Source organism: Microscilla marina ATCC 23134 (assembly GCF_000169175.1).
Lineage (GTDB): Bacteria > Bacteroidota > Bacteroidia > Cytophagales > Microscillaceae > Microscilla > Microscilla marina.
In genome coordinates, this window is record NZ_AAWS01000035.1 from 1 (window position 1) to 57,671 (window position 57,671).

The window sequence follows — 57,671 nt, forward strand, 5'->3', positions numbered from 1 at the left end:
TATTATCGGGCTTGGTATTTTCGGCTTTGGTAGAGTTGTATGGTCACAACCTGAGCATTATGGAGTTTGATGTGGCATTTAAAAGACCTGTATACATTGATACTAATATAGAGATACATTTGACTTCGGAGGCTACTGAAGGCCAAAGCAAAAAAATAAAATTTGAAATAAAAACAGAAAAAAATAATCGACTGAAACAAGCGGTAGAGGGCTTTTTAGTGTGCAATGTGTCGTCAGCAGAGTGCGACGTAGAAAATCTCGAAAAATCGTTATTGATTGCGTGGTTAGCCAAAGCAACCGCCGAAAACTTTACTGGCATTGCAGTGACCAATCTGGGCATAGAGTTTCAAGGGCAGCAAGTAAGCAGAGAAATGCCAGAGTTAGAACTCAACCACGGTGACATTAACCCTAAGTATGGCAACCGTAAAACATTGTACAAAGGACTGAGCAAACAACAAGACGAAGAAGTATACCATGGCTACTATATTGTAGCAAGCAAAGAGTGGGTAAATCGTTCGTAATCATATAAAAAAAGCCTCAATTATTTATTGAGGCTTTTTACTAAAAAAATAAAACTATGAGTGATTATACATTATTTCTTAGCTGATACATTGAAGCCTATATGTACAGTAGGGCGGATAAACTTATCTTTCAACGACTCATCAGCGTGATAGTTCATTCCCCAATCTTTACGGTTAATATTAAACTTGGCTTCAGCAGTTACTTTGTCACCATCTATAGCAACTTTAGCCGGAAAAGTAATGCTTTTCTTTACTCCTTTAAGCTCAAGGTTGCCAGTAATCATGTGCGTAGGGTTTGCTAGTGTGTACTTCTTGTCTAAATTTTCCCGGTCTTTGTTATTTTCTTCCTTGTAGTCTTCTACTGATACTATTTCAAATGTACTCTCAGGAAATTTGTCTGCCGCAAAAAAGTCTTTGCTTAGCAAGTGTGTCACCAGTTTACCGTTGCCCTCTTCATCAGCGGGAATATCTAATACTTTCAGGCTTTTAATATCAATAATAAAGCTTCCTCCTGTTAACTTTCCCTCTTTTATGGCAACTGAGCCACTTTTGAGGCCAAAAGCTCCATTGTGCTTATCTACCAGTTTGGTGCCCACCCAGGTAACTTTACTGCTTGCCTGGTCTACATTCATAGTAGTAGCGTTAGTCACTGCTGTTGTGTCTACTTTTTTGGCGTCTCCGGTTTTTGCTTTATCACTCTTAGGCGATTCGCTGCATCTTACAAACAAGAAGGCAACAGAAAGTACCAATGCGAATGTTAAAAATCTTGAAGTATTCATTTTTATGAGGTTTTTAAATTTGGTTTCGTTTTAAATACGATACAAATATATGTAGTTACATTAAAAGTAAAAACATATAAACAAAAAAAGTAACAAAATTTTACCAAATGAACAGGTTGTGTTGTTGTGCTAGTACCTTAAACATTAAGTAAATGCCCTCTTATTTGGGATGAGTTTTGTTTTCTGACGCACTTCAAAAATCGCGCAGAGTTAGTTTACAATTCCGATGCATATCGGAACCGGAGCTACGCAAATTTTTTTAAGTAAAGTCAGCGAGCTAAAGACTCCGAATAATGTAGCAGGAATTTAGTTCCCAGTGCACTAATTAACCCATCAACAGGGTTTATGTTTTTAGCAAAGTGTCAAACTCTATGTAGAGAATAAAGTGTTTTTTTTTGTGAGCGGATTTTCTAGAGTATGTATTTTGTAAATGGGGTGATTTTATAGCTTTATTTGAGAGCAGGAGGAATAAAAAAAGCCACCCAAATCTAAGAATTTGAGTGGCTTTCTGTTGCCCGACTAGGGCTCGAACCTAGACTCTTCTGAACCAAAATCAGACGTGTTGCCAGTTACACCATCGGGCAAGTTGCATTTGAAAAATTTATGTTTTGTTGCCCGACTAGGGCTCGAACCTAGACTCTTCTGAACCAAAATCAGACGTGTTGCCAGTTACACCATCGGGCATTTTTGTCAAATGCTCTGCAAAGGTAAGAGGTTGTTTATTTAAATGCAAGAACAGATGTTAAATTTTTATACAAAAAATAAAAAAAACGCTTTATTTAGAAGTTGTTTGCTTGTAATGATTTGATTTTCAATACTTTATTGAATTTGAAAAATGTTAAAAAAATATTTTTGAGGGTATAATTTTGTAACCTGTACACGATTTATCGTCAGTAAAAAAACAAGGGAATACCTTACTCTACGCCACCTTCTAATACCTTAAGCGGATGCATTTTGCCAAATGTGGTAGCCACCTCTTCAAACAATTTATTACGAATGGCAAGGGTCATTGTACAGTTCATGGCTTGCTCTTGTGTCACAATCTCTAGTGCATAGTCTTTAATCATTTTCATGACCAGGTTCATTTGGTCATACTCAAACTGAATGCTGATATTTTGTGTCATTAATTTCTCTTCCACTTTGGCGGCTTCCAGTGCTTCAGCTGCGGCAGTTTTATAGGCGTTGATCAATCCGCTTACGCCTAGTTTGGTTCCGCCAAAATAGCGCACAACTACCACCAAAACATTGGTGAGGTCAAACGAGCGTATTTGCCCTAAAATAGGGTCGCCCGCCGAGTGTTTAGGTTCTCCATCGTCGCTGGCGCGAAATGCCTGTTGGTGGGCACCCAACACAAAAGCATAGCAATGGTGACGGGCATCGTAGTACTTTTTTCTTAGCTCATCCTGGCAAGATTTTATTTCCTCTTCGGTGTGTACTGGATAGGCAAACGCAAAAAACTTGCTTCCTCGATCTTTAAAAAATCCCTCCGATGGAGCCGTAATCATTTGGTAAGTATCTTTCATTATTTTTCTTTTATGTTGAACCGTAACAAGGAATGAGTATCAGGCATCACCCAGCACTCAAACAACCTAAAGTGCCTTCAATGCTTTTTTAATCACTTTTTTTAGCCATTCGTACTCGGTATGCTTGCGGGCTTGTTTATACAGTTCTTTAGCCATTTTTTGGCTTTTTTTGTCTGTTTTTTTGGCAGCAATACGTGCCAGCCCTGCTTTTGCCAGTGCTCTATAGTCACGGCTGTAGCGTTGGTCAAATCCTTTGATGTGAATAGCTTGTTGGTAAAGCATTTGTGCTTGCTTATCATTTTTTTGTAGCTTTTCGGCGATCATCCCCTCTAGGGTAAGACTGCCCACCTGGTAAATCGGCAAAGATTGTAATTTAAATCTGGCAAAATAGTTTTGGGCTTCGTAGTAGCGTTCCAAGTGTACCAAACATTCGGCGTATTTAAGGGCAAAAAATGGGTTTTTAGGGAAGGTGTTTGTCAGGTGAGCAAAAGCAAGCGATGCCTGGTAAATATTAGCTTCATATTTAAGATAAATATCGCCCAGAAAAACCCAGGATTCCTGGCGGGTAAACAAGGCTTTTTGCGTAGCGGTGCGCAAATGTGCCAATCCTTTGTTTTTATCGCCCGAAGGAAAAAACACCATAAAGGGTTTGATAATAGGACGACTTTGGGGGAATTGCTTGGCGTAATACCTATACAGGCCAGTAGAGAAATGGAATTCACTGAAGTCATCGGTTTTTTTAAACCCTTGTTTTATGGCTCGATACGCCCGCCGTCCGTGACTTACAGCACTACGCAACGAACCCGTTTCTACCTCGGCAAGTGCCTTAAGCCCATACGCCATTAGTTTGAAAAAAACACCCTCCACATCTTTTTTGTTGGCTTTGAGGCGTGCCTCAGACAATTTAGCACAGTGGTTGAGCAGCTTTTCGTATGTGACAAACTGTGGGTGATTTTTTTCCAGGGGCAGGTATTGCCAGTGAAGCACCAACGCTTTGAGCAAGTAATAGGAGGGGTGATTGCTGTAGCTTGAGGGTAGGCTTGCTATGGTTTGGTTTGCTTGAGCAAATTCCCAGTTATAAATCCGTTGAAGTGCCTTAAGCATGGTTTGTTGTTGGGCTTTATCAGCGAGAAGGTTTTGCGCCTGAACTGAGCCAGCCCCTAATAACAATAAGAGAATAAAAAAAAGTTTTTTGATCATATTTGAACCATCTTATGATAGGCAAAGGTATAAAGATTTGGTATATCGTGTGCTTAAATGTTGGTATGGTTGCGTAAAAATCAGTTACTTGAGGTTGTCAGATATTGCAATACCTCTTGATAGGCAATAAAAAATATGGCCAGTACTGCCAGTACTATGCCCAATTGGTTGAGGCGTGACAGGCGCTCTTTGAATATAATGATGGCAGCAACAGAAGAGCATACGATGATACCTATGTTAAATACAGGAAACAAAAAGGCGCCATCGTTGCCAAAAGCAGAGAGAGCATCGAGTAAAAAATACACCGAAAAAAAGTTAGGAATACCCAGGTACAAGCCCCCCACCAGGTTACGGTTCTGGAGACGGTCTTTGCCAGTGGCTATTCGGTAGCCCGCGATTATACTGCCTGCTATGCCCGCAGTACCAAACAATATTACCAGGAAAAAAGCACTGGATGCAGGTTTGATGTAGTGCAAGTTAAGGTAGTTGAGGGTGGTGTCTATCAGTCCGGCACAAACAAATACAGCCAGGGTTAATAAAAAATTTCGGGTGCTACGTGAGTGTATTTGCACATCTTTTTTTTCTTTTTTGAGGGTACTCAGCACTATGGCTACCAAGGCAAGCGCAATGCCTGAGTAGTTGATCCAGTTAAATGTTTTTTGTTGGGTTTGAAAGATGAATAAGCTTGCCATCACTGGTATAACCAATGAAATCTTGGTGGCCAATGAACCTGCAGTTACACTTACTATTTGGGTGGTAATGGCAATGAGGTAAAACACCAGCATAAATGCTACCCCTAATATAAGCGCGTAAATAAACCAGGGATTGCTCAAAGAGATCAGCGAAAGCTGCGACGATTCTCCAAAGGCAAACCACCCTGTAATCACACAAACGTAATAGTTGATAACTACGGCTTGTAGTGTGTTAATTTTGAGTGTTTTGAAAGAACGAAATGCGATGAAAAGCATCACAGAAAACAAAATGCCAAGTAGTAGACTGATCATATTAAAAATAAATTAAGCGGGCAAAGTTAAAGAATAATGCCTAATGCCAGAGGATTAATTTTAATGAAGGGTTTGCATACCTTATTTTGCGTGTATAATCAATAGTGTGGAGTATTTTGTATTGTTTAGAGTATGGGTTAAAGTTTTTGTTTCGAGTGGAAACAGATAAAATTGAGATTTGAATCAGTCACGAAAAATGGAGTTTAGCCCCATTAAATAAGCATTTTCGTCACGAAGTTCAACATTCGAAGTCCCGTTTTACGCCCAAAGAGTAAACTTGAAACATGTGCTTATGAACGCTCTTGTTAAAAACCTTTCAACTGCCTCAATGTTTAGCTATAATGACGTATTTATGAAAAATTATGAAGTATTGATCAACCCTGTACATACCTCACAGTATCAACACCACTACCCGACTTACTTGTATAATACTGTGCCACACTTGAACCAACAGCAAAAAGGGGAGCAAATATCGTTTTTTTTGTTGCATACCAAAAAACAATGCCTAGAGGCTACTTTTCATTTGTTTGTACAGCATAAAGCAGGTTATAGCCCTGGACAGGCTCCTTTTGGCGGAATAGAGTTTGCCCCTGAACTTAGGCTGGAGGTGTTACAGTTTTTTTGGCAAACTGTAGAGGGGTATTTACAGAAAAAGGCTGTTGACTCAATACAGATTAAACTTTATGCCCACTGTTACCATCCCGAAAACGCCCAAGTGTTGCAATATCTTTGGCTACAGCAGGGGTTTCGTATTATTGAGCATAACTTAAACTACCATATCAATATAAATGCTACCCCACTAAGCAACCGTATGCACCTTTCAGAAAAGCGTCGCTTGCGTAAGTGTGAGACATTAGGGTACAAATTTGAGGTATGGACTACCCCTGATTTTGACTTTGTGCATCGTTTTATTAGCCAGTGCAGGCAACGCAAAGGGTTTCCGATATCATTATCTTTAGAAGCATTTCAGCATTTATACGTTCAGTTTCCGCAAAACTTCACCTTATTTACCTTGTGCCACCAACAGCGGGTAATTGCTTTGGCTACTGGAGTGAGGGTGAATGCTGATGTTTTATATTATTTTTTGCCAGCCGACGATGCCGGGTATTTGTCCGCGAGTCCTATGGTGGCTTTGTTGGCGAGCATGTATGCCTATGGGCAACAACAGGGTTACAAATTATTTGATTTAGGTATTTCTACAGAGTTTAGCCTGCCCAATCATGGCCTGATCAACTTTAAGAAACGCATGGGGGCAGAAGCATCACTCAAACTGACCTTTTTTAAGCAGTATGGATGAGTGTAGTATTGAGTGGTTTTCGAGATTATACGAATAAAGTTCAGAGGCTTAGTTTTTTCAGCTAATTTTAAACAAACTGTATTAGAAGCCACTTTTAGTATCAATGAAACTTGGTATCGGCAGTTGCTCAGTTTGGTAGAGAAAAGGTAAGGTGTGGGTATCTGCGGCAAATTTTTAGCTAATCAAATAAAATCCATTAATTTTGCTGCCATTCAAATAAACTAAAACAAAAAACGAATGAAAAAATATTTTTTATATGTTATAACTGCCTTATTTTTAGTAGCTTGTGGTGGAGAATTAGACAAAAAAGAGGGTAAGCACAAGCACGAAGAGGGTACAGAACATAGCCACGCCAAAGGCGATGAGTCCCATAAGCACAAAGATGGTACTACCCACAATCATAGCAAAGGCAAAGCAGCTGCCGATTGTCTTCATTGTGGAATGCCTTCGGCTGAATTTCCTAAATGGAAAGTAAAAGTAACTGCCAAAGCAGGAGATATTTGGTATTGTTCACCTCGTTGTATGTTTATAAGTACTTTGGATAAAGCAAAAGCGCCTAAAGAAATTCAAGCAATAAAAGTAGTAGAATATTATAATACTAAGCCAATAGATGGTAAAACAGCTTATTATGTAACCGGAAGTGATATATTAGGTCCTATGGGGCACGATTTGGTGCCTTTGAAGGACAAAGCGGCAGCCGATGACTTTAAGAAAGAGCACAAAGGTGCAAAAGTGTTGAAGTTTGACGAGGTAACTATGGAAACAGTAAAAGCAATGGTGGGCAAGTAATAGTTCACCAACGATCAGCTAGTACAGCAAAGGATGCTCACCATAAGGGGGCATCCTTTGTTGAGTTAACAGGGTTTTACCTGCACAAGGGCGGCTTCTTTGAGTCTAAGCGACAGGGTATAACCTTCTACATCAATGGCTATGGGATCGCCCAAAGGAGCCTTGAACAATATCTTTACTTTTTTGCCAGGGTACAAGCCCATATCAGTCAAGATAGGGGTCAGCTTGTCAGGCACAACAGTTACTACCTCTGCCCATTTATTTAACGACAATTGATCCAACGTTTCTTGCATAAAGTGTATCTTTGTTTTAAACAGGTGAACCGCAAATATAAGCTTTTGTTTGATCTCCTTTACTATTTGTAAGACTATGAACCGAAGAACATTTAACCAAAAGTTTTCGAAAGGCTTGGTGAGCTTTGTCTTTCTCGATACTTTCATTACCCAAGATCTGTTTGGGCAAAAATAAAACCCATTACTTTACATTGGGTAAAAGAATTGAACAGCATTTGTCGTGACCTGAAAACAAGGCAACTTTCGCAGGTATTGTGGCAACAAAAGGTAGAAGAGTTGTTGCAGAAAATTAGCTTGGAAGATTTATTAAAATGGATTGATTTTGAACGCTTGGCGCGTCAGATGAAATACCCCGACTTGGGGGTTACTACGGGCAGGGTGCGTTTTCCAAGACTAGCGGGAGTACCTACTCATACAGTGTTTACCAAAAAAGTATTTGGTATGACCAAAGGCAGGGCAATCATTCCACATGGGCACAACAACATGAGTTCGGCACACTTAATTCTGAAGGGAAGTTTTGAAGTGAAGCATTATGACAAGATACAGGAGAATATCCGTGAAATGATTATTAAACCCAGTATTCATCAAATAAGTAAGGCTGGGGTAGCTACCTCTATCTCTGACCAAAAAGACAATGTACATTGGTACAAAGCCCTGAGCGACAAGGCGTATACTTTTGATATTATTATGTTTAACCTTAACCCTGCTTACGGCAAGCCTTATGATGTAAGCAATATAGACCCACTTGCTGGCAAAAACATAGGCAAGGGACTGCTACAAGTACCTAAGCTAACAGTGCACAGGCATTGAAAAAATATGGCAAAGATGCTCATCATTAAAGCGAATAAGTGGTAATCAATAGTCCATAGTATTTAGTCGATAGTCCATAGCTGATTCGAGTAAATGTTCACCTTGTTAAATGCTGTAAACCAGTATTTTATATTAAGATTGCGTACTCACTTTATTTTTAAAAGTGTTTCGGTTTTATGCCTAAACACCCAATTAAATAGTTTTTAAATTCATCAATGACTGATAACCGAGCCTCTGGCGAGCTCAACAAAGTTAAACAGCAAACAACTTTGACTAAAATCACTGCGGAGTATTGGTAATAGAACACTCAAACAAAAGGAAAGGTTAGAAAGCGGGTTAAAATAGCTGCCTAACCTTTCTGAAATATGACAGAAAAATAATTGCGCTTATATTTTCAGTATCCTCAAAGTGTATACCTGTGCACTGGCACGCAAAGTAATGATGTATATACCTTGAGGCAAGGTTTGCAGATCAATGCCATAGTTACCATTGTTTTGGCGGACAATTTTTAACTGAGCAGCGATTACTTTTCCTTGAGCATCTGCTGCTTTAGCATCAAGTAGGGTATTGTCAGAAGGTAAAGTAACAAAAGCCCAGTTTGCCGTAGGGTTAGGGAACAGTCGTACCTGTGGTTGCTTGCTTTGCGCTACCAATGCTGACGCCCACTGCGAATAAGTACTGGTACCGTCAAAATCTACTTGCTTGAGGCGGTAATAGTTTAGCCCTGTTTTGGGAGCTTGGTCTATCCATTGGTAGTGGTAAGGAGTGGTAGAGTTTCCAAGCCCCTTTACTCGCCCTATTTCCTCAAAAGTAATTCCATCGATAGAGCGCTCTATAGCAAAATAGTCATTGTCTTTCTCTTGAATAGTAGTCCACTGTAGCCCTACTTTTTGTTGGTGGGTGGTTTTGGCGGTAAACGACACCAGGCTTACGGGTAGGGGAGAGGTTGAACGTAAAGAAACCACAGTAAACTCGTCACCATTGTTTAAGCTTACATTTTCAAAAGTGAGTATTTTAGTAGAACCATCATAAGCTGCAGCTACAAATCCAGTCATTATATTTTCGTCGCTAAAACTACCATCACTGTTACTATCTTTTAACAAAATCACGTCATCAGCATTACTTATTTGATTATTACTCATGTCAAAATCCAGCGTAACTGTTCCCACGCTACCAGCTGCTCCTACCTTCCAGGTACGTTTCAGGCGGCTAAACGCTGTCGAAGGAATATCCATTCCGTCTGCTTCGTTCATTGCCAGGTTATTGTGTCCCACCATTACAAAGTCACCATTATTGAGCGACGAAGGCTGACGAACACGTAGTACCCCCTCACCTTGTGAGTCGGCGTGGTTGCTGTCAAAACTGGTTTGACCTATACCTATTACATCTCCGTTGTGTGTACCCGAAAAAGTATAATATTGATTAGTAATTGCAATGCTATATTTTGCCGAAAGGTAGTTTTCAATAATGCGGCGGCGTGCTTCGTTGAGTGCCTGGTCGTTGTAGTAGATTACCTCGGCAATGTGCCCAGTAAATTCATCACGACCTCCTGGTGCAGCGTTGTCGTGGTAACGAGTACCACCATCAATCCCTCCTAAAGAGGCCGCACTATGAGAAAATAGACGGCCAACCCCTGTAGTAGAGCCAATGCTGGTTCCATTAATAAAACCTTCCATTTTATCGTTAAGGTGGTCATAAAACAAAGCTACAATGTAATTGGTATTGGCAGTAATGCCTCCTTTTACGAATTTGGCAGGTGCACCGCCCCCGTCTGCCCCCCAGGGAGTAGTCAATCCTCCATCATCATTGGCATTGTTCCAGCCGTGAAAATAAAGTTCGTTATTATCTATATAAAAACTTAATCCACGAGTGCCCCCACCTTGTTCAAAAATAGTTTGGCGATTAACAACATTCGATCCAGTACGTATCACCAAAAATATGATCTTTCGTTCGTGGTAATTAGGAGAACCCGAAGGGGCATTGATAGATTCGTCATTGTCAAATGTCATATAGTCGTCACCATCAAACTGTAGGGCAGGCATCGAATTAATCACATTGCTTTGGAGCGTAGGTTGGTTGGCAGCGTTTGTCTGAGTTGCCGGGTTATTGTTGGGCGAGCTATCTGTAAAAGTATCGGTATACCCAACAAGTTTATCGGCTTGTAGCCAAAACACGTTAAAGCTTCGCTCTCCTACCCCCGCAGCAGCCAAATACCCAAAGGGGTCATTTTCTTCTATAATATAAATATGTTGATCTCTGGCAGCGTCTATAGTAGAATTTGCCGGGTTTTGTAACTCCATCACGATAGTTTCGTTAGGCTCTACCTCACTATCATCTACAATAAAAGCTGTAATAGCAAGCGAAGCAGTAGTTTCACCCGGCAAAAATGTGATGGTTCCGGTGGTAGCAAGCGAATAATCTAATGAAGATGTGGCGGTACTTGAAGCCATATCTATCTGGTAATCAACTGTCACTACTTTGGCCGAAGGCACCGATAAATTCACATTAATTACTGGTAGAGACACACTCTCATCATTGGTTTGAGTGCTTAGTTCAAACGATGCGATGGGCGTAGGGTCAATATCTGTAATAGTGATGGTATGTTCTATGGGCGTTTGTAGGTTAGTTCCTACGCTGGGGTTATGCAGCTCTAAAATAAGTGTCTCATCATCTTCATCTGTACCATCAGTGAGCAGGTTGACTGCAATATCGACAAAGGCTACTCCATCGGCAAAGTTAGCCGTACCTGCAGTAAAAGTATAGTCAATACCTTCGGTAGATGTTCCTGCCCCTCCCGAAGCCCTCAAGCGGTAGTCAACAGACGCCGCCCCTGAAGTAGAGCCAGTACGTGAAATACGCACAGACACTGTTCCGGCATCTTCAGCAAAAACCGAGGTGCTGGTAGCAAAATTAAACTTAGGAGGGGCATCGTTGTCGTAAATATTAAAGGTATGCGTGTTTTGTGCACCAATAGTTATTCCGGCAGTTACTACCGAAGGAATACTCAATAATACTGTTTCTGTGCTTTCTGAAATAGCGTCATCGTTGGTTACCAAGGTCACACTGTTTGTATGCTGCCCAGCAGCAAAAGTAATAGTACCTGAAGTAGCCAGTGTATAGTCAACCCCACCATTGGTAGCAGTACCACCTGTTACCTGATAGTTGATAGTAACAGGGGAGGCTGGTGTATAGTTCAGCTGTGCAGTGACACTATTTGAAGGAGTGTTGGTTTCAAACTTATATGATTCAGCTTCTACAAACTCTACAGTAGGAATCACCTCACCTATAGTGGCAAAAGTACCTTTAGGAATAGTGAGTCCGGTGGCCTGATACAGTGTGCCTGAGGTATTGACCAATTCGACTACTTCAGTAGACGAACTTTGGTAGTTGGGAATCACCCCGCCACTTTTGTCAAGCAATAGTACATATTTTGTATATCCGGCGGTCAATGCAGGCAATAGGCTTGCATCTACGGTAATGTCAGTACTACCCACGTCATTGGTATGGTCAAACCTCCAGCTTCTTTCCAATACCCTTGAGTTTACTCCGGCATTGGGTGCTCCACTGGCTGTCCAGGCTGTAATTGCTTGGTCGTTATGCCCAACAAATAAATAGTCACCATCGGCCAGATTGGCACTATTTACTTTTATTTCAAATATATTTTGTCCCTGACTGGTGGTGTGTTCGTTGCCAGCAGTTTCGCGTCCTACGCCTATTACATTGTAGCCATAGCGCAACTGATACTCATATTTATCATCGCCTATAGGGTTGGCTATATACTTGGCTCCCAAGTAGTTTTCTACAATTGTTCGTTCAGCATCATTCAACACCCGCTCATACTGAATCATTTCAGCAATGTCGCCATTTAGGTAAGCTGGGGTGGTGTCAGCGAGGTTATTAGTCAGTACAGTTTGTCCATTTACTGCCCCCATACCTGGGGTGTCGGGGTGAGTGTATAACAGCCCCAGCCCTGAAGTAGTACCAAACTGTACCCCATTTAAATACCCAGTAATTGTTCCAGTGTAAGTAGTAGGGTCGTTTGGGTCAGGTCCCGCATTGGTAGCATCGTATACGTGGGTAATAATATAAGGAGTATTGGCAGATACTGATGTGGAAATGTATTGGTATTGCCACCCATCATAAGGACCATCAGATGTTACTTGATTGTAAACCCCCATGATAAGGTTGCCATTCTCGATGTAAATGTTCAACCCTCGAACATTACCTCCTTGCTCATAAATCATTTGGCGGGTATTGACATTGCTTCCTGTACGAAAAACTATATAAGTGGTTCGTTCGTCATAAGGACCATTGCCATTAATGTCGTTTGAGGTATTGAACAATAAGCGTTGATTGAGCCCGTTAAACTTAATTACCGGGCGGTTGTTGATACCTTGCCCAGCCAAAGTCCGTAGTAGAGGGCGTTGCCCGGCGTTGTTTTGGTAGGGGTTGTTGGCAATCACGCTGAGCGATTCGTCTTGCCAGGTTTGTACTAGTGTATTGTCGGTTGGGGTAGATGAACCGTTGATAATGCCATCTGCCTTAAGCCAAACCTTGTTGTCGCTATCTCCTCCTGACTCTGTGCTTACTCCACCAGGACCCTTTTGACTCCAGGCAGTAGTACAGGAAAATAGCATGACAACAAGAAATATAACTATATCTTTGTTTTTCAATATTTTGTTGTTCATTACAGGCTTCAAATTGTTGTAAATGTTCTTACTTTGGGAAAACTAATCAATGTGTTACTTGCTGTTCGAAGGGTTAATTGTTTAGATTTGATCACTAAAACTTCATAAATTAAAAACAGTCATTATATTAAATATGTTCGTTTTTTTCGATTAAACTCTCATTTGTATAGGTAAACAACCTTGTAAAACGATAGGAGTTTTACCTATAAAAATAACAAAAAATGCAAAAAAATAGTATATCATACCTTTAAGATTCGCCTTTGTTTAAAGTTATAAAGCTATTTCACTATTTAAAACAAAATATTTTTATGCACCTTAAAACTTCATTTATTACGTTATTATCGTTGGTGTTGTTTACATCATTTATTAGTGTAACAGGCTTCAATAATGATATATGGAAAATTTTATTAAAGGTAAAATACCATTTTAAAGACAATAAGTATATACCCAAATTTGAAGCCAAACATAAGGCACTTGATCGTAAAACAGTGACTATCAGTGGGTACATGTATCCGCTGGATGAAGCCAAGGAGCATCAATACTTTATGCTATCCTATTACCCTATCAAAGTTTGTTTTTTTTGTGGAGGAGCTGGTCCTGAGTCTATTATAGAAGTAAATACCCAAAAACCGATAAAATTTACCAGTAAAAAAATCACCCTTACCGGCCAGCTACGCCTCAACCCTGATGACCCTGATCGAATGTTTTTTATTTTGTTGAATGCCAGGCAAAACAAGTAATTCGTGAAAACTCTGAAATAAGTATATTGAAAGTAATTATTTGACCAACTTCATTTTCACTTAGGCTAGACAGGTTTCAAGGTTGCTTCATAGTCCTGGCCTCTGTACTTAATTTGGGGGCGTTGCTATTTTGTGAAGCATCACCGACAAAACAGGAATTACAATAGACAATTATGAAACGTTATCCTTGCAAGTTTTTCCAGAACTCCATCTCAGCCTGAGCCCCAGTTTGTTTGTTGGCTATAAACTCCTCCATAGAGCTAAAGGTGTGTAAGCAACCCTGCTGCATCAAAGCTACTTGGTTGCCCATTAATAAGGCTTCTTTGATGTCATGGGTGACGAATAGCCCTGTGATTTGATATTGGGCAATCATAGACTTTAATAATTGCTGCATTTGTTGGCGGGTATCAGGGTCCAGGTTGCCAAAAGGCTCATCGAGTAATAGCAATCGAGGTTTGATGATCAAGGCACGCCCAAACGATACTCTTTGTTTTTGCCCACCCGATATTTCATAAGGCATTTTATGCGCTTCATTGGCAAGCCCTAGTGCCTCTAGTAATCCCTCTGTTTTTTGTTGAATGGCTTCTTTTTGAGATTTGCCCCTGTGTTTTTGCAGTCTTAAGCCAAAAGCTACATTGTCGAACACATTCAAATGCGGAAAAAGCAGACTTTCCTGGTATAAGTATACTATTTTTCGTTGGTGTGCTGGTACTTTGTTCATTATTTGATTATCAACCAGTACCTGCCCCTGATCAGGGGTTTCTAGCCCGGCAAGTACTTTTAATAAAGTAGTTTTGCCGCTCCCTGATTTGCCTAAAATGCTTAAGATCTTATTTTGAGTAAGTTGAAAACTTATCTTGTCTAAGATTATTTTATTTTGGTAAGACTTGCTTATATTTTTAACTTCTAACATCGTAATAAATTATAGTCTTATAACTTTGAGTACAGCACCAACCGCCAGTAATTATTCATTGGTAAAACCATGTGGTTGTAATTGTTTGGTATACTGGGTGCTTTGGTCTTCATCACAAAAAAGCAAAAATACTTGGATTCTTTCATTTTTGATGTCAATATTACTTATTCGTCTTTTAGTACATAATAGTGATTGCCTGAAGGTTGTGATTTGATAATATGTGGAGCATTATTTTTTTATATAAAAAACTTAAAGTATATACCCTCATTTTTGTATTAATCGGCGTTGCCGGGTTTCAGCCTGTGATGGCAATGTCTTATGCTCCTTTAGAAAAAAGCAGTTATATAGCCTTTCCATTGTTATTGGCAGCCTATCATCTAATGTCTTTCCTGGCGAACTTGTCTCAGAGGTTGCACTTGAAGCTTGTTGGGTTTGCAGCAGCAATTGCAGTGAGTCTTGGTCAACCCAACGAACTTATTCATTTATTTTATAACCCCAGGGCATACGCGCACGACCTGGGGTTATTTACAATGTTGGTAGTGCCCATTTTTTTGTTGTTTGGGTTACATTTTCTAAAGCCTGCAACTACCAAACGATGGCATGATTACATGTTTTGGGCATCCATAGCTACCTATATACTAGCAGCCTCCGCCCATTTTCTTGATTTTTACTCTCAGTATATTTCTATAGTATTTATTACCGGGGCTACTTTACTGATAGGGTTGCATCTGTGGAAATTTTTGTCAGGAAAAAAAACAGCGTATACACTTTTTGCCTTGGGCTTTTTAATTTGGGTCAGTATTTTTATTGTTAATATGATTGCCCAAGTGCATTACTATGAAATACCCCTTATGCTGGTATTGATGTTTTTTTCGGGCGCATTGTTTAAGCAGCAACAGGTACAGGAGCGCTTGCTTTATAGTCAGCAAAACAGCGATTTGCAACAACAGGTACACACGCAACAACAAACCATTCACCAGCAGCAAGAAGCTATTCACGAAAAAGACAAAATTATAAGGGTCAAAGAAAAACGCTTGCAAACCAATAAATCTATTTTGGAAAAAGCAGGCAGACGTCTTAAAGAGAAAGAAAGAGTATTGAAGCTTCAAAACCAACAAATTACCAAAAGTATAGAGTATGCCCGTAATATTCAGGATGCTATTTTGCCCACCGAACAAGCGCTTCAACAGTTTTTTAAAGACTATTTTGTGTTATTTAGACCCAAAGACATTGTCTCAGGCGATTTTTACTGGTGTAGTCAAGTTACCCTTGAACAGCCGTCCAATACTGCCATTGCCCGCTTTGTATACCAAACCAAAAAACAATATACCTTTCTGGCGGTAGTAGACTGTACCGGACACGGAGTGCCAGGAGCTTTTATGAGTATGATTGGCAATACTTTGCTTAACGAGATTGTAAATGAAAAAGCAGTGTATGCTCCCTCACAAATCTTAGAAACTTTACATCAAACCATTCGTGCTGATTTAAAACAGGCACATTCTGGTAATAATGATGGGATGGATATATGCCTTTGTCGCTTGGAAAAGTTAGAAGGAGGAAAAACTGAGGTGTTGTTTGCAGGAGCAAAACGCGACTTGTTTTGTTTGCACCAACGTGAGCTGATAGTAGTGGCAGGTGATAGAAAGTCGATTGGAGGAACGCAAAAAGAAGAGCATCGAAGTTTTTCTCTACAAAAAGTAGTGTTAGACCAGGGAGATAGAGTATACCTGACCACTGACGGGCTTACTGATATGGCTATGGGCGCCAAAAGCCGCAAAAGCTTTGGTACAAAACGCCTCAAATCTTTTATCGACCAGTGTGTTGACAAAAGCATAGATGAGCAATATACACTATTGAATGGGTTGGTAGAAAAATACAAGGCAGGCACCGAGCAACGCGACGATATTTTGGTACTTGCCATAGAGCTGCAATAGCTTTGGGGTACAAAAAACCCTTACACTTTATGAAGTGTAAGGGTTTTTGGAGTATTACAGTAGAATCCCGCTAAATTAAACTCCGCCTTGGTTCAACTTGGCTCTTAGTTTTGCCAAATCGTCGTCTACAGCAGAGCTTTGTTCTAATTGTTTAAACTCATCGTTCAATGAGGCAGAACCGTCGCCAGAAAGCTCAGTGAAAGCTTCTGCTTCTGCTTCTGCTTTTAAGATTTTTTCTTCAAACTTGTCAAATTTAGAGAAAGTGCTGCTTGCATCGAAGCTACCTACTTGCTTGGCAATTTTCTTTTGAGCATCCGCAGCTTCTTGTCTTGCCAACAAAGTACTTTCTTTCATTTTAGCCTCATTCAATTTTGCCTTTAGGGTATCTACCTGACCTTTCAGCTTGCTTGTTGTTGTAGTTGCCTGGTCATACATTCCTTTGTATTGGTTGGCTTGTCCTTCAGCATCTGCTTTTTTGGCAAGTGCTTTACGTGCAAGGTCTTCGTTACCAGCACTCAAAGCTTGCATTGCTTTTTGCTCCCAGTTTTGAGCAGCAGTTGCGTGTTGTTTATAAGAACGCTCCATTTTCTTTTCTTGTGCCATTGCCGTAGCCAGCGCAGAGGTTGCTTTAGCAATAGATTCTTGCATCTCTACTACCATCAGCTTGATCATCTTTGAAGGATCTTCTGCTTTATCGAGGGCATCGTTTACATTGGCTTTGAAAATATCGGATATTCTACCAAAAATCCCCATATATACGTGCGGTTTTAAGTTTATAAAATAAGTTTACAATTTGATTTCTTAGTGTAATATTACAAAATAATATGCAACTTCGAAAATTATCATGTTGAGTTATATTTTACTACGGGCAAACCCATATGGAGGTTATTACAGATTGTAATTCCCGTATGTTTGGACGATAACTTACACGAAATATTTTACTAAAAATAAGTGTTATGGCTTGATTAACAAGCATTTTTACCTAAAAAAATTTTTTTTACCTGTTTTTCAAACTCTTGGTGCATATTTTCCCTCAAATTTTTCACCAAAAGGCACATTTTGTTTCTATGACAAAAAAACAATGACCACCAAAGACCGATTTGTTGTTTTAAGGTATTTTTGTTTGTGGTGGGGAATCCTTGTGCAGTAGAAGTTTAACGAGTTAAATTACTGGCCTAAAAAGCACCCCATTTTATTGGGTGAGTTGGGTGTTTGAAACGCAAGGTAATGAATGTTTTTAGCTGTGTGGTAGTGTGGTATTTATACCAATATTAGCGGGGCAATATTAAGTATAAGTAGCAGCAAGTAATTAGCCATAATCTACAAGTAAGGGTCACTCATTCATAATATGGCTGTTACACCTACTCATTAGGTATGTTTAATTCTGCCTCGGTGCTTAAAAAACAATGCCTTAACAAAGGAAAACCGGGCTTTGGCAGCCCGATGTTGTGTAGAGTGTGTTATTTTACCGTAAGCATGGCTGCTCCAAATACTCCGGCACTATCGCCCAGGGCAGGCTTTAAGAAAAGCGTGTCTAGTCTATGATTAAAAAGGTAAGGTTTGACTGCCTCTACCCCTTCGCTGTAAAGTGCCTCTATATTGCCCAAGCCACCCCCCAGTACTATCGCGTCAGGATCTAATATATTGATCACATTGGCAATGGCTTTACCAAAAAAATGGGTCAAACGTTGAATTGTTTCAGTAGCGTATTGATCTGTACCTTCTTTGTGCGCTTGTACAATATCTACCATCGGCTTTTTTTGCCCGGCTACCTTAGCATAATAACGCTCAGAGGCAGGACCTGAAATCATTGTTTCTACGCAGCCTACACGACCACAGTAACATTTGCCGCCCGATTCATCCAGAAAATTATGCCCCCATTCTCCAGCAATGCCGTGTCGCCCGGTCAGCACCTGGCGATTGACTACAATGCCACCACCTACTCCTGTGCCCATAATTACCCCAAAAACAGTATTGGCATCAGGCAGGTGTTGTTGTACTGCTCCCATGTTGGCTTCGGCTATAGCAAAACAGTTGGCATCATTGGCCATTACCATAGGTATTTGTAGGGTTTGTTCCAGGTCTTTGGCAAAAGGTTTACCATTGAGGCTTACCGTGTTGCTGTTTTTTAATGTTTGCGACTCAGGATCTATAATACCGGGTGTACCCATGCCTATTGTCTCAGGCTTTTGCCCCAGTTCCTCAGCTACATCGTTTACCAGTTTGCCAATTCGAGTAATTACGTGTTCATAGCCTTGCTCGCTTTCGGTAGGTATGCGCTTACGTATGATTACTTCTGGATCGTCGGCAGATTTGAGCACTGCAAGTTCTATCTTGGTACCGCCCATATCTATGCCCCAAAGTGTCTTTGCCATTTTACCCACAGGTTATTGTTTGATAAATTATGTTTATTAGTTGTAACTCAACAACATACTGTATTGAATTATCAAATTTTAAACTAAAATCTAAATTTGCTGAAATCAAAAAAATGTCCTAAGTTTTTAGTAAAATCGTTCAAAATCGAGTGCAATTAGAATACAATATTGAGTTTCTGAAAGAAAATGACGCTTAAATATTCAATATAAAGTATAAAAAGAAAAAGCATGAAGAGATGATTTTTTTTGCTCTAAAGCCAAAACAAACACTGCCCAATGGACAAGTGTTTGTTCTGTTATCACTATTTTAGATGAATGTATCGAAAATAACCCTTGCTAATTCCGCACTTTTTTGTAATGTTCTTCTTTCCTGTTACGAATGTTACCATTAAAGAAAACTCCCACCGATTTAGAGTTTTGGAGGTTGGCAAATTCCTGTTCTGACACATCGGCATATTCGTAAATACCTCCTTTGCAAAATACTACTTCAAGCACTTGGCTCAACGGATCGTAAGCGGTAGAAGTAATCAATGAAGACTCAGTGTGGTTTCTCTTAAATTTTGTCATAAATATAACTATTTAGTGTTCTCTTATATATACGTTATAGCCAGGTTAAAGTTGGGTTTCTGAGTGATTGTTTTTCTATGTAAGTTGTTGATTAGAAGCAACTTAAAAAATATTTTATCTGTAATTTATAGCTGTTTTTATCTTGTTTTTTTAAGGTTTTCACCGAGTGTTTTTTTGTGACTACTCAATGTTCTTGAAAGTCGTTTAGCCTTAGGTAACTACTTCACTTCTTTGTTGCTTTTTACTTGGCAACGATACAGTCAATCAAAAACAACAAAGCCTCTTAAGTACGGTTGCTTAAGAGGCTTTGCTGGGGTGAGATGTGTAAAAACTACTCCTTCAAAATCCATTGACTAATAAGTTGCCCATCTACTTGCATTTTGAGTAAATATTTGCCTGTGGGTAAGTGCTGTATATCAATGGCTAATTGTTGCTGTTGTATTTTAATGGCTTTTTGCCAAAGTTTTTTGCCACTGCCACTGTATAGGTTCACTTCTATTTTTTGCCCGTTTTTGCCTGCCATAGGTACATAAAATATGCCTGGCGAAGGGTTGGGGTAGGCAATGACCTTTGGTTTGCCTGAGAGGGTAGGCAAAGGCGTAAGGCGAGAAGGTGTATAGCTAAATACTTCATAGCCTACCTTGCCGTTTCGTGCTTTAAATATCAGCTGATTGTTGAGTGATGCGATGTCAGCAGGAGAGCTACTGCCTATGCCTGATAAAATATCGGCTACCATTTCAGTACCTTTTTCGGTGCCATCGCTTACCCAAAGTTCTGATCCGTGGGTACCGTCATTTGCCTGAAAATACAAACGGTTTTGATGTACCCAAAACTCCTTGATGTCACTTGTTGTTTCACCCGGATAAATATCTTTTAACAGCTTGGTTCCGGCTTTGGTACCATCGCTTACCCAAAGTTCGGCTCCGTGGCTGCCATCATTTGCTTTGAAGTAGATTTGATCATTCATTGATATTGCTTTTGCCATGACGCCACTGGAGAAGCCTGGAAAAATATCCTTGACCATTTTGGTGCCCGTTTCGGTGCCATCGCTTACCCATAGCTCAAACCCGTGCGTGTCATCCAGGGCATTAAAGTAAACCTTGCCTTGGTGTGCCACCAAATCAAGCACATAACTGGATTTACGACCAGGGAAAATGTCTTTGACCAGGCGGGTACCTGCTTTGGTGCCATCGGTTACCCAGAGCTCGATGCCATTGGGACCATTTTCGGCCACAAAAAACAATAAATTACCTACTGCTTTGAACTCCTCGATGCTAGAGCCGTGAGCTCCCACATAAATATCTTTGAGCATCTTTGTACCTGCTTCGGTGCCATCACTTACCCAAAGTTCGTCGCCATGGGTACCGTCATTGCCCGAAAAATAAAAATGCTTGTTCCAGGTAGTAAAAAAGTGAGTAAACGAAAGGTATCCTGGCGCTACTTTTTTGGTCAATAGCTGAGTACCTGCCTCGGTGCCATCGCTGGTCCAAAGTCGGGCAGGACGTTCTGTATTTGCCCAAAAATACAAGCGGTTATTTAGTGTCACTAAACTGTAGGGAAAACTACTGTTTGCACCAGGTTTAATGTCTTTGAGTAGCTTAGTTCCAGCTTCGGTGCCATCACTTACCCAAAGTTCTTTGCCCGCTTCGGCAGACTCTGCCCTAAAGTACAATTGGTTGTTTACTACTGTTATTTCGCTTGGTGTACTTCCCTGATTGGCTCTTGCAAAAATGTTTTTGACTAATTGAGTACCAGCTGGTGTACCATTAGTTGCCCAAAGTTCTCGCCCATTGGTGCCATTATCGGCAGTAAAGTAGTACTTTTCATTGAGTAGTGCCCCTTTCTGTAGGTAACTACTATTAGTGCTTGGTTGAATATCTTTGACCATGTGGGCAGTAGTACCTTCGGTTACCCAAAGCTCTTTGCCATGGGTAGCGTTATCTGCCACAAAAAATAATTGATTGTTGCTGGCAGTCAATAGGGTAGGTTTTCCTGATTGTTTGTCTGCTTGAATGTCGTGTACCAATTGGGTGTTTTCGGTAGTGCCATCGGTTACCCAGAGCTCTTCGCCATAGGTAGCATGGGTCGCCACAAAATACAGCAAGCCACTGCATTCCTTAAAATTGCGTGGTTTGCTGTCAGCAGCACCAGTGTTGATGTCTTTTAGGAGTTGGGTTCCTGCTTCGGTGCCATCACTTACCCAAAGTTCTTCGCCTTGGTCGCTATCGGCACTGAAGTAAAACTTATTTTGATAAATAGTCAGGTGAGCCGGAAAGCTACCGTAAGGACTGAGGTCTTTGAGTTTCTTGGTGCCTGCTTCGGTGCCATCGCTTACCCAAAGCTCTTCGCCATCGTAAAAATCATTAGCGTTAAAATAAAGCTTTCCGTTGAACACAATCATACTGGAAGGAAATCCTGACAAGTCATTTTTGGTGTTGATGTCTTTCACCATTTTGGTGCCTGCTTCGGTGCCGTCACTTACCCAAAGCTCAATACCGTGGGTGCCATCACTTGCCCTGAAGTAAAGCTTGTTGCCCATGGCTACAAACTCGTCAAGGTAACTGCCATCGTTGCCAGGATTAATATCTTTAACCAACCGAGTGCCTGCTGTAGTACCATCACTTACCCAAAGTTCCTGATCAAATGCAGAGGCATTTCCTTTTCCTTTAAAAAACAATAAATTGTTTGCCACAACAGGCTTGTCCATATTGCCTGTAGAGGACTTTATTATGGTCATCATCTTGGTATTAGCCTCGGTGCCATCGGTTGCCCATAGTTCAGTACCTTTGCCCTGAGTGGCATAAAAATAAAGCTGCTCTTTGAATGCTACCAAGTGAGTGGGGTTGCCATTTTTACTGTCAGGGTAAATATCTTTCAACATTTTGGTTCCTTCGGTAGTACCATCGCTGGTCCAAAGTTCTTGGCCGTGGGTATCATCGTTTGCCGAAAAGTAAAGATGGTTTTTCCAAACCACCAATTCACTGATATTACTGGATGAGCTACCCGGAAAAATATCCTTAAGTATTTGAGTACCTGCTTTAGTACCATCACTTACCCAAAGCTCAGAGCCATATACCTCGTTGCTGGCGGCAAAGTATAACTTGTTGTTAAACGTGGTAAGTGCACCAGGGCTGGAAGTTGCCGGTGTAGGGTTAATGTCTTTGAGAAGTTTGACTTGTGCCTGACTTTGTAAAGTCATGAAAGTGATCATCGCTGCGCTCAAGAGGCGCAACTTGCTATAAAAATGAAGTCTCATGCTGATGTTAGTTAATTTTACCTGTTGATAAACCTTTTTATGGCGTTAAGTTAGTAAACAATTGAAGAGAACAAGGGGGCTTAAGACATTTTTAACAGAAGAAATAGTATAAATGTACTATAGTGATACAAAATAGTGTTTTGCTCGCTTATTGGGGTTGGGTTTAGCCTTGATTATCACAGGCTTGTATAATTCTTTGCTGTTTTTCTCTACTGTTTTGCTTTAGCCATTTCAGGTCTTTTTGAGGCAAACCAACAACTAAGGGAAGCGAAAAAAATAACTTCCTTGACTTCTATTTTTGGCATAGGGAATTAGGGTTGTGCGAAGTTTTTAAAATTATTGATATACAAACATTTATGCATAAATCAAGAGGTTTATTGTAGGGGCTACCCTTGCTGTAATGCAATGGAAGTTCGCGATTTATCGGAATGGTCGCCCTAGCGAAGGAGTGCATACGCCGGCGGAAAGAAAGGCGCTGTTGGTCAGACACGACGCAAATGAGTATACTGTTTCAAAGTACAAGTGTGTATGCCATTTTTTTAAGTTGGGTAATTAATTACTTTCTTATCCCTAAACAGGCGTGAGAAGGCAAGTAACACTTGGCAATAAACTGTCAATAGCTACTGGAGTTCAAAAAGCAAACGAGGCTTATTTTTAGTGCCTTGAATCATTTATTGTCTTACTACACCCTATCTCCAATTTAGGGCGGGATTAAGTATTAGCTATTCAGCATCTGCAATGCCTTGGGAGTAGGTAAGTTCAACTTATCCCTTAATTGTATTGGCGAGTCATTGCATAACCATTTTGCCCCTTTTTTACTGAGAGGGTATTCAAAGTCTTTGACCTGGCGGGTATTTGTTCGTAAATGAAAAACATAAAAAAATACGGTATGCACATGGTGCGCTTTTATCACCAGGCTGTAGTTGTAATCAATTGCTTGCTTAGCACCTTTCATTTGCTTCTTTGCTTTGAGCGTAATTGAATGGATATTGCCCCAACTAAAGTGACGATCTGTAAAGGTGCTGATTTTTTTTATGACAAGGGCATTATCCCGGCTTTCTAAACGAGAAAACTGGAGAGTAAAAGTGAAAAACATGAATACCAGCGCCGAAAGTACAAGCGCGAGTTTGGCAGCACATAAAAACCAAGGCAACCACAGGCTTATCAGGTAGACAAGGCGTTGCCCCAGCATTCTAAAGTTAGGGATTAAGAAAATAAGAAAAGGTACCTTTTCAAAGTGAGTGATCGCTTGATTGGGCATAGCAGGGGTGCCGTAAGTTTTCAGCACTTCCTGCCTGGGCAAAGTGAGTTTGTCACTGATTTTTTGTTGCAGAGTGTGGGCAAAATATTGTACTTGCTCGCTTTGCAAAGGGTAACGGTATTCGTCGATCTGGGTGCCGCTTACTTTTAACGGAAAGTAGAGCAAAAAGTATTTATTTACCTGTTTACTTCTAATAATCAACTGAAAGTGATAACGAAACTGGTTGCGATTTTCTGTAAATACTTTTTCTATCCTTATATCTACCGATTCAAGTTCATCCCATAAGAATTTTTGCTTATTAGGGGTAAAAACATTGTTGATGATTAAACCCGTCTCATCAGCTTTATACCTGTATATTTTGCCCAAAAACAAAGGCAAAAGCAAGGCACCTACCGGGGCGCTTATTCTTAAATAAAGGGGTGACTTATAGAAGTTAATAATAGCTACTACTGACACCACCAAAAATAGAATAATAAAGATAGTGAGGGCATTTCTTATGTTATGATAACCATGTGAGTAAAGCCGTGGTGCTTGAGGCAGCGCATTAGGCACAGGTGTAGTTGTTGGGGGAGGGGTGAGTTTTTCTTGTGGGGGCAGGTTGACTGCTTTGCCCTGGAGCACAAGTTCATACTTGCTCCAAAATAACTCCTCTTTATTGGGGTTAAATATTGCCCATAGTTGGGCAGCGGTTTGTTCGTTGCTTGACTTTTTCATTTGATCACTTATTAGTTAGTAGTATTTTATACGGGGTTGAGTAGCAAGGGGTTGCCCTTGCTATGGTTGTCTTTTACAAAGAACGTTTGCCTGCGAAGTAGATAAGCCAAACGGTATTTTTGGTTTTTTGCAAGTGAAGGAATGGTTGAAAAACGAAAACAAGTATATGAAGCCTATATATACAGAGAGTTTTTTTTGAGTAAGCCACCAAATGGTGCAATCATAGCCCATAGTCGTTGGTTTTCAGTGTTGTTTTGTGAGCGGTAAAGCCATAAAACAATAGAGCAATATAACCATTTCATAATAAAATATTATCTTGCCTTTCTGATCAAATATAAAAACACCAACCTGAACACTTATGAAAATCTTAGAATATCCACTGGTTTGCTGGCAACTTACCAGCGGCGCCATTTTTGGGCAATTATTGGGCTACAGCCAGCAAGTGGTTGCTGACGATGTAAAAAGCCTCAAGGCATCGTTTTCTGAATATATAGAAAAACAAATGAAAGATAGTTGGTTTTATGAGCCCGAAATTGGCAGTACCCGCATCAAAACCATCTCTATGGACATAAGACCCCACTACCAGGAGAGTGACCGTATTTACCCAGTAAAAGAAACCCTGGAGGTAAAAATAGATGCGGTATATGGCAGCAACGAATCGGGCTATTATGAATGTTTTTTGCCCTTGCTGCACAAAAACTTTTATTTCTATAATGAAAAAGACCTCGATCGCCTGGTAGAGCACTTCTCTCGCGATACTTTTCATGCCCTTACCCCCGATGATATTTATAACTTGCTAATACCTGCTACTCCCTGGCTGGAACAGGTAAAGGTAAAAATACCCAAACGCAAAAAAGAAAAGTCACAAAGTGGAGACTATAAGCAGTTTAAACTGCTCAATGGCATTGCCGAAAAGTTGCCCTACTCGCGCAAAGAAAACCGTAAAGGCACCCCTGATGCTGCCTGGGAACGGGGCGAAACCATAGACCACCTCATCAATATTATGATTGCCGAAAAAACCAATGTGTTATTGGTGGGCAAAAGCGGGGTAGGCAAAAGCGCCGTTATTCACGAGGCCATTCGCAAGGTTACCAGCCAGCAAAAGTCTAAAGATTTTTTTGAGCGTAATTCTTTTTGGCGTACTACGCCCAGCCGCATTACTTCTAAGGCAAAGTACCTGGGCGAGTGGCAGCTGATATGCGAAGACATGGTGTATCAACTGGAGGGTGCCCGTGGTATTTTGTGGCTGGAGAGTTTTGTGATGCTTGCCCTCACTGGGGGCGAAGGTCCCGAAGACTCAGTGGCGGCATTTCTTACCTCGTTTATCCGGCGAGGCAAGTTGCGTATGGTGAGCGAAGTAACCCCCGAAGAGTTGGAAGTGATGCGCCGCATGATTCCTGGGTTTATCGAGCACTTTCGTATACTGAAGGTAGACGAAATGGATACCCAAACTACCCTGAAATTATTTGAGTATTTTAATCAATACATCAACAAGCGCTACAGTGTAGCGTTTACCCCAAAAGCCCAGGAAATGGCGTATGTACTGCTCGATCGTTTTATCAAATATGAGAGTTTTCCGGGCAAAGCCATTCGATTTCTGATGACTTGCGCCAACAAAGCCATGCAAGACAAAGAGTTGACCATAGACTTGCCCCAAATCATAGACAACTTTACCCGCCAAAGCGGTATCCCCGATTTTCTGTTGCGCGACGATTTGTTTTTGAACGAGGTAGAGTTGAAAGATTTTTTTAAGGAAAAAATAAAAGGGCAAGACCACGTGGTAGACAAGGTGAGTGACATCATCAAGGTGTTTAAAGCCGGGATCAACGATCCTAACAAGCCCGTGGCAACAATGATTTTTGCGGGACCTACTGGGGTAGGAAAAACCGCCACGGTAAAGGCAATCTCGTCTTACTTTTTTGGCAAAGGGCAAGCCTATGAACCATTGATTAGGCTGGATATGAGTGAGTTTCAACACCCTTCGCAAATCTATCGTTTGATTGGCTCTCAGGGTAAACTCATCCAACATGTGCGGCAAAAACCCTTCTCGGTGTTGTTGCTCGATGAGATAGAAAAAGCCAATCCGTTGATATTCGATGCTTTGCTTACGGTGCTTGACGAGGGTATTTTGCTCGATGCTGCTGGGCGTTTGACTGACTTTCGCAATACCATCATTATTATGACCTCTAACCTGGGCGCCACTACTCGTAGTTCTCTGGGTTTTAGAAGTTACCAGGGGCACGATTTTGAATCAAACGTGCGTGCGTTTTTCCGTCCAGAGTTTTATAATAGGGTAGATGCCATTTTGGTGTTCAATCCCCTCGAAAAAGAAACCATTTTATCGATTACCCGCAAAGAATTAGACGAGATTCAAAAACGGGATGGACTCAAGCAACGTAATATCAAGCTACAGTTTACCAAAAATCTGATAGAACACATTGGCGAAGAGGGTTTTGATCCTAAATACGGTGCCCGCCCCCTACAGCGTGAAATAGAGCGCCTCATCATTGCTCCCTTGGGGCATTTGTTTATCCAAAACCCCGCCTTTGTCAACCGCACCATCACGGTAGATTATGACGGCAAGGAGGTGAGTTTGAGGTATTAGAAAGATAATTGACTAATAGTAAAACTGTAGAGTGTAGCACAAAGCTTTTTTTTATCTTATAAAGTTGTATAACAAATTTTAAAATATATAAATTAGGATTGTACGAAGTTTTTAAAATCCTTGATATACAGGTATTTACATATAAATCAAGGTGTTAATTGTAGGGGCAACCCTTGTGGTCGCCCTAGCAAAGAGTAAACATGAGCGTATACGCCACCTTTTAAAAGTGAAAATAACCTTGTTTTTGTTCACTTTAACCTTGCAAAATGCTTATTATCAGATGATTACAAGACTTCATACACTCCTATATATAAATCCTTAATTCAAAGACTATGATTTCACAACAAATCCTTCATGAAATTAAGTATAAACAATTAAAAAATCTCTCAAATTTTACATTAAACTTAGAACCACATCCTATAACAGGTATATTTGGCCCTAATGGTAGTGGAAAATCTACTATTATATATTCTATTTTATGTGTATATCAACCAACAAAAGAAAATCCTCACAGAATAGATTATAACCCTCGCAAATTATTTACTCCTACAACTCATACAAATTATAATGGTAGTAGTTTTGATATAATACATTCATATAGGCAAGGTAAAATAGAACGTAAACATGTAAAACGTGAATATACCAAAAATAAACGCTGGAAACCAAGATACACAGATAGACCTGAAAGAGATGTTTACTTTATAGGGCTTGATACCTGCGTACCAGAAATAGAAAAAGAAAAATCGGAAACATTGATAACGTTTACAACAAAGGAGTTAAATGATAAGTCATCACAGAATATAAAACAGAAGGCAGAGTTTATTTTAAACCGAAGTTACCAAAAATATAATTCACACGACTTCAAAAAAAAAGTATTCAAAGGAGTTTGTTATGATAATATATCTTACTCATCACTAGCAATGGGAGCTGGAGAACAAAGAGTTTTTAAAATTTTAGAAGTTCTATTTAAAGCTGATAAATATTCCTTGATTGTAATAGATGAAGTTGGATTAACACTACACACAGATGCATTAAATAGACTACTTGAAGTATTGTTAGAACAGGCTAAAAAACAAAACATACAAATAGTTTTCACAAGCCATAGAGAAGAGGTAGCAAAAATGGATAAGATCAATATTAGACATATCCATCAAACACAAGGAGGTACAATATGTTTTGATAATTCAAAACCAGATTGTATGGCTAGGCTCACAGGAAAACAAGAACGAATTTTAGAAATATTTGTTGAAGATTCTCTATCAGAAGCTATTGTACGTAAAGTAGTGGAAAATCTAAATGTCAGAAGGCATTGTTCAATTAAGATATATGGGGCTATTCAGAATAGCTTTCCATTAGCAACAGGTTTATATCTTAAAGGAGATAATTTAGATAACACCTTAATTCTACTTGATGGAGACAAGTATCAAACTGAAGACGAAAAAACTAAGCAAATGAAAAAGCATTTTACTGGAAGTGAGCAAGATGCAGATGAAAAAAGAACGAACGCATTAAAATGCATTAGACAATACTGTATTCCAGACGGATTCTCACCTGAACAATTTGTACATAACAAATTGAAAGAGATAAGTGATGACGATGATGAAATAGTCAAGGCTGCGAGGCAAATAAATGCAGTACGTGATAAGCATGATTTTGTTGACCAAATTATAACTCAATTGGGATATGAAGACTATCAAGTAGGATTAAATAAAGTCGCCGATAAACTTTTTGAATCACCCTGCTGGAGTGACTATGTTAAAGAAATTAGTGATTGGCTTGGACAAAGAGCTCAAGCCTTGGGCTTAGTATAAATAGGCTATATCACATAGAAGTTTACATTGTATAAAATATACCTTGAATCTGCGTGATCTTGGATAATTCTATAAAGCATCATCCTTATATAAACAATAACTTTGATTTCTATGGAGACTTAAACTTTGAAGATGATGAAGAAACAAGCTAAAATACATAAAAGTGAGTTGATTGATGATTTATTAGATTCAGTCTCTCCTGAAGAAGAAACAAAGATTACAAGAAAAATGCAGTTGGCTACCAAGCTAGATGAGGGGTTAAAAGCCAAAGGTTGGAAGAAAAAAGACTTAATGAAAGCAATGGGACAGTCTAACGCCTCTATGGTTACGCGTTGGTTGAGCGGAACCCACAATTTTACGGTAGATACCTTGATTGACTTAGAAAGGGTACTTGATGTTCAACTCTTAGACATCGAGCCACCAGTTCCTTCGGTATCTTTTAAATTGACTCCTGAAATTGCTCATAACTTGCCGCCAGAGATGATCAATGAACTTGTGAATGTTATGCAAAATATGATGCAAACTTTGACTAGAAAATACAAAATTCAAGTGAACGATAAGCCAGAAGCAAAAGCGAGTTAAAATTATTATAATCATTAAAAAATAAGCCCAATTCATTTTGCCATGAACTGGGCTTATGTATTTGACAAAAAATTAATTGAAAAAATGCCTACATTAATAGACGCCTACGATTCGTACAAAGATTTTAACAAACACGCTTATTTTACCGTGTGTTTCGATACGCTGCCTTCGGTGCTTGCGTTAAGGTTACCCATGAAAGAAACCAAAGAACACATGGATCAAGTGCTTCGGTTGATTGATACTGACAGGTTTGACCTTGAGGTAATTTATAAAAACTGGAATACCGAAGATGCCAAGAATGCCGACTTCTCTAAAGATTTTATTTATCAACAGATGTTCAAAAGCAAGCAAGAAAAACTGCTGGTATCAGTTGATTTAGACGGTGACCGCCTGGCAGTAGACTTTTTGTATGAGGCTGCCAATCGCCACGTAGAAGAGTGGATCACTGCCACCAATCACGCCATTAGAACCACCTTTGGCGAAGAGCGAGGACCTGTATTCAAGGTATTGTCAAAAGATGGCAATTCTTTCTTTACCGAAGATGTAAAAACCAAAGACTTTGACCTCAACATTGGCGAACTCTACAACGACGATTTTCAAGAGGTACACGAAACCATCATGGAGTCCTTGACCGCCGATCGAGCTGGGTTGATATTGCTCCATGGCGACCCTGGCACAGGCAAAACCTCTTACATTAAAGGCTTGATTACCAAGCATCCGGGACAAGCGTTTATTTTTATCCAAAACGAGTTTGTCAATGAATTGCTCCGTCCCGATTTTGTGTCGTTTTTGCTCAACCACAAAAACGCAGTGCTCATCATCGAAGATGCCGAAAAAGTGATCATTACCCGTGAGCAATCCAACGCCAATTCGGTAGTATCTACCATTTTGCAACTCACCGATGGGCTTTTTAGCGATTACCTCAACATCAAAATTATCTGTACTTTCAACACCAGCATTGAGAAAATAGACAAGGCATTGTTGCGCAAGGGACGAATGATTGCCTATTACGATTTTAAACCCTTGAAGGGCGAAAAAGCTGCGGTGTTGATGGGCAACCTGGGGGCAGATGCAAAGGCCAAAGAAATGACGCTTGCCGAGATATTCAGCCACGAAGAACGAGGTTATGGCGATGCGAATAAGAAGAAAAAGATTGGGTTTTAGGCAGTGTTTTGCCTAGTGAAATACAACCCATTGCCCAGTAAATCAGTTGAACGATCAGAACAATACTCCTGTGAAACAGTATTTAAAATGACTACTACAATGAAAAAGTTATCGATCATGCCCACTATTTTGTTGACAATGCTATGCTGGGTAAGTTGTAAGAAAAAAGAAACCGCTGCCCCCACTACTACCAACTGGACTATTAGTGCGTCTGATTTGGCAGAAGCCAACCAAGCCAACGGAGATATTACCAAACAAAACGACGGACCATTGGTGAAGTATCAAGTATCTACCGCCTACATTCAACCCTTAAGTGGTAATACCCACGTTTTTAAGCTCTACTTTACTTCGCAGGATTCGCTCACTTGTTATGTAGAAAAACTTACCCAAGATTTTAATTATCATTCAGACGCTGCCAGCGGGCAAAACAAACTGGCGATGGTGGTGTTTAACCAAGACACCCTACAGCTAAAGTCCAGCGCTATTTCTATTCAACCTCGAACAGACCAAAACAAGTTTCATACAGTGTCTAACCTACACAGCCAAAGTAAAGGAGACTACAACGGCACTGTAAACGAGGTACCTTTGATTGGGCAATAATGAAAAGTGAAGATACAAATCGCCAAGCTTGAATAAGTTCTTGGCTTGAAAAAAGTGGATGGTGTATTAGTGGGAGAGATGAAAATGAAAAATAAAAATAATGCTGGAGTTTGTGTAGAACTACCAGCATTATTAAAATAGTTTTTTGTTTTAGGTGAATTTTATCATACTTTCAAGAGTTAGTTTATTTTGTTGACATATTTGATCAAAGTAGTTGGCTTCATACACTCCCTCACCTGCAAATGCAGTACGAACAGCTTCTTTTACATCTGCTACGTCTACTGGTGTCCAAGTTAACTCAAACAAATCGTAAGCCTCCTTGTTAATTAATTCTTTATAATATTCTTCTTTGTCATAGTAATACAAATCGCCATTTGCCAATATTTTTGGTCCTCCTCTTCCTATGTCTTTAAAAGTAGCATTATTACCCAGCGAATCTTCCAGGTATTGGATAAAATCATCTTTATTACTTTCAATGCTTGCCGCTCTGAGTTTTAGGTTTTTATATGCCTCTACATCACCATCAAAGTGTTCTGGCATTACTATAGAGTCTATCAACTGCTGGCTTGTTTCCATATGAGGTCCCCAACAAGAACCAATGCCTACCGCCTTTACATTGTTTACTGTACTCTCGTGTTGTTCTACCAATACGGCTAGTTTTGCCACTGCTCCACCCCCAGGCACCCGATTCTCGAGGGCGTCATGAGCCGCTATTTTTGAACCATCCTGCATAATACAGGTAATTGCCATACAACTACTCATGCCTACAAAGTCAACTTCCTGATCGGCAGTAGCTTGTACAAACTCGCCTTCTACACAGCGTAGCGTGGTAACATCTGCTCCCGTAGTATCTACCCTGGCTTGCAACAGGGCAAGGTCTGTGTCACTTACTGTAAGGTTGGGGTGAGCTTCGCCATTGATTGCTTTTTCTCGTACCTGTGTAAGGTAAGTATGGGCTTGCCCATAACTCAAATCGCTGATGTTTATATTACTATCATCATCTTTTAGGCGTTGGATAGGAGCTGGTGAGCTCGAAGGAGTATTACTTTGACTGTTTTGGTTGCTAAAGCTTGTGTCAGTTTTGCGCTGCAAAGGTGCATCCGCAATCTTATCCGCAGCCTTTTCGTCAGTAGTATTGATTGGTTGTCCGTTTACAAAAGCATCAGCTTTGGGTGGAGTTCCACGTTTTTCGTTGGTAATAAAATGGCCTACCTCGTGTTTGATGTTGTGCTCAGAGTCTTTTCCGGGAGCAAAATCAATTTTATTGCCTTGAATGGTCGCTTCGGCATTTACTGTTCCAGGAAACGAAGAGTTATGATTGATGTTCAAAGAAGAAGTATCTACACCATATTGTTCGCCCATGGTATTGGCTATACCTCTTGACTTTGGCTTTCGCTGTATTGGTTGTTGTTGTGTGCTAACAGGGTCTTGTTTTGAGTTAACCGGGCGTTGCTTTGCCTGAATGGTTGGTTGACTACCCTGTTTGCTTTGGATAGTTTTATTGCCTTGATTCTGTTGTTTTTGTTGAACAACATCCGTGTTTTGATGATCCTGGTCTTGGGTTTTCTTATGCATAAAATTATGATTTAATGACTGTTTATGGCAAGCCACATAAATGAAGCCTTTCAACTAAATTTTGCTTTACCGCTTAACCAATGGTTGCTTATGCTTATTTTATATAAATATAACGTTTTAATTTACAGGAAAACAAAATGCGCAGGAAGTTTTGCTGAATGATGATAGTTGTTATTGTGCGTTTGTTGTATTGTTTACTTCAAAATCACATTCCCCAACCGCTCCGCAATTTCTTTTTCCAGACTTTTAAGCTCCATGTGTAGCATCATCACCGCCTCTTGAGCTTCTATAGTTTGGGCGTCATTCATTTTCAGGCTGTTTTCGGTCAGCATTTTGCGCACGTGACGCAGTTTTAGCCGCAAAATTGCCTTGACCACCATACTATCCAGGATATCTTCGTCTTTGGGCACAAAAATACCGTGGCGTTCCACCCAGTTTTCGCTGATTTCGAACCGCTCTGAGATCAAATCAACCGCGGCTTTTTTCATCTCCTCGTTTTCGTGTTGTTGGATAAAATAATCAGCCGTAATGATGTTATCTTCTTTGAGTTTTTCGCGGAAAATCTCTAGCATTTTGGCATAAATAGGTGTTTCAAACTTCACCTCACTTATTTCGTCCAGCAAAAACGCACAAAGTTTGCCATCCTCTTTCAAGTCGTGATTGGCGTAATTGAGCAATATTCTGATATGCTCCTTTTCCTGAAAAGCAATCGGGCTTTTAAAAGGATCTTGAGGTGTGATAGGTTCGGTTGCTACATCAGTGTCATCACCTTCCCCGATAAGGGGCGGAGGAGTCATCTCTGGGTCAACCTGAATAAGCCCTTCGTCCTGGATATAAAATTCGCCATCGGGTGGGGGAGGCAGGTCAAACGGAAAATCGGCAGGAGGAGGCAATTGTTGTTGTCTTTTTTGCTCCCTTGCTTGTTTTTTTTGTTCTCTAAACTGACGGTCTTGCCTCTTTTTGGCGTCTTGCTTCAGTATTTTGTTACCCTCATCAATCAGTACCGCCTCGTCTACCTCCAGCAAGGCACTACACTCACGGTAAAAAACCGATCGTTTGATGGCATCAGGTATTTTAGTAATACTCTCTACCACCTCTCTTATCATTTCGGCACGTTTAAAAGGCTGGTCGCCGCTTGCCGCCTGTTTGGTTTCTTCCATATACAGGCGTGCCTTAAAAGTGATGAAGTCTTGGGAGTTTTGATTGATAAAATCTTTAAAAGCCGTACCCCCCACTTTTTTTACGTAGCTGTCGGGGTCGTCGCCATCCGGAAAAAGCACCACTTTTACATTCATTCCCTCTTCCAGCACCAAGTCAATTCCGCGAATAGCTGCCTTGATTCCCGCCGCATCACCATCGTACAACACTGTAATATTGGGGGTGAACCTACGGATAAGCCTTATTTGGTCAGAAGTGAGCGAAGTGCCCGAACTTGCCACCACATTTTCTATGCCTGCTTGGTGCAGCGATATTACATCGGTATAACCCTCTACCAGGTAACAATCATCGTCACGCAATGATTTTTTGGCTTGATACAACCCATACAACACCTTGCTCTTGTGGTAAACCGGCGATTCGGGGGAGTTGAGATACTTGGCTTGTTTTTTATCATTTTTGAGAATACGCGCGCCAAAAGCAATCACTTTACCCGCCAGGTTATGAATCGGAAAAATGACCCGATCGCGGAAGCGGTCAAAGTAGCGCCCGTTCTTGTCTATGGTAAGCCCTGCCTTTACCAAAATAGGCAGGCTGTATTGGTCGGCTTGAGCTTGTTTAGTAAAAGCTTCCCAACTATCCAGGCTATAGCCCAGCTCAAAAGTTTCAATCGTTTTGACACTAAAGCCTCGTTCTTTGAAATAAGCCAAACCAATGGCTTGACCCTCAGGAGTTTGATGTAGGTTTTTTTCGTAATGCTTGCTGGCATACTCTAGGGCAATCAACAAACTTTCGCGTTCGTTTTGCCGTGCCACCTCCTCTGGGGTAGGTGGCTCATCCTCGTCAAGCTCAATGTTATACTTTTGGGCAAGGTAACGCAACGCCTCCGGATAACTCAGCTTTTCTACCTCCATCACAAACGTGATAGCATCGCCCCCCTTACCTGAGCTAAAGCACTTAAAAATGCCCTTTGCCGGAGACACCGAAAACGAAGGCGTTTTCTCGTTGGTAAAAGGAGAATGTGCCCACCAGTTGCCTCCCTTTTTTTTGAGTGAGACAAAATCGCCCACAACATCCACAATATCAACTACATCGCGAATTTGCTCGATGGTTTCTTCTGAAATACGCATAAAAAAAGAAAATTAAAAGGCTTAATAATGAGTCCAAAAACGAAGGGATGGTACTATTTTTGAAGTAAAAATGACACCGTTAATTTGGTGTCATTTTTGTTTACAGGCTTCTTGCACTGCATTTTTATTACAAAGAGAGGATTACGGTTAGTTCGCTCATTGTAAGTAGTTGTAAGAGCCTGTTTTCATTTCAAATATAAGAATATTATTCTTAAAAATAAAGTAGCTAAGCCCATCAGCTATCTAAAACACCACACAATCCTATTTAAGTTAACTGATTTATCTAAATTCTTTCTGCTACCCTTTTGCTGCCTGGTACTTTGTTGAACACTATTGCTTGGTATAAGTATAAATCTTATATTGGTTACTACTGCCTGTGGCAGCATCCATGCCTTCTACGCTTGCCTCAAACACATCGCCCACCTTTAGCCCTGGCATTGCTTTGTTCAATTGAGGGAATAAAGTCTGGGTAGCCCCAAGGGTGAAAACAAACTTAACTGTGATGGTGGGTTTAAGCCCTTGAAACTGAGGGAAACCAGCGCCACAGCCCAATATTTTTACCACTTTTACTTCTGCCTGACAAGCTTGCTTTTCGCAAGGAGTTTGTGGTGTTTTTACTTGGGGCACTGGGGCTATTTTGATAATTTTACCTATTATTTTGCACGTGTTAGGGGCTGGGCCAGGGGGAACTATCATATTTGTTTGAGCTATGCATTGGTAGTGAGTAGATAAAAACAGGACAAAACTGCATAAAAAATAAAGGTAGTAACGCCTAAAGTAGTTAAAGTTCATATTTTTAGCTTTTCGAGTATAAAATGAAACGAATACAAGGTAATCCTTTTTTGTACAGGTGTTTTTTGTTAATTGTGTGATAAAATAGCCATATTTGTGAAAAAAGCACTATCATATCAGGATTTACTTATAATTAAAATGTGTAAGCTTTGCGGTTTTGTCGCTCACACAACAAACAGGGACTACCCTCTCTTGGAACAATTTATTTATGAAAGATCACTTAAAGACATAAAACAAACTACTTATATAAAATATTTTGTAAGGCACCTGTTTTTTTTGAAGTCTGTTATCAAGAGGTATTGTTTAATATGAGGGTATTTTGGGATGATTATACAGAAAGAATGAATAAAAAGAACCTGAAAAAGCCTGTACTAATATTGTTCATCGGGCTTTGTTTGATCACAACATTATTTACTTCATTATGGGCACAACCATCATCAAACTATATAGATAGCCTACAGCAAGTATTGACTGTGTCAGAAGGCAAACAAAGGGTAGACTTGCTCAACGAATTGTCTGACTTGAATAGCCGAAAAGAACTGAATGAGGCCATCACCCTTGCCAAAGAAGCCCTGCAACTATCACAAAAGATAAAGTACCCGCTGGGGCAAGCCTATGCCTCTTATAACCTGGGGCACCACCTCATTTCGCAAGGCAGTTATTCTCAGGCACTTGATTATTTATTTGTTGCACTCAAAATTTATGAACAGGTAGATGTTGCAATCAAAAAAGCCCAGGTACTGCGTGCCATTGGGCATGTGTACAATGGCTGGCAAGCACACCAAAAGGCAGTAGAATATTACAAACAACAACTAAAAATAGGTCTTGAGATCAAAGATACTGCTACTATAGGTTCCGCTTACCTTAACTTGAGCTATGCCTTTGTCCAAAGCAAAAAGCCCAACCGTGCCATTCAGTTTATTGACGAGTCTCTCAAGTATTCATTGGCTACCCAAGACACCCTAAGGATAATCATAGCCAGGGCAAACCGGGCAGATGCTTATTTTCAATTGGGCAAGCGTAAAAAAGCGTTGCAGCTTTTACTAGAGGTGCACGAGTGGTACAAAAACCACTATTATCAAGACTATGAACAATATGCCTGTGCCGATATTGCGGGGGTTTATCTGGTAGAAAACCAATTGAATAATGCATTGATTTATGCCACCAAAGGCTATTTGTTGGCAATTAACTCAGGCAGCAAGCCCAAAGCCAAAGAAATTAGCGATTTGTTATATAAGATACACAAGAGAAAAGGCAACACAAGTAAGGCTTTGCATTACCTGGAGAAATCGAGGGCATACCAAGACAGTATTTTGAACGACCAAAAGAAAAACGAGTTGGCAAGTCAGGATTTATTGCGTTTACTGGAGAAGTACGAGGTAGAAAACAAGTCATTGAAAGAGTACCGGGCAACCAATGAACGTTTTAAAACCAGAAGAAACGTGATTGGTATTTTTATTTTGTTTATTTTGGCTTTTGTGCTGGTGATAGGGTTTTTATTGTATCGTAACAACAAATTTAACTTGTAGAAATTAAAAAGGGTATAAAAAATTGAATTCCAATTAATTATACCCATAATTCATTGCAAAAGGTTATTATTATATCTCCTAAAACATCATAATAGCTTTTACAATGAATATACATTTTAAAAAAACTTTCGTAAAGAACTATCCTCTTTAGTAAAAAAATATTTTCGTGGTCATTTTTGTGAGGAGGTCAACATATTTACTACCATTTCGGAAACATTTGATAAATCGTGTTTGAGTTTAGAGGAATGCACTAAACTAGAAAAGCTTCTGCAGGTTTTTTATTTGGGTCAATTGGTAGGTTTACCTACTTTGAACAGTATCTTAGTGAAGCATGGGGTTGTGAGCAATTCTGCTCAAATCAGCTATCAAAAGTTGGCTTCTAATTTATCTATTAGCACCATTCGGAAGCTATTTGAAGAGGTTTTTTCGGCTCAGTTGGGTCAGGTACTCCAAGAAATGAGTGAAAAAGATTCAAGTTGTTGGTCAAAAACAACGGTCACTGTTGTGTTGGATGATAGCGTGTTTCGGTGTTGGCTATCTTCTCAGAATCATTTGAAAGATTTTGAGGAGTGCTACGGGAAATTTTTTAGTGGTCAGTTTGGTACAAGTGTGTATGGTTTTCGGGTGTTGACCCTTGGGGTGAGCATTGATGGGGTATTTTACCCACTTTTCTTTGATTTTATCAAGAAGAAAACCTCCAACGCTTATCAGAAACCAGCAAAAGTAGCTCAAAAGCTTGTGAGGCGCTGGGGAGAATATCGCAAAAAGCTGACTAGAACTGGGTATGATTTTCCTACACTTCACCTGAGTTGTGACAATGGATATAGTAATGAGGCTTTGGCAGAAAGTTGTGCCCAAAATGGACTTTGTTACATCAGTGTAACCAAAAAATCTCATTATGTGGTAATAGAGGGTCAAAAGGTAAAGCTCTCTGATTGGATTGAGAAAGAATTTATCCCAGCAGAGCAAGCTCATCAAGCGAGTCAAAAAATGCTTCCTGAGGAAGATAAAACCACTTTTAAAAGGAGAATAAGTGCCTATTATTGTAGCAAGAAACAAGCTGTAACTTTGCTGTTTTTTCGGCTCAATGGATCAAAGAAAGTAAGTGTTATTTATAGCACAAGTAAACATATTTTCGCCAAAACCTTGCGAAGACACTGGTTTCAGAGAACTTATATTGAACAGTTTTTCAAATTACTCAAACATGTGCTCCAAATTGGGGAAGCCAGAACAAAAGACAAAAAAGGTTTTGAATTCAAGTTATACCGATTTTCTTATGTAGCCTTGCACGCACAAAAACTGGTGAAATGGATCAGAAAACAAATGAAGGGTTTTAACAAAAAAGGGTTCATTACCATACAGCGAACCCTTAATTCAGACCCGGATATTTTAGACCTTTTGCAAGAAAAATTAATAGCAAACATTTGTAAATCAAATAGTTATAAACAATGAAATAATTACAATTTAACCAGGAGCGCACCCAACTTATGGCAAAAAACCGGGTAGATATTATTTTGCAAAACAAAGAGCTCAAAAGGCAACACCAAGCCATTGAAGAAAAAAACGATCAGCTCAAAGCCCAACATTTACACATTTTTAACAGCATTCGGTCTGCCGAAACCATTCAGCAAGCCATTTTGCCCCAAGAAGCGTTGCTACGCGATTTGTTGTTCGATTATTTTATTATATTTCGTCCTCGTAATATTGTTTCGGGCGATTTTTACTGGTTGTCATCGGTAGGTACCCGGTTTCAGGCAACCATCGAAAGCTCCCAAAGAGCCAAAACTCTAGTGGCAGTAGTAGACTCTACCGGACATGGGGTACCAGGTGCTTTTATGAGTATGATTGGCAATACTTTGCTCGACAGAATTGTGAAAATAGAGCGGGTGACTACCCCATCTGAAATTTTAAAACGGATGAACCTGGAGATTTTTTTGGCTTTGCAGCAAAACAGCAACAACAACGACGAAGGAATGGAAATGGGGATATGCTCGTTTGAAAAGCTCAACGATAGGGAAACCAAAGTGGTGTTTTCGGGAGCAAGGCGTCCCTTATATGTGGTACATCAGGCTTTGTCGGTTACCAAAAAAACCATAGAAACCTACAAAGGTAGCCGAAGGTATTTGGGAGGTAAGCGAAATATAGGGGCACAGTTTTTTGACCATGAGCTGGTACTCAACAGTGGTGATGCCATTTATATATCATCCGATGGCTTTGTAGATCAGAACAGCGACGGTCGTAAAAAGTTTGGCTCAGAACAGTTGGTAAAAGTACTCTTGGAAAATGCTCATTGGGCAATGCCCAAGCAGCAGCAACTACTGACTCAGGCGTTGGACAAACACCAGGGCAGCAGCGAGCAAAGAGATGACATATTACTGATGGGGGTAAGGATTACCTGATAGCAGGCGAAGCTTTGGTATCAGATTTGAAATAAGAGCTTGTTTAAAATTTAATAATTAGGTGTTTTACGCGATTTTTCTGATTATATTTTGCCAGATTTTTCAGCAATAGCTGGGCTATTCCTTCAAAATCTGACGCATCTAATCCAAAAACTCATCGTAAAACCTCCTATAACCGAAAATTTAAACAAGCTCTAAAGCAAGAAGTTGTATTGGTGCATTCGCAAAATGTGTGGGTGTAATCACAACTTTCAATTTAAATTATTTAGGGGTAGCAGACGTACGCGGGATATGTTTATCAGAAGTATCATCATTATATTTATTTGCCTGGTAGGAACACTACAAAGGGCACAAGCCCAAAAAGTAGTAAAACTTACCACAAAACAATCAGAGATTATCTTAGGCGATAAAGTAGCCATTCTGGAAGATTCTACTCAACGGTTGAGCTTGTTGCAGGTGTTGAAGCCTAAAAATCAGCAACGCTTTAAACCCTCTAAAGACAAATACCCTAATTTTGGTTTTTCCCACTCTCATTTTTGGGTAAAGCTAAAGTTACAAAACCAAACCCAACCCCAGGAGAAAACCCTCGAAAGCGTTAACCAATGGTTTTTGAAGGTAGCTTATGCTCCAATAGATTATATAGAGTTTCATTACCAAGACAAAAACGGTAAATGGCAAAAAAGGATATGGGGCGACCATGTACCTTTTGCCAACAGGCTGGTGTTTCATCCTCAGGTAGTCATTCCTTTTCATTTGACAGACACCCAGGTGCACACTTATTACCTCAAAGTATATACCCAGGGTTCATTACAATTGCCTTTGGTAATGCAAAGCAACCATAGGTTTAACGAAGCCAACATGGTTTCTGAAATCGTTTTTGGAGTGTTGTATGGTGTCATGGCGATCATGCTCATGTATAACTTGTTTATATTTTTAGCCATTCGCAGCTACAGCTACCTGTTTTACTGTCTTTATATATTGTCATACCTATTGGGGCAGTCTACCCTCAACGGACATAGCTTTCAATTTTTGTGGGGCGATTACCCCTGGTGGGCAAACGTTGCCCTGCCTTTTAGCATCACCTTTGGGTCGTATTGTGCGGTATTGTTTGCCATTCGCTTTTTGCAAACCTATAAATATGTCCCCCGCTGGAACGTGGTGTTGATTGGCTTTAGTGTGGTTTTGTTTTTTATGATCATCGTGACCTTTACCACCGAGTACCAAATAAGCATTATTACGTCTACCTTATCGGTCATGACTTCCTCTGTACTTATGTTACTTACGGGTATTTTGGTATGGCGCAGGGGCAACCGCGCCGCTAAATACTACATTATGGCCTGGACTATAGTGTTGATTGGGTTATTTATGGCAGTATTGAAACCTTACGGATTTTTGCCTAATCATTTTTTGGTAGACAATGCCAACCAGGTAGGGGCAGTCATCGAAGTGATTTTCTTGTCGTTGGCGCTTGCCGACCGCATCAACATCTACCGAAAGGAGACTATAGAAGCCCAGGCAGAAGCATTGGCGACTGCCAAAGAAAACGAACGAATTATTACCGAACAAAACCAGGTGCTGGAGCAAAAAGTGCAGGAGCGTACCTCCGAAATTACTGCCCAAAACGAAGAGTTGTTTCAGCAACAAGAAGAGATCATGGCGCAGCGTGATGCGGTAGAGTCGGCAAACCTTACCCTCAAAGACCAGGCTACCGAACTGGAGTATGCTAAAAAGAGCCTTGAGGAAAAAACCATCCAGTTGAACAAAAGCCTGGAAGCTGCTTTTACCATTCAAAATGCCATATTGCCTTACGAAAAGGAATTGGCAAAGTTGGTGGATAGCCACTTCTTGTTATATAGCCCCAAAGACATAGTATCGGGTGACTTTTATTGGTTGCACAAAGAACAAGAGCACAACAAAACTTTTTTGGCGGCGGTAGACTGTACCGGGCACGGGGTACCCGGAGCGTTTATGAGTTTGATTGGAAGTACTTTGCTCGATAGGGTAGTAAAAATGGAACAGGTATTTGACCCGGCAGAGATTTTAGCAAGGCTCAACGAAGAAGTATTGAATGTTTTGCGTCACCAGGACTATAAGAGTGATACAGGAATGGATGTTTGTTTGTGTGTGCTTGAGTATGGTGAACACACTCAGGTAAATATTACGTATGCCGGGGCTCGTCGTCCGTTATACTTTTTGCGTGATGCTACTCGTGAGCTGGAGGAGATCAAAGGAGATCGGATACACGTAGGAGGGGTAAAAACTGCTGATCGTACATTTACCAATCATGAGTTTACCTTGTTTCAGGGCGACAACCTGTACCTGACCAGTGATGGTTATATAGATCAAAACGACTTGAAGCGTAAAAAAATAGGTCGGAAAAGGTTCAACGAACTGTTACAAAGTGTGGGTGGTTTGCCAATGAATGAGCAGTACGAAACTTTGCTCAACACCTTGAAAACACACATGGAAGGCACCGAACAACGCGACGATATATTGGTGATGGGAGTAAAGCTGTAAACAGGGCTAATGTATTACCTTTTTTAGCTGATTACTTATTCAGCCAAAAAAATCACCTTTGTATAAGTGCTTCGTTAAACTTATGTCAGGGCGCAAACCCTGCGTGATTGCTCAACCCTGTTTGAAGGGCTTGCTATACGGGCCATTGGCTTTTCCGACATACCGTGCTTGTTATTAATTGACCACAAATATGAGGCACCTGCTTTATGAGTCTAAAAAAACTATTTACAACGGTTATTATCATCATCATTGTTTTATCATCTTTTGTTGGGGTGTTTATTTTTACCCAGGTTAAAAATATGCAGCGCGACATAGAGCAGATAGTAAACCTGGAAGAACCTTTTGAGAAAGCAGTGCTTGAGATAGAAATCATTGCGTCTAACATAGCCAACTCATTGCTCGACTATGTAGACAATCACAACTATATACAACCCGAAAACATCAGAAAATACCAGGCTGACTTTGACAAACACATCAAGCTATATGAAAAATATGCGAAGAGTAAGCAGGAAATAGCCTTTGGTAAAGACCTGATAAAAGAGTATGCCCATTTTAACAAACTCACCTCGAAGGCAGTCATTAACTCTACCCGAAAGCATGGTAAATTATTTTCGGTACAAACTATGGTCACTGTGCAGGATGAGCTGATTGATGATTTGTTTAAAAAATACATAGACAACCCTTCCTCCGATATTTTAACCAAACTTAAGGTCATCTCAGACTTTTATAGCCTCAACGAAGAGTTGCTCAATGCTATAGAAAGTTATGTGATTGTAAAAGATTCGGTGAGTGCCCATAAAATTGCCAACAAAAAATTAAAGTACCTGAAGTTTGAAAAAAACTACCTCAATACCAACCGCCCTGATAAAGACTGGGTGGCAAAAATGAATGAAAACTTTGCCATTACAGTAAACCTTGGCAACGAACTCATGCGTTTGGAGAGTATTCAGAACAACCTCATGAAGCAGTTTCATCAGTCGTTGAACAAGATAGACAACCTGCTTGATAAAAAAATACAACCACTCATTAGAAGTAAAAATGAAGAACTGCTTGCTGACGCTAATCAGGCTGGAGGGCTCATTATCAATTTTATGCTTATATCATTGGTATTGGTCATAGTTGCCATGTTGGTAGTAGCAATAGTAGTGCGCCGTACGGTGCTCAAGCCGGTACTGCAACTCAATGAAGTAGCCAAACAAGTGGCACAAGGAAAGTTTAAGGTAGACTTTAACATAAAAGCAAACAACGAGATAGGAGACCTTACTTCGTCTTTTCAGACAATGACTGTAGGCATAGAGCGCTTGGTTGCCAAATACCGTGACTTGAATAAAGACCTGGAGGATAAGGTAGCCAAGCGTACCGAAGAGCTGACCGAAAAAAATTATAAGATTACTTCCAGTATCAATTATGCCAAACGTATCCAACAGGCAGTATTGCCCCCCAAGCTAGAGGTGACGAGTCAGTTGCCCGATGCCATGGTATTGTTTAAACCACGTGACATTGTAAGTGGTGATTTTTACTGGTTTGCCCAAATAGGTACCCAACCCAAGAAAACTGTGCTTGCTGCAGTGGATTGTACCGGGCATGGCGTGCCCGGAGCATTTATGTCTATGGTGGGCAATGCTTACCTCAACCAAATCATTCGGTTGCAAGGCATACTGTCGCCCGAAAAAATCTTGGATGAGTTACACCTGCACATTAGAAAAGACTTAAAACAAAAAGAAACCCACAACAGGGATGGAATGGACTTGGCCTTGGTGGTGATTGACCACGAGGGCAAAAAAATAGAGTTTGCCGGAGCCAAAAACCCGCTTTTATACATTCAGGATGGAGCATTGTATGAGATCAAAGGTGACAAGTTTCCAGTGGGAGGTTATGCCCACGCCAAAGAGCAGTCGTTTGCCAAACATGTGATAGATACTTCTAAACCCACTACTTTTTATGTCTATTCAGACGGCTATCAAGATCAGTTTGGTGGCCCTAAGGGGCGCAAGTTTATGTCCCGAAGGTTTAAAAACCTATTACTTGAAATACACCAACTGCCCATGAAAGAGCAAAAACAGGTACTTGAAAACCATTTACAAGAATGGATGGGCGAACAAAACCAAGTAGATGATATTTTGGTGATTGGCGTACACTTGCCTTGACAGCATTGGTCGTTGCTGCAAATAAGATGGTTGATCAGAAAAAAAGAAATAAACCTTACCCCGACAGTTTCAAGAGCGAATTGTGAGCGTAAACCTACTTAAAATGACTATCTTTGAACACTCAAACGTCTACCTTTCTACATTTTCGAAATATTTTTTGTTAAAAGTATCCATATCAACCGCTATAATTGGTATATCTAGTCGATAGCCTCTACAGCCTCAAGCTTTTAGCGACAAGTCCTTAGATGCCGATGCATATCGGTGCTTCAAGCCTATTAACTATTTTATAGAACGCTGATTTTTAGTGGTTTATAAAATAGGTAGATAGAAGTCGATGGTCTATACAAGCTAACGGCTAAGCAAGCAAAAACAAAAAAAGCTAATAGCTAAAGCTCAACAGAGCCTAAAAGCCAGGAACAAAAAAGCTAATGGCTAAAGCTCAAAACCAACTACTTAAACCAAACCAAGGTCATGCGTATCCATTTATTCAAGTGCCTTATTATTGTGGGAGTTTTGCTCTTAGGAGCGAGTGGTTATACCACCGCCCAGCAAAATTACAGCGTGAAGATCATTGCTACCGTAGCCAGACCAGTTTCTCCCTACCTCTTAAATTTCGGATATAACCACTCGCTTCAATTGACCATGGTGCTCAACGGCTTGACCTCGTACGCTGGTTACTTGCGGATCAAATTGGAAAGCGTGGATGGGCGGGGAATTGTCATACAAACGCGGGATAGTTACCGACCTTTGCTCGACCTGGGACCTAGCCAGACCCTGAGCGGCTCCGAGTTATCGGGTTATTTCTCCGCAAACAACCTGTCGTTTTCGGGGTACTCCCGGCAGCAGTATTTGAAAACGAAAAGAATCCCTGACGGAATATACCGATTATCTTTTTCTTTCGTGGATAGATTCAGAGCCAATGTCTTGGTATCTAATGTAGACATTCTGTCGCAAAAAACGTTGCGGGTATTTGCTTTGCAGCCACCCATACTGAATTTTCCGCTAATGATGAGTCAAGTTAATAAGACCAATCAAAGCTTAAAACCCATTCCGATCAGTTGGACAAGACCCGCTAACACCCCATTTAATCCTGAGTATGAATTGATATTGAACGAGCTACGCCCCGATTGTCAAAACCAATATGCGAATATAAACGCAAATAACCAAGCCGCCAGTCGAATATCTCAAGGCGAAATATTCAATTGCCTGGGTCCCGAAATATTTCGTGCCACCACGACTGGTTTGAGCTACAACTATGGCATGCAAGCCGAACCTGCCCTGGGCTTGGGTAAATGGTACGCCATTCGCATCCAGGCGCGCGACCCCCAAGGCAGAACTTTGTTTATCAACGATGGAGTAAGCCAGATTCGGGTGTTTCGTTATGGCAAACCTTGCCCCATCCCGATTCGCTTAAAGGCAACTGCCCTCAATCCCTACCAAGTACAGCTTGATTGGGATGCCTTGCCCGACCACACGGGTTATACCCTACACTTCAAGCGCGAAGGCGATGCCTACAAATGGTACACCCAACGTGCCCTCTCTAACCGCACCCAAATTAATGATATGGAACCCGGAGTATCCTATTCGTTCAAACTTACCGCCAACTGCAATGCCTTTGGCAGCGAAGAAACTGCCACCGTAGATTTTAGAATGCCCACCCCCAAGCCCACCGGAGTACAATGCGGCAAACCCCTGGTGGTAGACCTCAGCAATCAAACTCCTATCTCAAATTTGCGAGTAGGCGATAAGATCATGGCGGCTGACTTTGAATTTACCTTGGTAGAAGTCAAACCCTTGGGGAGAGGTTGGTTTTCCGGGCGAGCCTACACCCACATCAATTATTTTCAGGGAGCCAGGGTATTTGCCCGGTTCGACCGCATCAAGATCAACACCGACAAACGCCTCATTGATGGGGAATTGACGACCACTGGGGCGGGCACCCAAATCATACCCGACGAGTGGCGCGACCAATACCTGAGCTTTACGGGCGAAATCAACAATTTATTTGACGAGATAGAAAGAGGGCTGGATAAAATAGACCAGGTGGTAGGCAAAATAGACCAGGTACTGAAAAAAGTAGAAACCTGGGTAAAAAACTACGATGGCCCCGACAAAGCCGAGCTACTGGAAACCATCCAGATTGGTAAAAAGGCGATTGAGGATGGGAAAGAGGCCATCGACAAAGGCAAGGTGACTGAAGGGCTGAAAAAGTTGAAGGATGGAAGTGGGAAGATTCTCAAAGTAGCGGGCAAGCTGGCAAAAGAAGCCCTGGAAAAACTCTGGCAGGAATTGAGTGATTTGTTTAGAAAAATCGTTCAGGCAATCAAAGGCGATGACGACGCCCGGCAAAAGCAACTTTCCGGACAAATGGATAGTTTGAGTGTAACCATCAACACCGAAGTAGATAAGCTACGCCCCACCATTGCCCCCGAAAACGCCCCCGCACCACAGGCAGACTCTACTACCTTGATGGTGATAAGCACCGATGTAGCAACCGCCACCTCGCGGTATCCGGTGACCAAAGGCTACCTGGAAGCCCGACAAAAATACGCGGTGGTGAATGTTCAATACCAACAAAAGAAAATCCGGTTAGTGTTGTTGGTAGAATTGCTCCAAAAAGCCGACAAAATGGCCTTGGTGGTGAAGCAGATCAAAGACAAAGCAACAAATATAGTGGAGGAATATAGCCGCCTCAAAAAGGCAGGTAAAAACGAATTAGAGATCATTAACGGTTTGAAGGAGCTGGTAGCCCAGTTTATCAATCAAGCCGTAGTCACCCCATTTTTAGAAGAAAACGGGCTAAAAAAATAAGCAAATATGTGGATGATTCAACACAAAACTTTGAATACTATGTTGTATACCTTTCTCAAAAAATACACTTTGCTGCTTTGTTTGCTTTTGGCAAGCCTGAGTGGGCAGGCAAAAGAAACCGACCCCGAAATACAACGCCGGATTGCCACAGGTACTAAAGAATTGAAGGCAATCATTGCCCAAAATGCCTGGAACAACGCCCGTGGTTTGTCGCACCTCAACCGCTATGTGTTTGGCAACACCAAGTGGATCAAAGTACACCAACAAGCCATTGACAACTCGGCGGCAGAAGCGATCAACGCCTTGTTGGTCAAGTACAACGAACAAGCTGCTGGGGGCAAGCCCTATGTCTACAACGCGGTAAAGTTGTATGTCTACCTGGGGGGCATTCAGGGGTTCAAAGCCCCCAAACCTGCCAAAAACGAGACCATCGCCCAAACCATTGCCCGCATGAAGCGGGAGGGTGACCGCCGTTTGTATGAATATACCCAATACCAAACCGCCCTCCGAAAAGAATACAAAGTATTGAAGGGAATCATGAAAAGTGCCCCGGCTGCCTTTCAAAAATCGACCTACCAAATGCTGGCTGGGCTGGCCATGTACCTCGATGTGTACCCCGAAAAAATCGCCTTGAAACCCAACGAAGTATTGGTCGCGGGCATCCACGGCATATTGCCCAATGCCTCGCTCAGCAAAACCGATGGCGCCATTGCCCCCGTGTTGCGCAGCCAAATGCGCCCTTATATGAAAGCAGTGATCAAGGAACAGCCCCAGCTTACCCCCACCGAAGCGCGCCAACGCCGGGCACAAGCCACCCAAAAGCTGGTAGAAGCATTGCTTGCCCAATTGGGCAATTACCACCCGGTAAAAAATCCGGCGAAGATTGACTTGAACGCCGAAATGCCCAAGCTCCTGACTATGACCCACCAAGCCGCCAAAGTAGAAGCCATGCAAAGCCAGGTGCCTACCCAAGCCCAATCGGAGCTGGCGGGCAAGGTAGAGGTATGGAACTACACTGGGCTCAAGGCGAAGGGTTTTCGTTGGGCAGCTACCGAAGACGATAAAATGAGGGCAGAGTTTGTCAAGAAAATTGTGTTGGTGGTCACCAACTCCCACACCTCCCGGAGCACCTTGTTTGACATTGCCAACCGCCGGGGGCGTTTTGACCCTGGCGACGATGAAATGGTGTTTTGGGTGCATTATACCGATGCCCGCCACCACACGGCTACTTTTTGGTACAGCCAGCAAGTAGAAGAAGCCCTGCAAGCCCTCAAAGCCAATGCCGGGGTGCGCAAGCTCTTTGAGCAAATGATGCGCCGGGGGGTAGACGAGATGGGCAAAAGTCTGACCCAGGTATGCGGGGCAGTACATTATGTGACCCGAATGCTGACTAACTGCATAAAAGCAGGGCAGATACCCGAAAAGTATTGGAACCGGGAACACAAAGATTATATCAAAAGTATGCGCTGGGTGCTGGCCATTGTTGCCATGGATTTTAGTGGGGGTGAGCTGGCTACTCGTCATTTTGCCCTGAGCTGTGGTTTGTGGAATGGCACCCTCAAAACGGTGGGCGATATTACAGGGCTGGTGTCTATGTTTACGGGCTATGTGTCTGACCCTAAACTGCGTAGTCAGATGGACGCCATGTTTAAAACGCTCAAAGACAAGGGCTTTTTTAACCTCATTGGCGAGCAGTTTGGCAAGCATTTCAATGCCTTGGGTAAAATCAACCACAAGTCGTTTTACCTGTTGGGCGAAGACATTATCTTTATTTTATCGATGGCAACCGGGGCAGGCGAGTTGGGCTTGTTTGCCAAAGGGGGGAAACTGGCAAAGTTGGGGCAAGGGCTCAACGGAGCCGTCAAAGGAGGCAAAGCGGCGCTTACGGTGGCGCAAAACAGCTTCCGGGTGTTGCGTCGGCAGTTGGCGGGGCAAGTCAAGTTTGTCTACCGCAAAACCACCCAGGCTTATGACATCGTGGCATCGGGCAAGGTGATCGCTACTTTGCAGGGAGGAAAGATCAAAGTCAAGCGTTGGATCAATACCACCCAAGACAAAATACTGCACCCCAAGTCGATGGACAACAGTCCCGATGGTAAATTTATCGCAAAAAATGAAAAAGGAGAGTATGGGGTTTGTAAGGCAGATGGCAGGGGCAACTACCAGTTTGAGCAAGCGGGTTTTTATGCCTCCCTAAAACCTGCCGAAATACAAAGACTCCGCAAAGTAAAATGGAATAACCGCGATGAAGCCCTCGATTTGTTTATCCATGCCGAAGGCAAACAACACTTCGCCTACCTGGAAAATGCCCAGGGTAATCTGCAAAAAATAGATGTCAGCACCCAAGACCTTGCCAGCATCGTTCGCACCATTGACCCTGGCGCTACCAAACCCATCCGCCTACTTTCGTGCAGCAATATGAGTGCTGCCCAAGACTTCTCGAAAGCCCTGGGCAACCGCCCCATATACGCCACCGATGCCATTGTGCGGGTACACGCCGATGGAGGCATTACCACCATTGCCAGGTCGGGCAGCAAAACCAGTAAATGGCGCAAACTGCAAAATGGCAATGATGTGGGCAGGGCACCTAAGCCTAAGAAGCCAAGCAGAGCGGCGAAGAAGGAGTTTGTGGAGATGGGGCAAGTCAAGTTGCCCAATGCGGTGGAAAAGAAACTTGCGGAGCTTCATATAGATAAAGCGGAATTTATGAAGGATTATTCTTCTATTCAGCAAGCTGTAGAGGCTAATCCAGGGTTAATTGAAGGGTGGAAGGTGTTAAGTAGTGATGTCACTATAAGAACTGATGCTAAACATTTGCAAGGTGTTTATGAGCATTTGAAGGCTAACCCAAGCAAATTAGATGAAGTTAAAAAAGGCTTTGAAACTGCTACTGATAAGCGAAAATTCTTGAGTGGTTTAAAATTGACTAAAAAGAAGATGGAGCTTATACATAAAGTAACATACAAAAGCATTGACTATCAGGTTTTTAGAAATAGAGAAGGGTCTGTATTTATTAAGTTTGATAATGGAGGCGTTTCTGCTGCTACAGGAAAACCTAAGCTAAAAACATTAGGACGAGGATCTATCAAAGATGGTGTCTTTGATGGACAACTTACCATGAAAAATCAAAAAACAGGTAAATATTGGCATCCTGATATACGTGGTAGTTTTGTTCTAAAAACCCTGATTGATACAGAGATTGCAGCAGGAAAGCAATTCAAAGCATTTAAGGCTAGTTGGAATCAAAACTTAAGTGATAATCTTGATAATTTCAATGCAGCACTGCAACAAGGTTTAAGTAAAGCCGAAGCTGCAAAAAAAACTTGGACTGGTATCTGGTTAGACAAAAACTATAAACTTGGTAAAATTACAGATGATGACTTTTCAGGGATAATGAATCCTGATGGTATTACTTATCAAAACGTAAATGTTAAGTTTAATATTTTTCAGCCATCTAATACTTGGAAAAACATTCCTGACCACCCTAATCTACCCTACTTGAAAGCAAGCGTACAAAAGTTGGGTGAAAATTTAGAAAAGGTTTTTGTTAAAGATTTAGAAAACAAGGCATTTAGAGAAGGGGTGTTCGAAAATATAGGGCTTGTAAAAGGTTGGGAAATACTCTACAAATCAGGAAATGCAAGAGATATAACAGCACTTTATAAAGCTTGGTTAGGTTCTATAGGTGTATCACCACAACACCTTTTAAGAATTGATAAGTTTGGCGATGAAGCTCTAAAAGTGTATAGGGCATTAGGTAAAGACCTCCAGGGACAGCAAATCACTGTAGACAAACTTCAAGATTTAGAACTAGTTGCAAAATGGTTTCAAAAACAAGAATTAGATTATTTATGGGGGTTAAAAGGCAAAATGAAATCTGTGGTAAAGAGAAATATACCTAAATGGAATAGAATGAAAGAAGTATTAGGGATAGACTTAGCATACCAAATCGTAATAATCAACAAAACAACTAGAGGCAATCGAAACTGTGTATACTGTAGTTTAAGCACAGATTACTTACTTAAAGGCGGTGAGCTAGTACCTGTTAAATTTAACCCTCCGAAAGGAACATCTACTCCTTCAACCATTTCTGAAAAGTGGTTTGGGAGAAAATATAGCAATAATCCAACTTCTATTAAAAGTATAAATACAGAAATGAAAAAACTTGGGGATGGCGCTACTGGTATAATAGCTTGCAAATTTAATAATCCTCAAAAAACAGGTCATGCTTTAAATGTAGTAAATATTAAGGGAAATATCTGGGTTATTGATGCACAAGCTGTTTCTAGAGATTACTTAATGACTCTAGATGAGTTTTTTCAAAAATTTCATTACATTCATCTAATGAATACTACTGGTGTTATGCGAAAAAAACCTCCATTAAGCCAGTTTAAGGAAACGATGAAATAAATACCTTTACTCGAATGGGCACTCACTTGACGGAACAAATAGTAATAGATTGGGTAAAACAAATCCTTGATTATATTAATAATAAATTTCCATTGGCTCACTTGAGGGTTGATAAAAATTGTATTTTGGAAACAAATGATGTATGGTTGGTGAGGTGTCAAAATAATGAATACCTTAGTACCGGAGATGTCAGATACCAGCTTCATGCTTTTCCAGAGCCCTTTATATTAATAGATAAACGGGATTATCAGATATACTTAGTCAGAGATGCATATTGTGAAGAATTACCTGAAGCTTATAAAAGCTTTAGGGGTGGAGGGTTTTATGATGTAATTTTTGAAGAAGTACTATATAAAAATATTACAGCAAGTCAATCCTTGATAGAAATATCTTCTCCTGATTTACTGGAAGAAGTATCTTCTATATGGCAGGGTTCAACACATCTACGTTCCATCAATGAGCTTTGTTACAGTAATTTTAGTAATTTATCAAAAGAAGATGTGCTTGCACTTGCTGAAGCAGTCGCAAGACAGGAGGGGCTCAATAAGAGTAATGAAACCGTTGAGTTAGTTGTAAGCAATCTTAGCTCTGTGGATTCTGTTTGGTTTGTTGGATTCCAAAGCCAAGCATTCTTACTATCCAATAAAGTGCAAGATATGCTCTTGGGAAACCCTGTTTATTTAGTGGACAAGCAAGATGGTAAAATATATGCTTGTGAAGGATCTGGTGAAGGGCTGTTGAATGATTTCTTATATCATAAATATGGGTGGCATTCTGAGTTTTTGTGGGAACCTCTTAATCTACCCAAAATAAGATTAGAGTTGCCAAAAACAAAAGAAACTCCTTATATATGTTTTAACGCAGATAAAGGTATTTTTAAGATTGAAGGAAAATCTACTATTCGAGAGGATGAACTTTTCTTTGCTTTTTATAGACCTGTGGTGGATTTTTTAGAAGGCTATAAACAAATAGCCTTGCCAAAGTCAGTTTTTTACTTTGATATAGAATATTTAGACGAAAGAAGTAATGGTTTCTATTTTGATATTTTTGGTAAGATAAGTGAACTTCAAGAGTTTACAAAAGTTTATGTTATCTGGTACTTTGAGGATGATGATCAAGGAGACATTGGAGCAGAATATTTAGAGCATTTCTCTGATTTATCAATGGAGTTTGTACAAAAAACAAAATAGTGTATATACCAATGCATTGGTACGCCCCCCACTGTTGCGCATTTTAGTGCGTTCCTTTTTCTACGAGCATTTATAATGCGGTTATGAAGCAAACGAAACACTGATTATTAGAAAGTGAAAGCCAGATCATTTGTCTATGGCTTTTTTATGAATAAACTTGTCTAGCTTTTACATCTCTCAGCAAAGCATCCAGATTATATAAAATGCACTCTCTGTCTTTTTTCGGGGAGTGGGGAATGCATTTGTTTCTTTCAGCCCCGCTGGAGTAAGTCTCAGATGGCGCAAGCGATGAACAAGCTCAGGAAAAAGGGAGTTTGGAAGCTCGTAAAAGAAGAGTATAGCAAAGCCACTTGCAACAATTTTGTTACCAACTATACCCAAGGCAAGGTGTTGGTAGACCTGCTGTCTATTTATGTAGGGGCTCCTAAAACAATCAATGGTTTTATTGAGTTTACGGGCAAACAACTGGATAACCTGACTACCAAAATAGCCCCCACCCTCACCAAGCTCAACCTGGTGACCAAAAAATTGAGTAATAAGGCGATTAAATTAGTGAAAGAAAGTGGGGTTTTTAAAATTAAAAAAGCAGATAAAACCCTTGCCCAATTAAACCCCGAAGGTAAGCTGGAAGTAACCAGAGCTTTGCGTACCCAACCTGCTGGAGACCTGGCAGCATTGAGGGCACGAGGGGAGGCTACCCAACCCATAGCAGCTCGTTTGCCCGATGGCACAGAGATGAACATTGTGATTTATAAGCAACGCACCAATGCAGGCGAAGAGTTGGTGCACTGCCAACCCAATGGCAAGCGCACTTGTTTTGTGGCGGGTACGCTTATACTGACTAATAAAGACCACAAAAAAATAGAGGACATCCGAGTGGGCGATTGGGTATGGAGCTATAATGAAAAAACAGGTAGGCAAGAATTGAAGCGGGTAACCAAAGTGTTTGTAAGGCAGACCCAAAAACTTATAAATTTATATTTTGGCAACGAAATTATTCAAACTACGCCTGACCACCCATTTTATCTGGAGGGCAAATGGGTAAAGTCAGGCAATCTGAGCCAGGGTGACAGTTTACACTTGTTCTGTTCACGCAGGTTGGCATTGGATAGTCTGGTCAAGGTAGATACCAATGCCAGGGTTTACAATTTTTCGGTCACCAAGCACCACAACTATTTTGTGGGGAAAGCTGGGGTGTTGGTGCATAATGCCAATGGGTATGATGATTTGCTTGCCCGCACCAACAGTCAACCACTCAAAGATAAAATCAATGCCTTGGGCAATGACAAGGCGAAGTTTTTAGATGACTTTAAGGATGTAGATGCTGTTTTGGCTAAGTTTGAGGCAAAGCCTGAGTTGGTAGATGGGTGGAAAATTCTTTATCCAGAGCCTTTCTTTAGAAAAAGAATAGAAGATTTAGAAGTTGTTGCAAAATATCTAGAGGGAAACCCTGGTAAACTTAATGATATACTAAAGGAATTTAAAAATACAAAAGGCACAATGCCACGACGTAAACTGTTATTACAGTGGGAAAAAAGTAAAGCAAATTATGTATCACGGTTTGTGGCAGGCAAAACCTACAAGGTCGATGTCTTTGAGGCTTGGAGATCAGAGGTCAAATATGGGGCTGAATCTATTGAGAAAATACGAAGACTAAAATTAAAGATGGAAGCAAATGGCTTTGACCCAAGTTATCCAATAATTGCAATTGAATATAAAGGGCAAGTATTGTTGGTAAACGGTCATCATAGGTTAGCAGCAGCAAAAGCTGCAGGAATAAAGGATGTCCCGATTCGCTTTTTGGATGATATTGAGTTTTTGTGAGAAGCAAAACAAATGCAAATGTATAGCAATAAAGAATCATTGTATCAAACCGCTAAATCACTTAAGGATCAACCAGACGCATTGCCATCTGACTTGATGCCTAAAAAATAAGAAGAATATGGGACTGAAAGAAGTATATATTAAAGGACAAGTTATTAAACTAAAGGATACTCTAAAACTTCAGAGTAACCTTAATGTTTTACAGAAACAAAATATTTTTGGGCAAGAGGACGATTTCACAAAGATAGCCTTGGTTCTCAATTGGAGGTTCAAATATGTGAGTTTACATTATAAAAACTTAGAGCAAGCAGGTGAACAAGCTAATTTATTATTTGATCTGACTGAATCACAAATTATAAAAATAGATGACTATGGGGAAGGAACATATATTGTATATACAGACTTATTTGAAGTTATTTTACCAAATGCTATAGATAATAAAGAAGTATCTATCCAAACAAATAACGAAATCTATCATCACAATAATGAAGCTGAGCTAGTAAAATTATTATCAAAAGTCGAAGAAATGTATCTACTAGGACTTCTTACAATTAAAGAAAGGGAAAACCAAAAACTTCGACATTACGAGTTAATATTTAGCAAAATTATAAATGAAGATAAATGGTTTTACGAATAGCAAGTAAAATTGATATCCCCCACCTGGCGCAAGTTTAGCGAAGCGTAACTTGTGCCTATCTTTTCAGAATGCGTCTAGGGACGACACTGGATAATTAATAAAAAGCAACATCAGGATTTTCAAAAAACTTCTTGATGATGCTTTTTTTGTTTTTAAACTCCCGAAGTATTTGCTTTAGCTTTCGGCCTAATTTTTTGACAGTTGGAAATACCTGATTTTTCATTATTACATTTTTTAGATAATTCCATACTTGCTCAGAAGCATTTAACTCAGGAGAGTAGCTAGGTTGTTTGACCAATAACAACCTACCTTCTGGTAATGTCTCCAAAAACTCCTGCACTATTTTACAATGGTGGATACTCGCTCCATCCCATATCAGAGTAACAGGGATATCAGTTTGTTTAATCAGTACTTTTAGAAACTCTACGATTGCCTCCCCATCATAAGGCTTTTTTTGGTGTGTATACACTAATTGTCCTTTTTCAGAAATTGCTGCACAAACCATATAGCTTTTAAAACCTTTATCCCAAAGTGGTAGGTGCTGAGTTTTTCCCACAGGAGAATAGCTTCGTTGCTTTAAAGGGTTAAGCAAAAAACTGGATTCATCACCATAAAAGATCACTCTACCCTCTTTTTGAGCTTGTTTGCGCAATTCTGGTAAACGTTGTTCTTTCCACGTTTTGACACTTTTGGCATCCTGTTTAGGGCAGTAAGTGTCAGGTTTAGTTCAACTCCACCTAATTTTTTGTAAAATCTTACTAATATTGGACAAACAATAATCCAAACCAAAATGAGAAGAAATTAACTTTTGAACACGGCTGCGATCCCAGTAATCTTCTGAATATCCATAGTCAGAAGCTCCTTTGGATAGTAATTGCTCAAGTGTTACCAAGTCTGAGGAATCTAAGCCTGAGGTTGGTCCGCTATGAGGCACAGAGGCTATACCAGAAAACCCATCAGTAGCATAGTTTTGTAAGGTCTGACTGACCAAACCTTGACTACAACTCACTACATCAGCTATTTCTTCCTGAGTTAAATCATGCTTTGAGAGACGTACTATTAATTGACGACGGTATTCTTTTATATCTGTATCTTTGGTGATTTCTAGTGTTTCCATATATATACAATATAAAATAAATTGGAATCTCGCAAATGGGGCTATAGTTGAATACAGGTCAATATTAAATCACAAGTGTCGCCCCTACTCGCATTCCTGTTTTGGAAAAACAGTCTTATTAAAACATTGATTGTTAGATAGTTAAAACCAAGTCATTGTACTTGGTTTTGTTATTTTAAGAAGCCAATTGTTGTTCAAAAAATTCTTTGAACTTCTTTTTAGTCAAGAAAGCATCAATCACTTTGAAGACTACATTTTTTTCGTCTTCATCCAGCAAAGCAATCAATTTTACCTTTTCAGTGAGGCTTTTATCTCCTATAGTTATTTCTTCAGGTACATTCCCGTCAAAATTAACAAGCTCCTCACTCGTACAGGCTACAAAAAAATAGAGGACGTTCGAGTGGGTGATTGGGTATGGAGCTATAATGAAAAAACAGGTAGGCAAGAATTGAAGCAGGTGACTTCTACCGTACAACTCAAGGCAAGTTCACTGGTATTACTTAAGCTAGGAGACGAACAAATCTATGCTACCCCCAACCACCCATTTTATCTGGAGGGCAAATGGGTAAAAGCAGGTAATCTGAGTCAGGGAGATAGTTTACACTTGTTCTGTTCACGCAGGTTGGCATTGGATAGTCTGGTCAAGGTAGATACCAATGCCAGGGTTTACAATTTTTCGGTCACCAAGCACCACAATTATTTTGTTGGGAAGGCTGGGGTATTGGTGCATAATGCCAATGGGTATGATGATTTGCTTGCCCGCACCAACAGTCAACCACTCAAAGATAAAATCAATGCCTTGGGCAATGACAAGGCGAAGTTTTTAGATGACTTTAAGGATGTAGATGCTGTTTTGGCTAAATTTGAGGCAAAGCCTGAGTTGGTAGATGGGTGGAGGGTGTTGGATGAAGCTGGGGAAACTGCATTAAGAAAGGATATTGGGGAATTACAAAAGGTAGCAAGTATTAAGCAGGTTGGGTATAAGGATTGGGTTAATTTATTAAAAAATGTA

General features: G+C 40.6%; 39 protein-coding genes, 2 tRNA genes and 1 pseudogene (1 of these 42 running past the window's edge). 22 read left to right on the forward strand and 20 right to left on the reverse strand.

Annotated features, from left to right (window positions below):
• A partial coding sequence (locus tag M23134_RS25410; RefSeq protein ID WP_045114330.1) for a hypothetical protein occupies positions 1 to 521 on the forward strand: 521 nt, incomplete at its 5' end.
• A 71-nt stretch (positions 522 to 592) separates the two neighbouring features.
• On the opposite strand, the gene M23134_RS25415 is transcribed toward M23134_RS25410, so the two are convergent.
• The 6 genes from M23134_RS25415 to M23134_RS25440 all read right to left on the reverse strand — a co-directional run bounded on the left by M23134_RS25415 (position 593) and on the right by M23134_RS25440 (position 5,027).
• Complete coding sequence (locus M23134_RS25415; RefSeq protein ID WP_045114331.1) at positions 593 to 1,300, reverse strand: YceI family protein; 708 nt, start codon at positions 1,298 to 1,300, stop codon at positions 593 to 595.
• 511 nt (positions 1,301 to 1,811) lie between these two features.
• Positions 1,812 to 1,884 (reverse strand) — tRNA-Gln (locus tag M23134_RS25420).
• A gap of 27 nt (positions 1,885 to 1,911) precedes the next feature.
• Positions 1,912 to 1,984, reverse strand: a tRNA-Gln gene (locus M23134_RS25425).
• A gap of 230 nt (positions 1,985 to 2,214) precedes the next feature.
• On the reverse strand, positions 2,215 to 2,823 hold the full coding sequence (locus M23134_RS25430) for an IMPACT family protein (protein ID WP_002701069.1): 609 nt from the start codon (positions 2,821 to 2,823) through the stop codon (positions 2,215 to 2,217).
• A gap of 66 nt (positions 2,824 to 2,889) precedes the next feature.
• Positions 2,890 to 4,023, reverse strand: coding sequence for a hypothetical protein (locus M23134_RS25435; protein ID WP_002701071.1), 1,134 nt, complete (start codon positions 4,021 to 4,023; stop codon positions 2,890 to 2,892).
• Between the two features lie 80 nt (positions 4,024 to 4,103).
• Positions 4,104 to 5,027, reverse strand: coding sequence for a hypothetical protein (locus M23134_RS25440; protein ID WP_002701073.1), 924 nt, complete (start codon positions 5,025 to 5,027; stop codon positions 4,104 to 4,106).
• Between the two features lie 352 nt (positions 5,028 to 5,379).
• Between M23134_RS25440 and M23134_RS25445 the strand changes: the two genes are divergently transcribed.
• A complete protein-coding gene (locus M23134_RS25445) occupies positions 5,380 to 6,324 on the forward strand; it encodes a GNAT family N-acetyltransferase (RefSeq protein WP_157558641.1) in 945 nt (314 codons plus the stop codon).
• A 237-nt stretch (positions 6,325 to 6,561) separates the two neighbouring features.
• Positions 6,562 to 7,113 carry a nitrous oxide reductase accessory protein NosL gene (locus tag M23134_RS38885; RefSeq protein ID WP_002701078.1) on the forward strand — a complete coding sequence of 184 codons (552 nt, stop codon included), beginning with the start codon at positions 6,562 to 6,564 and terminating at the stop codon, positions 7,111 to 7,113.
• A gap of 65 nt (positions 7,114 to 7,178) precedes the next feature.
• Here the strand turns inward: M23134_RS38885 and M23134_RS25455 are convergent, their stop codons facing one another.
• Positions 7,179 to 7,406, reverse strand: coding sequence for a FeoA family protein (locus M23134_RS25455; protein WP_002701085.1), 228 nt, complete (start codon positions 7,404 to 7,406; stop codon positions 7,179 to 7,181).
• Positions 7,407 to 7,610: 204 nt separating this feature from the next.
• On the opposite strand from M23134_RS25455, the gene M23134_RS25460 reads away from it, so the two are divergent.
• Positions 7,611 to 8,216 carry a hypothetical protein gene (locus tag M23134_RS25460; RefSeq protein WP_002701086.1) on the forward strand — a complete coding sequence of 202 codons (606 nt, stop codon included), beginning with the start codon at positions 7,611 to 7,613 and terminating at the stop codon, positions 8,214 to 8,216.
• A gap of 386 nt (positions 8,217 to 8,602) precedes the next feature.
• On the opposite strand, the gene M23134_RS25465 is transcribed toward M23134_RS25460, so the two are convergent.
• Positions 8,603 to 12,904, reverse strand: coding sequence for a Calx-beta domain-containing protein (locus M23134_RS25465; protein ID WP_002701087.1), 4,302 nt, complete (start codon positions 12,902 to 12,904; stop codon positions 8,603 to 8,605).
• A 308-nt stretch (positions 12,905 to 13,212) separates the two neighbouring features.
• Here M23134_RS25465 and M23134_RS25470 point away from each other — a divergent pair, with 308 nt between their 5' ends.
• Positions 13,213 to 13,644 carry a hypothetical protein gene (locus tag M23134_RS25470; RefSeq protein ID WP_002701088.1) on the forward strand — a complete coding sequence of 144 codons (432 nt, stop codon included), beginning with the start codon at positions 13,213 to 13,215 and terminating at the stop codon, positions 13,642 to 13,644.
• Positions 13,645 to 13,825: 181 nt separating this feature from the next.
• Here the strand turns inward: M23134_RS25470 and M23134_RS25475 are convergent, their stop codons facing one another.
• Positions 13,826 to 14,557 (reverse strand): ABC transporter ATP-binding protein, encoded by a 732-nt coding sequence (locus tag M23134_RS25475; RefSeq protein WP_002701089.1) that lies wholly within the window; start codon positions 14,555 to 14,557, stop codon positions 13,826 to 13,828.
• A gap of 218 nt (positions 14,558 to 14,775) precedes the next feature.
• On the opposite strand from M23134_RS25475, the gene M23134_RS25480 reads away from it, so the two are divergent.
• Entirely contained in the window at positions 14,776 to 16,491 is a 1,716-nt protein-coding gene (locus M23134_RS25480; RefSeq protein ID WP_002701091.1) for a PP2C family protein-serine/threonine phosphatase, read from the forward strand.
• 75 nt (positions 16,492 to 16,566) lie between these two features.
• Here M23134_RS25480 and M23134_RS25485 read toward each other — a convergent pair whose 3' ends face one another.
• The 5 genes from M23134_RS25485 to M23134_RS25505 all read right to left on the reverse strand — a co-directional run bounded on the left by M23134_RS25485 (position 16,567) and on the right by M23134_RS25505 (position 24,664).
• Positions 16,567 to 17,244 (reverse strand): PspA/IM30 family protein, encoded by a 678-nt coding sequence (locus M23134_RS25485; RefSeq protein ID WP_002701093.1) that lies wholly within the window; start codon positions 17,242 to 17,244, stop codon positions 16,567 to 16,569.
• Between the two features lie 707 nt (positions 17,245 to 17,951).
• Positions 17,952 to 18,866, reverse strand: a complete 915-nt coding sequence (locus tag M23134_RS25490) for an ROK family protein (protein WP_002701097.1) — start codon at positions 18,864 to 18,866, stop codon at positions 17,952 to 17,954.
• 336 nt (positions 18,867 to 19,202) lie between these two features.
• Positions 19,203 to 19,433: a KTSC domain-containing protein gene (locus M23134_RS25495; RefSeq protein WP_002701112.1), complete on the reverse strand. Its 231-nt coding sequence runs from the start codon at positions 19,431 to 19,433 to the stop codon at positions 19,203 to 19,205.
• A 331-nt stretch (positions 19,434 to 19,764) separates the two neighbouring features.
• The gene (locus tag M23134_RS25500) at positions 19,765 to 22,689 is read right to left on the reverse strand and encodes an ELWxxDGT repeat protein (RefSeq protein WP_053337386.1); all 2,925 of its coding nucleotides are present in this window, start codon (positions 22,687 to 22,689) and stop codon (positions 19,765 to 19,767) included.
• A 718-nt stretch (positions 22,690 to 23,407) separates the two neighbouring features.
• Positions 23,408 to 24,664 (reverse strand): hypothetical protein, encoded by a 1,257-nt coding sequence (locus tag M23134_RS25505; RefSeq protein WP_002701116.1) that lies wholly within the window; start codon positions 24,662 to 24,664, stop codon positions 23,408 to 23,410.
• 358 nt (positions 24,665 to 25,022) lie between these two features.
• Here M23134_RS25505 and M23134_RS25510 point away from each other — a divergent pair, with 358 nt between their 5' ends.
• From M23134_RS25510 to M23134_RS25530, 5 genes are all read left to right on the forward strand, one after another.
• Positions 25,023 to 27,269, forward strand: coding sequence for an AAA family ATPase (locus M23134_RS25510; RefSeq protein WP_002701118.1), 2,247 nt, complete (start codon positions 25,023 to 25,025; stop codon positions 27,267 to 27,269).
• 332 nt (positions 27,270 to 27,601) lie between these two features.
• Complete coding sequence (locus M23134_RS25515; RefSeq protein ID WP_002701119.1) at positions 27,602 to 29,080, forward strand: AAA family ATPase; 1,479 nt, start codon at positions 27,602 to 27,604, stop codon at positions 29,078 to 29,080.
• Positions 29,081 to 29,212: 132 nt separating this feature from the next.
• Complete coding sequence (locus M23134_RS25520; RefSeq protein ID WP_002701120.1) at positions 29,213 to 29,662, forward strand: helix-turn-helix domain-containing protein; 450 nt, start codon at positions 29,213 to 29,215, stop codon at positions 29,660 to 29,662.
• A gap of 84 nt (positions 29,663 to 29,746) precedes the next feature.
• Positions 29,747 to 30,826: an AAA family ATPase gene (locus M23134_RS25525; protein ID WP_157558642.1), complete on the forward strand. Its 1,080-nt coding sequence runs from the start codon at positions 29,747 to 29,749 to the stop codon at positions 30,824 to 30,826.
• A 99-nt stretch (positions 30,827 to 30,925) separates the two neighbouring features.
• Positions 30,926 to 31,426: a hypothetical protein gene (locus M23134_RS25530; protein ID WP_157558643.1), complete on the forward strand. Its 501-nt coding sequence runs from the start codon at positions 30,926 to 30,928 to the stop codon at positions 31,424 to 31,426.
• Positions 31,427 to 31,576: 150 nt separating this feature from the next.
• Here M23134_RS25530 and M23134_RS25535 read toward each other — a convergent pair whose 3' ends face one another.
• The 3 genes from M23134_RS25535 to M23134_RS25545 all read right to left on the reverse strand — a co-directional run bounded on the left by M23134_RS25535 (position 31,577) and on the right by M23134_RS25545 (position 36,078).
• Positions 31,577 to 33,001 (reverse strand): hypothetical protein, encoded by a 1,425-nt coding sequence (locus M23134_RS25535; RefSeq protein ID WP_045114333.1) that lies wholly within the window; start codon positions 32,999 to 33,001, stop codon positions 31,577 to 31,579.
• A 194-nt stretch (positions 33,002 to 33,195) separates the two neighbouring features.
• Positions 33,196 to 35,286, reverse strand: a complete 2,091-nt coding sequence (gene dnaG, locus M23134_RS25540; RefSeq protein WP_002701126.1) for a DNA primase — start codon at positions 35,284 to 35,286, stop codon at positions 33,196 to 33,198.
• Positions 35,287 to 35,616: 330 nt separating this feature from the next.
• Entirely contained in the window at positions 35,617 to 36,078 is a 462-nt protein-coding gene (locus tag M23134_RS25545) for a hypothetical protein (protein WP_002701128.1), read from the reverse strand.
• A gap of 341 nt (positions 36,079 to 36,419) precedes the next feature.
• On the opposite strand from M23134_RS25545, the gene M23134_RS25550 reads away from it, so the two are divergent.
• From M23134_RS25550 to M23134_RS25595, 10 genes are all read left to right on the forward strand, one after another.
• Positions 36,420 to 37,607: a tetratricopeptide repeat protein gene (locus M23134_RS25550; protein WP_157558644.1), complete on the forward strand. Its 1,188-nt coding sequence runs from the start codon at positions 36,420 to 36,422 to the stop codon at positions 37,605 to 37,607.
• A 309-nt stretch (positions 37,608 to 37,916) separates the two neighbouring features.
• Positions 37,917 to 39,059: a hypothetical protein gene (locus M23134_RS25555; protein ID WP_157558275.1), complete on the forward strand. Its 1,143-nt coding sequence runs from the start codon at positions 37,917 to 37,919 to the stop codon at positions 39,057 to 39,059.
• A gap of 35 nt (positions 39,060 to 39,094) precedes the next feature.
• Positions 39,095 to 40,006: a PP2C family protein-serine/threonine phosphatase gene (locus tag M23134_RS25560; RefSeq protein WP_002701131.1), complete on the forward strand. Its 912-nt coding sequence runs from the start codon at positions 39,095 to 39,097 to the stop codon at positions 40,004 to 40,006.
• Positions 40,007 to 40,297: 291 nt separating this feature from the next.
• Entirely contained in the window at positions 40,298 to 42,523 is a 2,226-nt protein-coding gene (locus tag M23134_RS25565) for a 7TM diverse intracellular signaling domain-containing protein (RefSeq protein ID WP_002701132.1), read from the forward strand.
• Positions 42,524 to 42,822: 299 nt separating this feature from the next.
• Complete coding sequence (locus tag M23134_RS25570) at positions 42,823 to 44,670, forward strand: SpoIIE family protein phosphatase (protein WP_198145090.1); 1,848 nt, start codon at positions 42,823 to 42,825, stop codon at positions 44,668 to 44,670.
• Between the two features lie 471 nt (positions 44,671 to 45,141).
• Positions 45,142 to 47,481 carry a fibronectin type III domain-containing protein gene (locus M23134_RS25575; RefSeq protein ID WP_002701134.1) on the forward strand — a complete coding sequence of 780 codons (2,340 nt, stop codon included), beginning with the start codon at positions 45,142 to 45,144 and terminating at the stop codon, positions 47,479 to 47,481.
• A gap of 39 nt (positions 47,482 to 47,520) precedes the next feature.
• A complete protein-coding gene (locus M23134_RS25580; protein ID WP_157558645.1) occupies positions 47,521 to 51,891 on the forward strand; it encodes a toxin glutamine deamidase domain-containing protein in 4,371 nt (1,456 codons plus the stop codon).
• A gap of 14 nt (positions 51,892 to 51,905) precedes the next feature.
• Entirely contained in the window at positions 51,906 to 53,081 is a 1,176-nt protein-coding gene (locus M23134_RS25585) for a SiaC family regulatory phosphoprotein (RefSeq protein ID WP_002701137.1), read from the forward strand.
• 288 nt (positions 53,082 to 53,369) lie between these two features.
• The gene (locus M23134_RS25590) at positions 53,370 to 54,905 is read left to right on the forward strand and encodes a polymorphic toxin-type HINT domain-containing protein (protein ID WP_045114334.1); all 1,536 of its coding nucleotides are present in this window, start codon (positions 53,370 to 53,372) and stop codon (positions 54,903 to 54,905) included.
• Between the two features lie 118 nt (positions 54,906 to 55,023).
• A complete protein-coding gene (locus M23134_RS25595) occupies positions 55,024 to 55,542 on the forward strand; it encodes a hypothetical protein (protein WP_002701141.1) in 519 nt (172 codons plus the stop codon).
• A gap of 94 nt (positions 55,543 to 55,636) precedes the next feature.
• On the opposite strand, the pseudogene M23134_RS42235 reads toward M23134_RS25595, so the two are convergent.
• The 3 genes and pseudogenes from M23134_RS42235 to M23134_RS42240 form a co-directional block, all read right to left on the reverse strand.
• Positions 55,637 to 56,206: pseudogene (locus M23134_RS42235) on the reverse strand (IS630 family transposase); the annotation flags it as partial.
• Positions 56,207 to 56,269: 63 nt separating this feature from the next.
• On the reverse strand, positions 56,270 to 56,659 hold the full coding sequence (locus M23134_RS25605) for a helix-turn-helix domain-containing protein (protein ID WP_002701143.1): 390 nt from the start codon (positions 56,657 to 56,659) through the stop codon (positions 56,270 to 56,272).
• 175 nt (positions 56,660 to 56,834) lie between these two features.
• Positions 56,835 to 57,104 (reverse strand): hypothetical protein, encoded by a 270-nt coding sequence (locus tag M23134_RS42240; protein ID WP_045114335.1) that lies wholly within the window; start codon positions 57,102 to 57,104, stop codon positions 56,835 to 56,837.
• Between M23134_RS42240 and M23134_RS42245 the strand changes: the two genes are divergently transcribed.
• Positions 57,060 to 57,671 carry the 5' portion of a polymorphic toxin-type HINT domain-containing protein gene (locus tag M23134_RS42245; RefSeq protein ID WP_232296835.1) on the forward strand. The gene runs 579 nt beyond the window's last position, so only the first 612 of its 1,191 coding nucleotides appear in the window; it begins with the start codon at positions 57,060 to 57,062; its stop codon lies beyond the right edge, outside the window. The two genes, M23134_RS42240 and M23134_RS42245, sit on opposite strands and share 45 nt — an antisense overlap.

What these genes read in the sequence shown, in the direction of transcription:
- M23134_RS25520 (WP_002701120.1), top strand. Translation starts at nt 29,213, where the DNA reads ATGATGAAGAAACAAGCTAAAATACATAAAAGTGAGTTGATTGATGAT.
- M23134_RS25535 (WP_045114333.1), bottom strand. Translation starts at nt 33,001, where the DNA reads ATGCATAAGAAAACCCAAGACCAGGATCATCAAAACACGGATGTTGTT.
- M23134_RS25515 (WP_002701119.1), top strand. Translation starts at nt 27,602, where the DNA reads ATGATTTCACAACAAATCCTTCATGAAATTAAGTATAAACAATTAAAA.
- M23134_RS25480 (WP_002701091.1), top strand. Translation starts at nt 14,776, where the DNA reads ATGTGGAGCATTATTTTTTTATATAAAAAACTTAAAGTATATACCCTC.
- M23134_RS25585 (WP_002701137.1), top strand. Translation starts at nt 51,906, where the DNA reads ATGGGCACTCACTTGACGGAACAAATAGTAATAGATTGGGTAAAACAA.
- M23134_RS25560 (WP_002701131.1), top strand. Translation starts at nt 39,095, where the DNA reads ATGGCAAAAAACCGGGTAGATATTATTTTGCAAAACAAAGAGCTCAAA.
- M23134_RS25495 (WP_002701112.1), bottom strand. Translation starts at nt 19,433, where the DNA reads ATGACAAAATTTAAGAGAAACCACACTGAGTCTTCATTGATTACTTCT.
- M23134_RS25505 (WP_002701116.1), bottom strand. Translation starts at nt 24,664, where the DNA reads ATGAAAAAGTCAAGCAACGAACAAACCGCTGCCCAACTATGGGCAATA.
- M23134_RS25590 (WP_045114334.1), top strand. Translation starts at nt 53,370, where the DNA reads ATGAACAAGCTCAGGAAAAAGGGAGTTTGGAAGCTCGTAAAAGAAGAG.
- M23134_RS25475 (WP_002701089.1), bottom strand. Translation starts at nt 14,557, where the DNA reads ATGTTAGAAGTTAAAAATATAAGCAAGTCTTACCAAAATAAAATAATC.
- M23134_RS25525 (WP_157558642.1), top strand. Translation starts at nt 29,747, where the DNA reads ATGCCTACATTAATAGACGCCTACGATTCGTACAAAGATTTTAACAAA.
- M23134_RS25445 (WP_157558641.1), top strand. Translation starts at nt 5,380, where the DNA reads ATGAAAAATTATGAAGTATTGATCAACCCTGTACATACCTCACAGTAT.
- M23134_RS25550 (WP_157558644.1), top strand. Translation starts at nt 36,420, where the DNA reads ATGAATAAAAAGAACCTGAAAAAGCCTGTACTAATATTGTTCATCGGG.
- M23134_RS25500 (WP_053337386.1), bottom strand. Translation starts at nt 22,689, where the DNA reads ATGAGACTTCATTTTTATAGCAAGTTGCGCCTCTTGAGCGCAGCGATG.
- M23134_RS25565 (WP_002701132.1), top strand. Translation starts at nt 40,298, where the DNA reads ATGTTTATCAGAAGTATCATCATTATATTTATTTGCCTGGTAGGAACA.
- M23134_RS25415 (WP_045114331.1), bottom strand. Translation starts at nt 1,300, where the DNA reads ATGAATACTTCAAGATTTTTAACATTCGCATTGGTACTTTCTGTTGCC.
- M23134_RS25470 (WP_002701088.1), top strand. Translation starts at nt 13,213, where the DNA reads ATGCACCTTAAAACTTCATTTATTACGTTATTATCGTTGGTGTTGTTT.
- M23134_RS25440 (WP_002701073.1), bottom strand. Translation starts at nt 5,027, where the DNA reads ATGATCAGTCTACTACTTGGCATTTTGTTTTCTGTGATGCTTTTCATC.
- dnaG (WP_002701126.1), bottom strand. Translation starts at nt 35,286, where the DNA reads ATGCGTATTTCAGAAGAAACCATCGAGCAAATTCGCGATGTAGTTGAT.
- M23134_RS25465 (WP_002701087.1), bottom strand. Translation starts at nt 12,904, where the DNA reads ATGAACAACAAAATATTGAAAAACAAAGATATAGTTATATTTCTTGTT.
- M23134_RS25580 (WP_157558645.1), top strand. Translation starts at nt 47,521, where the DNA reads ATGTTGTATACCTTTCTCAAAAAATACACTTTGCTGCTTTGTTTGCTT.
- M23134_RS25570 (WP_198145090.1), top strand. Translation starts at nt 42,823, where the DNA reads ATGCAGCGCGACATAGAGCAGATAGTAAACCTGGAAGAACCTTTTGAG.
- M23134_RS25530 (WP_157558643.1), top strand. Translation starts at nt 30,926, where the DNA reads ATGAAAAAGTTATCGATCATGCCCACTATTTTGTTGACAATGCTATGC.
- M23134_RS25575 (WP_002701134.1), top strand. Translation starts at nt 45,142, where the DNA reads ATGCGTATCCATTTATTCAAGTGCCTTATTATTGTGGGAGTTTTGCTC.
- M23134_RS25435 (WP_002701071.1), bottom strand. Translation starts at nt 4,023, where the DNA reads ATGATCAAAAAACTTTTTTTTATTCTCTTATTGTTATTAGGGGCTGGC.
- M23134_RS25490 (WP_002701097.1), bottom strand. Translation starts at nt 18,866, where the DNA reads ATGGCAAAGACACTTTGGGGCATAGATATGGGCGGTACCAAGATAGAA.
- M23134_RS25455 (WP_002701085.1), bottom strand. Translation starts at nt 7,406, where the DNA reads ATGCAAGAAACGTTGGATCAATTGTCGTTAAATAAATGGGCAGAGGTA.
- M23134_RS25510 (WP_002701118.1), top strand. Translation starts at nt 25,023, where the DNA reads ATGAAAATCTTAGAATATCCACTGGTTTGCTGGCAACTTACCAGCGGC.
- M23134_RS25485 (WP_002701093.1), bottom strand. Translation starts at nt 17,244, where the DNA reads ATGGGGATTTTTGGTAGAATATCCGATATTTTCAAAGCCAATGTAAAC.
- M23134_RS25430 (WP_002701069.1), bottom strand. Translation starts at nt 2,823, where the DNA reads ATGAAAGATACTTACCAAATGATTACGGCTCCATCGGAGGGATTTTTT.
- M23134_RS25595 (WP_002701141.1), top strand. Translation starts at nt 55,024, where the DNA reads ATGGGACTGAAAGAAGTATATATTAAAGGACAAGTTATTAAACTAAAG.
- M23134_RS38885 (WP_002701078.1), top strand. Translation starts at nt 6,562, where the DNA reads ATGAAAAAATATTTTTTATATGTTATAACTGCCTTATTTTTAGTAGCT.
- M23134_RS25545 (WP_002701128.1), bottom strand. Translation starts at nt 36,078, where the DNA reads ATGAACTTTAACTACTTTAGGCGTTACTACCTTTATTTTTTATGCAGT.
- M23134_RS25605 (WP_002701143.1), bottom strand. Translation starts at nt 56,659, where the DNA reads ATGGAAACACTAGAAATCACCAAAGATACAGATATAAAAGAATACCGT.